Below are 57175 nucleotides of genomic sequence, written 5' to 3' on the forward strand. Positions count from 1 at the left end.
CGCGGCAACCGCGAAAAAATACCCAACCGGTTCATAATAAACACCCTGGCGCGGGGTGGAGCAGCCCGGTAGCTCGTCAGGCTCATAACCTGAAGGCCGCAGGTTCAAATCCTGCCCCCGCAACCAATATCCCCAAAAAATAAACCAAATCTTATCGCTGGAACGAAGACTTCATCTTCGCTGGCGATCGTTGCTCGTCGTCCTGTGGACCATAACCTGAAGGATGACGAGGATAAGTAATCGATTGAGTATCGATTACCCGACGAACGGCAAAAAGCATCACACGCAACCAAAGCCCAAAAAACATCAATAAAATCAAAAAGCCCGGTGCATAAGAAGCCGGGCTTTTGCCGTTTCTGATAGATGATGAAAGCCGGGAAAGGCAAAGTCATCCAACAAAACCACGGCGCCAGCAAATCCATATCCCAATATCGTGATAGCAAAGAATTTTGTCGCCCCGTAGCAAACTGATAGAAGCCCAAGCGAAACCATCTCAACGGAGACTGTGATGAAGCTCTATTACAAACCCGGCGCATGTTCATTGGCACCTCACATCGTGCTCAGCGAAGCAGGCTTTTCCTATGATCTGGAAGTGGTCGATCTCAAGGAAAAGAAAACAGCGAGTGGTGCCGACTACCTGAAAATCAACCCGCGTGGTGCAGTACCTGCGATCGAGGTTGAACCCGGTGTCGTGATTACGCAGAACGCGGCAATCCTGCAGTATATCGGTGATCATTCAGATGTTGCAGCCTTCAAGCCTGCCTATGGCACGATTGAACGCGCCCGTTTGCAGGAAGCACTCGGCTTCTGTGGTGATCTGCATACAGCGTTCGGCGGTCTGTTCGCGCCCAATTTGACGGAGCAAGCAAAGACCACAGTGGTTGCCTCCATCAATCGTCGCATGGGTCAGCTTGAAGCGATGCTTTCGAGCGACCACGACTTCTGGCTTGGGGCCGATTTTACCCAACCCGATGCCTATGTATCCGTCATCATTGGTTGGGGCCTTATGTTGAAGGTCGATCTGACTGCCTATCCGAAGGCTCTTGCTCTGCGCGAACGCGTCATGGCGCGTCCGGCCGTGCAGAAGGCTCTCAAAGAAGAAGGCTTGATCTAAAGCGCATCCCGAAAGGTGTGAAACGGCTTTCGGACAACGATGCGCGTTAAAACAGAAAATTAGAGCGCGATCGGATCGAAACGCGCTCTAAACACTCAAAGCCCGGTGGCAAAATGTCGCCGGGCTTATTGATTCTAAAACGATGAATTGAAATCTGCTTGCATACCATCGACGCAACCAACGGTGCGACAGCTCTAACTATTCTCAGGAACATGCGGTGGGTTCGGTGTCAGCGCGTTCGAGGAAGGGGCGGCTTCTGCTGTCTGGGCTGTGGCCGCAGCCGTGCCCTCCTGCTCAAACTTATCGACATGCATTGACTGGTTCTTACGCCATCCGCCATGAAGATAAAGCGCGCCAGCCATAAGCATCGTCGAAAGCATGGCAACAGGGAAGCTGAGCCATAGGGCATCCGGTCCGAGCCAGTCTCTCATGCCGACGGCAACACCAAGCCGCACCGGGTACATCGAAACAAACAGAATGATAAGCGGCCAGATAACTTGTCCATTCGCCCGTACGGTGCCAAACAGAACCATGGAAACGCCAAAGGCGATAAAGCCCCAGGTTGCGATCTTGCCGATGTGCTGACCGATCGGGATGGCAGGGCTGTCAGAGCCCAGGAATATCTGCATGGCCTGCTTGTCGGCAATGAGCAGCACAACAACCAGAATACCAGTCATCAGAATAGCGTAGAAGACGCCGATCCGTGTGATGCTGTTGACGCGATCCCATTTGCCAGCGCCGATATTCTGCGCAGCCATCGCACTCACCGCTGCGCCAAGCGCCATAGCCGGCATCTGAACATAGGTCCATAATTGTTGTGTTGCGCCGAAGGCTGCGGTCGTATTGACGCCTTCCTGATTGACCAACCGCATCATCGTCAGCATGGCACTCGAGACCACGATCATCTGAATACCCATCGGAAGCCCTTTGCTGAAAATCAGCTTCAAGACCTTGAGGTCCGGCACCAGAAGCCAAAGCTCCTGTCCCTTGAGACGCAACGGCAAATCCTTGCGATAGACATAGATGAGCATGGCCGCGAGACTGATATAATTGGCCACGGCTGTGGCGAGTGCCGAGCCTGATATGCCAAGCGCGGGAATTGGGCCGATCCCGAGAATGAGCAGCGGGTTAAGCGCTATATCAAGGATGACGGCGAGGCCCATGAATATCAGAGGGGTCATGGAATCACCGCTGCCGCGTAGCGCCATCATAAGGATAGTCTGCATGAGAATGGCAGGCATTGCAACGAAGGTTACTTGCAGGAAAGCGCGCGCCAGCGGTTCAATCGTTTCCGGAGTGCCGAGCAGACCCAGGACATAGGGTGCGAGGAACCAACCAACCACAGCCACGATAATGCTGACAGGAATGAAGGCTCCGAGTGTCGTACCTGTGATGGCGCGTGCCGTTTCGATATCCCGCCGGCCAAAGGACTGGCCGATCAGAATCGTCGAGGCCATGCCGAAGCCGAAGACAAAGGCGGTTAGCAGAAACATCACCAGATTGCCGTTTGTTGTCGCTGCGAGAGCGTCTGTCCCCAGCAACTGACCGATCCAGATTGTATCGATGGAGCCGTTGGCCGATTGCAGGATTGACGAGCCGAGCGTTGGCAGAGCGAACAGCAACAGTGCTTGATTGATGGGCGCGGTTGTCAGATCAATGGTCTTTTTCATCCGGCCTCAATCATGTTGGACTGTATTACGTCATGGTTACGCGACTATCTAGTTCGCTTGATAATGCTTCCAAGTCTCAAACAATACAAATCGCTATCTTGGACGATCCAGTCTAATTTCGATGAAGATATAGCAAAAACAATGTTCTGGCTTTGAAACTGTCATTTGGCTGCTATCTTGTACCAGAATCAGGCGGGGCAACGTTTCATCCGATGCACCGTTTTGCTCGCAAGAACACAGATTTTCGGAATGGTGTGGCATGATTTCACGTTTTCTCATTGCTGGCATGACCTTGGTGTTGGCTGGCTCAGCGAATGCTCAATCGGATACTGCTCATCCAACATCTCTGGATAAGATCATCCCTGTTTCACAAGTCAGCGGCGTTGATATTGTGCGGCTTATAGAGCTGCCAAAGGCGCCAAAGAAAAGCGGAGACGCCGCTTCTTGTGATAACCAGGACACCAAAACGACAAGTGCCGAGGCGCGTGCGGTGGAAGAGCGGGGCTGGGCCGTGACCGGGCAAGCGAAGCTTGGCGCGTTGCAGGCTGTCAGTTTCGTGGCTGATATGGAACAAGGAACGAGCGGATCGTGCTTGTTGAAAGAAGGTAATCTTGCCTTTTATGAAGACGGCAAACTTGTTGCACTTGTGTATGCCGCCAAAAATGCAAGCCTCAGTTTGGGTCGTGTCGAACAGAACGGTGACGGCATACGCATTTGGGATGGCGACTGGGTACAGCAGCCGGTTGCTGATGTGAAGCTGGTTGGTGGCAAAGGTATCATTGTCACCGCATTACCGGGCGAAGAGAAATTCTGTTCTGGCCAGGTGACGGTACCTAATATTTATCGACTGCCGATTAGTCTGGCGCGTATCATGCTCATTGAACATGGCTGGCAGCCAGAAGAAAGTAAGGACGAGCTGGACATCATATCGAAGGGTTTGCGAGAGATGGGTATCAGCGAGGTTGATGGCTGCTCAGGAACTGGCTTCGGCTATTGCGGCTTCTCCTATAATAATGCCGGCCACAGCCTGTCTGTCACAACGGTAGGTGATACGCCATCGGTCCTGTCTTATGATGTGAAGTGCTCGAATTAGAGTGTAGTGCTCATCCCGAAAAGTGCGAAGCGGTTTTGCAGAACACGATGCGCGCAAAATAGATAGAGCAGTTCCAACATTTAATGAAAATTGGAAATGCTTTAACGCGTGCATCTCAAAAAGTTGAGGGCACTGATCTAATCAGCCACGATCTTTGCTTTCACGAAGACATCGTAGCGGGTGCTTTTACCGAGAATCTGATGGGAGGGCTTGCGTAGCCCTGCCATGGGCTCAGCGCGCAGCGGCCATTTCAGCACGACACGGTTTAGCGCGTGTTCAAGAGCCACAAGCATCAGCTTCTCAGAGTCTGCATCGGTGCCGACGATCTCGCGGATCTGACGCATTTCCTTTTTGACCAGAGCCGTATTGCCTCGCGGTGGATGCATGGGGTCAACAAGAACGACCATTGGCTTCAATTCCGGTATCAGCAGGCAGGAATCGCCATGTAATAGCGTCATGCGCGCCACTGTTTCCGCATATTGACCGCCTTCAGCTGCAGCGCGCGCCAGCCCTTCAGCCAGCAGCCTGTGCATTTTCTCTGATCGCTCTATCAGCGTTACCTTCGCACCCAGTGCGGCGAGCAGAAAAGCGTCGCGGCCAAGACCGGCTGTTGCATCCACAATGTCTGGCGTGATGCCACTTGCGAGACCCGCCGCCTTTGCCAGAGCCTGTCCGCGTCCCTCACCGGAACGAAAGCGATGCCCGACGGCACCGCCGACAAAATCAACAACCAGTTCCGATGTGTCTATTTTCTGCGACATGGGTATTTCCGAAACATAGCCATTGTTAGAAAGGGCAAGGGGCTGCGAATTGCACATGCCTACCATCCGGGTGATGGAAAGCGACTTCTTCTGCATGAAGAAGCAAGCGGTCTGCTGCGCCAAGTGCCTCACCTTCGGCATAAAACTCATCGCCAAGAATAACATGCCCCAGCGCTTTCATGTGAACGCGCAATTGATGAGTACGACCAGTCAGCGGAAACAACTGCATCCTCGTGCTGTTTTCATGACGCTCCAGCACCTGCCAGTGTGTTTGGGCTGGCTTGCCGTTATCAAAATCGACACGATGACGCGGTTTATTGTCCGGATCAATTGCCAATGGCAGATCGATCAGTCCCTCGTCTTGTTCCATTCGACCCCAAACCTCGGCAATGTAGCGCTTCTCTGTCGTGCGCGCTTCAAACTGCGCAGCAATAGCGGCGTGGGCTTTGCGATTGAGCGACATGAGCACGAGACCGGACGTGTCCTTGTCCAGACGATTGATCATCAAAGCTTTTGGAAACTGCTTTTGGACGCGTGTGGCCAGGCTGTCAGAAAGTGCCGGATGACGTCCGGGCACGGATAACAGTCCGCTTGGCTTATCCAGAACCAGTATATCCTCGTCGCGATGGATGACCGAAACATATGGCTCTAACGGCGGATTATAAACGGGAGAAACATCTGACAACACACTCATGACGGCCTTCTAGCACGGACTGGCCATTGCTGAGAAGCGGTGGCCGGAAGCACTCAGCAAGATCATTCTGTGTCAGGCGAGTTGACCTCTTGGCTTTGTCTCTTACTTCCTTTGCAAGTGAGGCTTGTTCGATTTCAAAGAGGAAATTGCTATGACGAAAGTGAATGTAGCTGTTCTGGTTGGGAGCTTGAGAAAAGATTCTTTCAATCACAAGGTTGCGCTCGGTTTGAATGCAGTAACACCAGACGACATGGCATTGACGATTGTCGAGATCGGCGACCTGCCGCTCTATAATCCGGATCTGGATACCGACGCCCCACTCGCTGCCTGGAAACGTTTCCGTGCTGAGGTGAGCAAGGCCAATGCCGTGTTGTTCGTAACGCCGGAATATAACCGGTCTGTGCCGGGGGGCTTGAAGAACGCGCTCGATGTCGGTTCACGTCCATATGGCCAGAGTGTCTGGAGTGGAAAGCCTGCTGCGATCATCAGCGGCTCGCCGGGCAATATTTCGGCCTTCGGTGCCAATCATCATCTTCGTCAGTCGTTGGTATTTCTGGATATGCCGACTTTGCAGCAGCCAGAGGCTTATCTCGCACATGTTGACAAGCTGCTGGATGAAAGCGGCAAGCTGGTGCCTGATACGGCCAAGTTCCTCGGTGAGTTCCTGAAGGCATTTGATCGGTTTGCTCAGAAGAACTTTTAGCGGCTCTTCAATCCGCAAGCATTACGGTATCTCAGGCGTGGTCCAGCAGTTGATGATTGTGGGCCGCGCAGGGGAGAACTGACGTCAATCAGCGATGTTCGGTGCGATGTCGTTTCAATAGATAAAATGGCGGAGAGGGTGGGATTCGAACCCACGGTGGAGTTACCCCCACGCCGCATTTCGAGTGCGGTACTTTCGACCACTCAGCCACCTCTCCGCATTGTGCACCACGGGTAAAGCGATCCATAAAATCGCGCCGTTGATAAGCATCTAAAGCGAATGCTAAGTGTGTAGCGGCTCAATAACGAGCCAGAGACGATTAGACAAGAGCTAATTTGCATTCTGTTGTGAAAATTCTTGACTTTTCTGCTGCTTCACACCTATAAGCACCAGACTTCAGGCGTGGAGTAATCCGCGCCTATTGTTTTGATTGCGAAATTTCGGGTTTCCGGAGTTGTAATCAAGGGCATAAAGCCCACTCACCAACCGACTGATAAAAAGACGGCCCATCACTTCGGCGCAAATGTCGTGGAAATGAGAGCTGGACCGAACAACCGAAAGGACAACAAATGTTCGCAGTCATTAAGACCGGTGGCAAGCAGTACCGCGTTGCCGCAAATGACCTGATCAAGATCGAAAAAGTTGCTGGCGAAGCTGGCGACATCGTAGAATTCGCAGAAGTTCTGCTGGTTGGCACGACGATCGGTGCTCCGACCGTAGCTGGCGCTCTCGTAACGGCTGAAGTCGTTGAACAGGGCCGTGCACGCAAGGTTATCGCGTTCAAGAAGCGTCGCCGTCAGAATTCGAAGCGCACCCGCGGTCATCGTCAGGAACAGACGACGATCCGTATCTCGGAGATCCTTACCGACGGCGCAAAGCCATCGAAGAAGGCCGCTGAGAAGAAGGCTCCTAAGGCAGACGCCGCTGAAGGCGAAGTCGCAAAGCCAAAGAAGGCAGCGCCTAAGAAGGCTGCAGCCAAGGCCGAGTCGGCTGAGTAAGTAGAAGAGATTGAAGGAGAAATCCAATGGCACACAAAAAAGCTGGTGGTTCGTCGCGTAACGGTCGCGATTCAGAGTCGAAGCGCCTTGGCGTGAAGAAGTTCGGCGGCGAAGCTGTCGTTTCTGGCAACATCATCGTGCGCCAACGCGGCACGAAGTGGCATCCGGGCGCCAATGTTGGCCTCGGTAAAGACCACACCATTTTTGCTACCACCAACGGTTCCGTTGCTTTCCGCACGAAAGCCAACGGCCGCACCTACGTATCGGTAAACCCGATCGCGGAAGCAGCAGAGTAAGCCGGGCACTCATAAATACCGGCGTCCCATTGGACCCGGTATATATGGCGACCAGCCTAAAGATCGAAGGGGAGATGGGACAACCATCTTCCCTTTTTGCATCTGGAGGACAGACAAATGGTCGTCGAAGTTTTAGAAGAAGAATATTACGAGAGCTGTAGCGAGCGGGAGGCCAGTTATGCTGATCTCTCGCCTGGATTAGCAGATCAGTTAGATTGCCCCGTCCTCGTAACGGACAGGCTGGTTCTCCGCCCGCCACATACCGAAGACGTGGATGCAATTTCCTATCTTGCCAATAACGCCCGCGTCTCGACTATGCTCGCCCGTATGCCTCATCCATACACCCGCGAAAATGCCGTGGATTTTGTCGAGCGCGTGCGAAAAGGCGAGATGGGCAATTGCATTTACGCAATCACCCAAGCTGAAACCGGTATCTTTATGGGTTGTTGTGGCATCCACCCGCATAGCCACGGCGAAGGCCTGGAGATCGGCTATTGGCTGGGTGAGCCCTATTGGGGGCATGGTTTTGCCACGGACGCTGCCCACGCATTGATCGATCTGGCCTTCCGTGCCACGCCAATCGAACGGTTGCATGTTTCGTGTCACGCTAGCAATGGCGGTTCGCGTCGCGTGATTCATAAGTGCGGCTTTCAGTTCAGCAGCATGGGCATGGCGGATTCACTAGCCGCCGGAAATGTTCCAGTTGAGCGCTATGTCCTCGACCGGCGGACCTGGATCGGCTTGAGAAGCTGGCAGTCATAATCAAAAAAGGTCCTGCGTGAAAATCGCAGGACCGATAATCATCGGGGAATATAATGAACGATATTTACGCTGTCGCCCGTGAAAGGGTTGTTGTTCGCGCACTGGATAAGGGAGACCTGCACCGGTTTCGCGCGATCCGCTTGTCTGCATTGCAGCTTGCACCGCAAGCTTTCGGGTCGACCTTTGAAGAAGAAAATGCCTATTCCGACAGCGTGTTTGCGCGCCGTCTGGAGCAGGTGAACGGCAATGTCATTTTCGGCGCCTTTGATGGTGAAAACCTGATGGGTATCGCCGGCTTGTTCCGCCATGAACGCAGGTCCGAGCGTCATCGTGGCACTCTGGTCAGTGTCTATGTCGCGCCGGAAGCGCGTGGCTTGCGACTTGGCAGGGCGCTTGTTGGGCAGATTATCGAACACGCGGCTGAGCACGTCGTGATACTGGATGCGAAAGTCGTGGCAACCAATGAGCCTGCGAAGCGCATCTATTATGAGCTTGGTTTCAAATCCTATGGTGTTGAGCCGAAGTCGCTTTATGTGCAGGGTCAGTATCTGGATCAGGAACTGCTCTATATTGATTTCAGTGATCCTGCGTGGAAACTGAATTTAGGCTGAAAACCTTATGTTTCTGCTGTTTGCAGGACACGGGTTTTGCTGTAATTGCAAATCGGATTGCGCGAGATTGCGCGCAATCCCAAAGTTTAAGACGCACCCAAGTCAAGTTCTATTGCGTCGTAAGAGGTAAGGTTCAATGAAATTTCTCGATCAGGCCAAGATCTATATCCGCTCCGGTAATGGCGGGGCGGGGGCCGTGTCGTTCCGCCGCGAGAAGTTTCTTGAATTCGGTGGCCCTGATGGCGGTGATGGCGGGCGCGGTGGCGACGTCTGGGTGGAAGCCGTCAATGGCCTCAACACGCTGATTGATTATCGCTATCAGCAACACTTCCGGGCCAAGACCGGTATGCATGGCATGGGCCGCAACATGACCGGCGGCAAGGGCGATGATGTCATCCTCAAAGTGCCGGTTGGCACGCAGATTTTTGAAGAAGATGATGAAACGCTGATCTGTGACATCACCGAAATTGGTCAGCGTTATCGTCTGGCCAAGGGTGGTAATGGCGGCTTTGGCAATCTGCATTTTACGACCTCTACCAATCGCGCGCCACGTCGCGCCAATCCGGGTCAGGACGGTATTGAGCGTACACTTTGGCTGCGGCTCAAGCTGATTGCTGATGCTGGTCTGGTCGGCCTTCCGAATGCGGGCAAATCGACCTTTCTGGCAAGTGTGACGGCTGCAAAGCCCAAGATTGCGGATTATCCTTTCACGACACTGCACCCCAACCTCGGTGTCGCGCGCGTAGATGCGCGTGAATTTGTCATCGCTGACATTCCGGGCCTGATTGAAGGCGCTAGTGAAGGCATTGGCCTTGGCGATCGCTTCCTGGGCCACGTCGAGCGTACCCGCGTGCTTCTGCATCTGGTGTCGGCGCAGGAAGAAGATGTTGCGAAGGCTTACACCGTCATTCGCGGTGAACTGGAAGCCTATGAACATGGCCTTGCGGACAAGACGGAAATCGTGGCGCTGTCGCAGATCGATACGCTTGATCCGGATGCACGCAAGGAAAAGGTGAAGGCGCTGAAGAAGGCTTGCGGACGCGATCCGCTGCTGCTTTCAGCGGTCAGCCATGAAGGCTTGAACGATGCGCTACGCCAGCTGGCTGCGGTTATTGATCAGAGCCGGGCCGTTGAAGCCGGTACTGCTGAAGACGAATAAGCATAGGGTTTTATTTGGTCGTGCATCTTGTCCGAAAACCGCTTCACGCTTTTCGGCATGCGCTTGAGAATGCGGCGAGGGAATGAAGGCATGTTGAAACAACTCAAAGACTATCGCCGCATCGTTATCAAAATCGGATCAGCCCTTTTGGTGGATCGCTCAACTGGTCTCAAGCAAAATTGGCTTGAGAGCCTGGGTCAGGACATTGCGGCGCTCCATCATGCGGGCGTCGAAGTTCTGGTTGTTTCATCCGGCGCTATCGCTCTTGGACGCACGGTTCTTGGTCTGCCCAAGAAATCGCTCAAGCTTGAAGAAAGTCAGGCAGCAGCCGCCGCCGGACAGATCGCGCTCGCAAAAGCCTATGCCGATGTGCTCGGCGGCCACGACATCAAGTCGGGTCAGATTCTCGTGACCCTTTCGGATACGGAAGAGCGTCGCCGTTATCTCAATGCACGCGCAACGATTGAAACGCTTCTGAAGCTCGGAGCAGTGCCGATCATCAACGAGAATGATACGGTTGCGACGACTGAAATCCGTTATGGCGATAATGATCGTCTCGCAGCCCGTGTTGCAACCATGATGGGTGCAGACCTTCTTATTCTGCTTTCGGATATTGACGGCCTTTACACGGCACCGCCGCATAAAGACCCGAACGCACAGTTTCTGCCGCTCGTTACAACAATCACACCTCAGATTGAGGCGATGGCGGGTGCTGCGGCATCAGAGCTTTCACGCGGTGGCATGAAGACCAAACTTGACGCCGGCAAGATAGCCAATGCGGCAGGCACTGCGATGATTATCACCTCTGGTATACGTATGGGGCCGCTTTCGGCTATTGATCGGGGCGAACGCGCGACATTGTTTGAGCCAGCGCGTGCGCCGGTAAATGCATGGAAGACGTGGATTTCCGGCAATCTCGAACCTGCTGGTCGTTTGCGTGTCGATGCTGGTGCAGCCAAGGCGCTGAAATCGGGCAAGTCGCTTTTGCCTGCGGGTGTGAAAAAGATTGAAGGCCAGTTTGAGCGTGGCGACACGGTTGCGGTTCTCAACGAGGACGGCCGTGAAATCGCGCGCGGTCTGATTGCTTATGATGCGGAAGATGCGCGCAAAATTGCCGGGCACAAAAGCGATGAGATCAGCGCCATTCTTGGCTATGATGCGCGCGCTGCAATGATCCATCGCAATGATCTGGTGGTACGGGGTGTGACCACTAGCGAGACGGAAGAAGCATAAGGGGAAGAGGATGTTGAACAAAGTGGACGCCGGAACTGACATCGCAGCCATCATGGCAGAAGTTGGTCGTAAAGCCAGACAGGCAGCGGCTCCGCTTTCCATCGCTTCGCCTCAACAGAAAAACAAAGCCCTGCTTGCTGCTGCAGATAGCATTCTCGCAAGCAAAGATGCCATTCTTGAAGCCAACAAGCTCGATCTTGCCAATGCTGCGGAAAGCGGGATGGCAGCTTCGTTTGTTGATCGGCTGACACTCGATGACAGTCGTATTCAGGCAATTGCCGACGGCATTCGCGCTATTGCTGAATTAAATGATCCAGTCGGTGAAGTGATTGCCGAGTGGGATCGTCCGAATGGTCTCCATATCGAGCGCGTTCGTACACCATTGGGCGTCATCGGTGTGATCTATGAAAGCCGTCCCAATGTGACGGCAGATGCTGGCGCACTATGTCTTAAAGCTGGCAATGCGGTCATCCTGCGTGGCGGTTCAGATTCCGCGCATTCGTCGGCTGCTATTCACAAGGCACTGGTTGCGGGACTGGAGGCAGCTCAATTGCCTGCCGATGCTATCCAGATCGTTCCGGTTACTGACCGTGCGGCAGTTGGCGAAATGCTAAAAGGTCTGAATGGCGCGATTGACGTGATCGTGCCACGGGGCGGCAAAAGCCTCGTTGCGCGCGTGCAATCGGAAGCGCGGGTGCCGGTTTTCGCGCATCTTGAAGGCATTTGTCATCTCTATATCGACAAGTCCGCTGATCTCGATATGGCGCGTGCGATTGCTGTGAACGCAAAGATGCGCCGCACCGGTATTTGCGGTGCGACCGAAACCTTGCTTGTGGATCGCGCGGTAGCTCAAACGCATCTGGTGCCGGTTCTTGAATATCTGGCTGCAAAGGGCTGCGAAATTCGCGGCAGCGATGAAGTCATAGCACTTTATGCAACCGCCACGCTTGCTACGGAAGAAGACTGGTCGACCGAATATCTGGATGCGATCATTTCGGTGGCGCTGGTTGATGGCGTCTCGGGTGCGATTGAGCATATCAACCGTTACTCCTCCCACCACACAGAAGCTGTTGTAGCTGAGGATGCGGATGTTGTTGCGCGCTTCTTCAACGAGATCGACTCTGCCATTCTTCTGCACAATGCCTCGACGCAGTTTGCAGATGGTGGCGAGTTCGGCATGGGGGCTGAAATTGGTATCGCGACCGGAAAGATGCATGCGCGTGGTCCGGTTGGCGTCGAACAACTGACCTCTTTCAAATATCGTGTTCGTGGGAACGGACAGGTTAGAGGCTGATGAAGTTCGGCTTCAGGCTTTCCGCATTAAAGGCGAGTTATCCGGACGTTGATGCGCAATATTTGCGTATGCCGCATGTCGAAAAGGGCATGACGGTAGGCCTGTTTGGCGGCTCGTTCAACCCACCGCATGGTGGTCATGCGCTGGTCGCTGAAATCGCCATTCGGCGGCTGAAGCTTGATCAGCTCTGGTGGATGGTGACGCCCGGCAATCCGCTGAAGGATAAGCGCGAACTTGCCCCGCTTGCTGAACGTCTGGAGCTCAGCGAGCATGTGGCAAGCGATCCGCGCATCAAGGTGACGGCGCTGGAAGCCGCGTTTGACGTGCGCTACACAGCCGACACTCTGGCGCTGATCCGCAAGGCCAATCCCAGTGTGCATTTCGTCTGGGTTATGGGGGCGGACAATCTCGCTTCCTTCCATCGCTGGCAGCGCTGGCGGGAGATTGCGCAGAATTTCCCGATTGCAGTCATCGATAGGCCAGGTTCGACCTTGGCTTATTTATCGTCACGCATGGCGCAAACATTTTCCGATAGCCGGTTAGATGAACATTACGCCCCGCTCCTTGCGCGGCGTACACCACCGGCCTGGACCTTCATTCACGGACCGCGATCCTCGCTCTCATCGACCGCACTCCGCAAACAGAAATTGAAAAAGTGAATGGTGTAAGCCATTCAACACTCTTGAAAGAATACAGGGACTCTGCCTATCTTAGGTATGTACGGTGCTTATGAATGCCGTACTGCGTTGTTCTTGTCGGAAAGGAACTACACTGAGAACAGCAATTGAGAAGAAGGCTCACCACGCGCCTTCACCGGTCGGGATGAACGAAACAGCTTTCGTGTCCCAGGCCTTCGACGCGGCTTTGGCCAGTCTCGAAAACTCCAAAGCAGAATCCATTATCCCCATCGACATCCGCGGAAGATCTTCGATCGGCGATTATATGATCGTCGCGTCTGGTCGTTCGCATCGTCATGTGACGGCTGTCGCTGACCATCTTTTGCAGGCCCTTCGTGAAATGGGCTGCAAGGATATGCGGGTCGAAGGACTCGAGGGCGGTGATTGGGTTCTCATCGATACAGGCGATATCGTCGTCCATATTTTCCGTCCGGAAATCCGTGATTTCTACAATCTGGAAAAAATCTGGATCAACGACGATTTCGAAGATCAGCGCGCATCGGGAACGGTGCACTGATTTGAGCGCATCCGAAACGTGTGAAACGGTTTTCGGATAGAGATGCGCGTTAAAAGAAAGAGTTAGAGCGCCGATCTGATCGAAATGTGCTCTAAGTCGTAAAGAGGACGTGATGCGTGTGAGTGTTATGGCCGTGGGCCGGATGAAAGCCGGCCCCGAGCGGGAGTTGGTCGAGCGCTATTTCGACCGTTTTTCCAAGGCGGGGCCGCCGCTTGGGCTTGAATTCGCCGGTGTGAGCGAAATCCCCGAAAGTCGTGGACAGACGGCTGAACTGCGCAAGGCCGAAGAAGCACAGCGCATCAATGAAGCACTGGATAATGGTGCTGCTCTTATCCTGCTCGACGAGCGCGGCAAGGCGCTCGGTTCGGAAGTTTTTGCTGAACGCATCGGCCGTATGCGTGATGATGGCAAGCGCCAGCTGATTGTCGCCATTGGCGGCCCGGATGGGCACGATCCTGCTTTGCGTTCGCGCGCCGATCTGGTTCTGGCTCTGGGAGAGCTGACATGGCCGCACCAGATAGCCCGCATATTGATTGCTGAGCAATTATATCGGGCCGCAACAATTCTTGCAGGACATCCTTATCACCGATCCTAATTATTTCATGTTCTTCCAATAGTTGATGCGCCGGGTCGGGTTTTGTAACTGCCTTGTGCATCATTTGAAGAATTGCATGTCGCTTTCATCGACGAATAAAACGCTGCCACAGATCGCATTCGTGACTGATCGTGGTTTTCTCAAGCCAACTCTGGTGGCGATGTGGGGTGTTCTGCGCCACTTGTCTGTCCCGGGTATCATCCATTTCTGGGGTGACGGATTAAGGGACGAGGATTGGGAGGCTGTGCAACGGGTCGCTTCCAAAAACCCTGCAGTCTCGCTGAATTGCCTTGCTCTTACTCAGGATGATTTGGACGGGGCAAAAGGGCCAACGGCCTATATCTCTGCCGCATCAATGGGGCGTCTGCATATTCCGACCAGAATTTCAGGTCGTGTTCTCTATATTGATGGCGATACGCAGGTAGTGGGCGACGTCGCCCCACTTTTCGCGCTTAATCTCAATGGATGTCCGGTTGGCGCGGTGCGCGATTGCGTTGTGGCGAAATGGTCTGCCCGCAATCTCAATGTGCGCGAAAAATGTATGCCCCGTGTCCGTGAGTTGCAGGGACTGATGCAGCAAAGCGATATATCGCGCTACTTCAATTCCGGTGTTCTTCTGCTTGATACCGATGCCATCCGCGCAGAGCCTGAACTGCACCGGGCCATGCATGATCTGGTTCGTGCTTCTGCCTGCCCGCTGGGCGATCAGGACCATCTCAACAATGTCTTTCGGGATCGCGTGCATTTGCTCAACCCGGCTTATAATTCGTCGTGGAGACAGGCCGCGAGGCAGCGGCGCCACATTGCCCGACTTGGTGGCGATGCTGAAGAAAGCAAATCCGTGCCGGATATCATCGTGCATTTCCATGGTCCGGAAAAGCCATGGAAACAGCCACGCCGCGACCTCTGGAAACACCGCGCACGCGCTGTCTGGCGTTATCGGCGTGAAATGCACGAATATGTACAGAGCTATCCTGATCTGGCGCCCTGAGCGAGATTTACTGCTGGTTATTTACGAGACCTGTGCGGGTCCAATTCTCATGGTAGATTTTACCTCTCAGTGTAAAGCGATTGCCCGTTTGCGGGTTGCTAACGCTTACGCTGTCGATGGTCTGTCCGGTAATTTCCAGCCCCAGTTCGTGGAGTATCATGAGGATACCGTAACGATTTCCAACCGTCGATGAAGCGATTTTCTCGCAGATATAGGTATGAATATAACCGCGCCCCTGGCGCCAGTCGGAGGCTAATCTGTGGGTGTTGATTGTCATTGACGCTACTCCGGCACAAACTAAACATATGCCTATTCCGAATTCATTTTTGAATTATTGAGGATTTTGCAGAATTCATATTTCAAGGCTAGATCACATACAGCTGGCGATGCCAAAGGGTGAAGAGGCAAAGGCGCGTGCGTTCTATGAAGGCCTTCTTGGAATTCCGGAAGTGCCAAAGCCGCAAAATCTAGCAGCAAGAGGTGGCTGCTGGTTTGAGGTGGGCTTGGTCAAAATCCATCTCGGTATCGACCCTGAGTTTGTTGCAGCGCGAAAAGCGCATCCGGCCTTCATTGTCGATAACATAACAGAACTGACCAAATTGCTGGCCAAAGCAGGTGTAACGATCTTTGAAGATGAACCATTGGCTGGCTATATGCGATGCTACGTTTCCGATCCTTTCGGAAATCGCATCGAGTTGATGGAACAGATCACATCATGATGCCCATATTCGTTACCATCTGTTTATGGTTGATGGTTCGTTAACGGTATCAGGCTAGTTTTGGCCTTGTTTCTTTCTGATATAGCGCGCCATGAGTCCTTTTCGCCTTTCAAAAAAGTCTTTGCTGTCTGCCTTGATGCGGGCTGGCCTTGTTGCGACTGCACTTATGTCAGGCGCAACGCTGGCTTTTGCGCAAGAAGGAATCCAGCAGCAGCGCGACAAGGCGGCAAGTGAATATGAGCAGCTCAGCACCGAACTCTCGGTATCAAGCGACAAGCTTAAACAGCTCGAAGACGAGGTAGCCAACCTTAAGAATGATCAGGCAACGATTACGGCAGCGCTTATCCAGTCTGCAAAGACAGACAAGAAGTTGCAGCAGGATATTGCCGATAGTGCCGACAAGCTGGTTTCCTTGCGCGAGCAGGAAGACGGCATTCGCAATTCTTTGCGCGCGCGCCGCAGCGTTTTGGCAGAGGTGCTGGCTGCATTGCAGCGCATGGGTTTGAACCCGCCGCCCGCTATTCTCGTGCGGCCCGATGATGCGTTGGCATCGGTGCGCAGTGCTGTGCTGCTGGGCGCCGTTGTTCCGGAAATGCGCGAACAGGTGGAAGAGCTGACCGGCGATCTGAAAGATATGCAGCGCGTGGTCGCCTCCATCGCTCAGGAGCAGGACAAGCTCAAGGAAACACGCACAGCACAGGCCGAAGAGCAAAAGCGTCAATCACTTCTTCTTGAAGAAAAGAAGAAATTGCAGGCCCAGTCCGAGCAGGAAATCGCAGCGCAGCGCAAGCGTTCGGAAGAACTTGCCGACAGGGCAGGCAGTCTCAAAGAGCTGATTGATGGGCTGGATGAGCAGATGGCTGGTGTGCGCGATGCTGCCGAGGCTGCACGTAAAGCGGAAGCTGATCGCCTTGCAAAAGCGCAGGAAAAGGCTGGAGAAGCAACGCCTGACGAGAACCGTCTGCACGCGCAGATTGATTTTGCATCGCTGCAAGGAAAGCTTGGATTGCCTGCTGCAGGCAAGACTCTCCGGCATTTTAACGAAAAAGACGGTGTCGGTGGCAACATGATGGGGCAGGTGGTTGAAACCTTGCCCGCTGCCACGATTACGTCACCTTCCGATGGCGTTGTACTATACGCAGGTACATTCAGATCTTATGGGCAGCTCTTGATCCTGGACGCTGGCGGCGGATATCATATCGTGATGGCTGGCATGGGCCGAATCGATGTGGCGCAAGGTCAGTTTGTGTTGGCGGGTGAACCTGTCGGCGCAATGGGTGAAAAACTTCTCGCAAGTGTTGCACCGATTGAGGTGGGCAATGGCGCGCCATTGCTTTACATTGAGTTTCGAAAAGATGGAAAACCCGTTGATCCGGCCCCGTGGTGGTCCGAGCGGCTTTCTGGAAGGACACAAAATGATACGTAAACTGTCGCTGCTGTTCGCCGGGGCCCTGATGGGGGCGTCAGCCATGGTGATGGTTCAGGGCGCGCCTGCCTCCACTGCTTTTGCCGCAGCGGGGAAAGATAGCGATGTCTATAAGGACCTGGCTCTCTTCGGTGATATTTTTGAGCGCGTGCGCCAGCAATATGTGACGCCGCCAGATGACAAGAAGCTGACGGAAAGCGCCATCAACGGCATGTTGACGTCGCTTGACCCGCATTCATCCTACCTCAACCCGGAAGCAGCGCAGGATATGCGCGTGCAGACCAAGGGTGAGTTCGGCGGTCTTGGTATTGAAGTCACCATGGACAACGATCTGGTTAAGGTCATTGCGCCAATCGATGATACGCCAGCCTCCAAAGCTGGTGTCCTCGCAGGCGATCTGATCAGTAAGATCGATGGTCAGGAAGTTCGTGGCCTCAGCCTCAGCGATGCGGTTGAAAAGATGCGCGGTGAAGTTGGTTCGCCAATCGAGCTGACACTTATTCGTCAGGGCGCAGACAAGCCGATCACGCTCAAGATCGACCGTGCTGTGATCAAGGTTAAGGCCGTTCGTTCTCGCGTCGAGAATGATGTCGGCTATTTGCGTGTGATTTCCTTCACCGAACAGACTTCTGATGACCTCAAGAAGGCGATCAAGGACATTCAGGAAAAGCTCCCGGGCGATAAGCTCAAGGGCTATGTGCTTGACCTGCGCCTCAACCCGGGTGGTCTGCTCGATCAGGCTGTCGCTGTTTCCGATACCTTCCTCGACAAGGGCGAAATCGTTTCGACCCGTGGTCGTGATCCGCAGGATGTGACGCGCTTCGATGCGCGCAAGGGTGATCTGGCTGATGGCAAGCCGGTGATCGTGCTCATCAATGGCGGTTCGGCCAGTGCGTCGGAAATCGTAGCAGGTGCGCTGCAGGATCATCGCCGTGCGACCGTGCTTGGCACACAGTCCTTCGGCAAGGGCTCTGTCCAGACCATTATCCCGCTTGGCGAAAACGGATCGCTGCGTCTGACGACAGCGCTCTATTACACGCCATCGGGCAAGTCGATCCAGGGCAAGGGCATCACGCCAGACATCAAGGTTGAACAGCCGCTGCCACCAGAACTGCGTGGTGAAGATGTCGTTCGTGGTGAGTCTGAACTCAAAGGCCACATCAAGGGCAACGAGGAAGACGATGCCGGTTCGGGTTCGGCCGCTTATGTGCCGCTTGAGACCAAGGATGACGTTCAGCTCAATGAAGCGCTGAAGCTTCTGCGCGGTGAAGAGGCCAATGCTGCCTTCCCACCAGATCCGAAGAAGAGCGTTCTGAACTGATCTGCCTTTGAAGACGGTGGAAGCATCAAACGCGGGAGTTCAGGCTCCCGCGTTTTCTTTTGTCGCAGTTCAATAACATTGAAACTGTATGTTCTGCCGCATATCAGTTGTGAAAACATTTGCGATTCACGGAGATATCATGTCGAAGCACAAAGGCCCCGTCGATCCTGAAGGCTTGCCCTATCGCCCTTGCGTGGGGTTGATGGTTCTCAACAAGGCCGGTCTTGTCTGGGCCGGGCGACGCATTGTTATTCCGGGCGACGAAATGGATGGCGCAACACAGCTCTGGCAGATGCCGCAGGGCGGTATCGATAAGGGCGAAGATCCTGCAGTTGCGTCGTTGCGTGAGCTTTACGAAGAAACCGGCATGAAGTCGGTGTCGCTGCTTGAAGAAGCGCCGAACTGGATCAATTACGATCTGCCAGCGCGTCTTGTTGGACAAGCGCTCAAGGGCAAATATCGCGGACAGACCCAGAAATGGTTCGCCTATCGCTTTGAAGGCGATGAGAGCGAGATTGCAATCAATCCGCCGCCCGGCGGTCATACGGCAGAGTTTGAGGAATGGGCGTGGAAGCCAATGCAGGAACTTCCTGAATTGATCGTGCCTTTCAAGCGCAAGGTCTACGAAGAGGTCGTGAGCGCTTTCCGGCATCTCGCGCCATAATTCGTCAGCCCCCTTGTCTAGCGGGGCAACATAATGTCAACTCGTTTCAGACGCGTCGCGGGCGCGTTCTGAGAGGGAGAATTGCTTATGGACGGTATGAGTCTTCTTGTATTCCTTTTCGTTGGTCTGATTGCCGGTTGGCTTGCTGGCAAGGTGGTGCAAGGTGGTGGTTTCGGCCTCATCGGCAATATCATCGTCGGCGTGATCGGTGCCTTCTTTGCGGGCTGGTTGCTGCCTCGCCTGGGCTTCTCGGTTGGCGGCGGTATTATCGCTGCGATCATCAATGCCTTCATCGGCGCGGCGATACTTCTGATTATTCTGCGGATCGTCAAACGCGTTTGATCGCGTATTTCATTTTTTGTAGTGGCCCGGTTTTTTTGAGCGCGTTTCGATCTGATTAAATCAGATCGGCGCGTCTCAATATTTGTTGTAGCGCGCATCCTTCCCGAAAACCGTTTCACACTTTTCGGGAAGGATGCGCTAAAGACCGGGCTGTTCCTTTTCAAAGTCCTGACACATGACACCGAATTCTCAGCTGTCGCTGGGGCTGGCTCTTACGGCCTCGGCAGGTTTCGTTGATGCAATTGCCTTTCTTGAACTGGGAGGCTTTTTCGCATCCTTCATGAGTGGGAACACCACGCAGCTTGGCATTGCCATCGCTGGTCAGCCCGACGTGATGGGCAACGTCGTCATATGGCTGCCAGCTGCATTGATCGCTCTGTTCTTTGTCGGCGCGTTTCTAGGCACGCTGGTGGTAAGAGCCTATCGCAAGGACGGAAGCCTCGCGGTGATGGCGAGCGTTGTGATTGTGTTGCTGCTGGTGAGTATCTTGCGCCGTGAAGGACTTGCGCTGGTCCATCCTGTGCTGCTGCTTGCAGCTGCCATGGGCGCACAGAATGCGGCCGTGCAGCCCATAGGTTCTGCGCGGCTTGGCGTGACTTACGTGACAGGCACATTGTTCAATTCTGCCGCTGATCTTGCCGGATCATTGCGTGGCGAGGTTCCGCGCTGGCGCTGGTTGCAGCATTTCGCGGTCTGGTTCTCGCTGATGGTTGGCGCTGTCTGCGGTGGTCTGGCGCATTATTTCATTGGTCTTGATGCGCTGTTTATTCCGGCAATCATGATTGTTGTCGTGATGGTGATCTACTGGAAAGCGCGATAGAGCGGCTTGTTTTTATCGCATTTCCGAACGCAAAACCGGTTCACATTTTTGCTGGAAATGCTTTAGCTAAACAGCGATTTCTCGTTCTCGACCAGATCCGAAATCAGCGCTGAAACAGCAGTCACGCGGCGAAGTGTGCGTGCGGATTCATGATATGTGAGCCAATAGGCACGGCGGATTGTGCGATCTGGAAAGAGCGGCACGAGATCGGGATCGGCGCGTGCGATGAACGCATGAAGAATGCCGATGCCAGCACCGGCCCGCACGGCTTCCACCTGACCCAGCGCACTCGATACTTCGAAATCCGGTTTCCAGTCACGGCTGATTTCCGCGGCATAGGCAAGCGACGGGTTGACCACGAGGTCTTCAACATAGCCAATCAGTCTGTGGCCACTCAGTTCTTCAGTCGTTTGCGGCGTGCCATGTTCTTCGAGATAGCTGCGATGGGCATAAAGACCGAGCGTATAATCCACCAGCCTTCGGGCAATCAGCCTGCCTTGCTCGGGGCGTTCCACAGTGATGGCGATATCCGCCTCGCGCCGTGACAACGAAAACGAGCGCGGCACCGGCACCAGCTGAATAGTCAGGTCTGGGTATTGCTGTGTGAGCCGTGCCAGTCTGGGGGCCAGAAAATTCACGCCAAAGCCATCAGGGGCGCCGATACGCACCGTGCCGGACACAGCAACATCGGCATTGCCAACCTGCGCACGGGCTGAAAGCATTTCCGCTTCCATACGTTCAGCCGCCAGAAGAAACTCTTCACCCGCCTGCGTCAGTGTCGAGCCATTGGTGCGGCGTGTCAGAAGTGTTGTCGAGAGTGCGGCTTCAAGCGCTGTCAGGCGACGTGCCACCGTGGTGTGGTTGATGCCTAATCTTTTGGCCGCTCCCAGAATTTGCCCCGAACGCGCCACGGCCAGAAATATCCGAATATCATCCCAGTTCATGGCATTGTGTCTCCGCACGATACCGAAAGCGGCTTCACATCTTTTGGCATCATGCGATTTTGTACTATAAAAAATGCACAACGGATACGCTTTTCAGTGACTTGCAATCATGAATTTGCAGAGTCAGGATAGGCGTTAGGATGGTAGCTCTTTTGCTGCCTGAAGGGATAACCACAAGCATAAGCAACGGGAGGCGTTTTCATGCGCAATGTAGGACATTTCATTGGCGGCAAGCATGTAGCCGGCAAAAGCGGTCGTACGGCTGATATTTTTCAGCCGCTTGACGGCACGGTTCAGGGCACTGTGGCACTCGCCACGAAAGATGAAGTACGTGCAGCTGTCGAAAACGCCAAGGCGGCTCAGCCAGCATGGGCTGCAACAAACCCGCAGCGCCGCGTTCGCATTCTGCGCAAGTTCCTTGAACTCGTCGAAGCTGAATATGACAGCCTTGCAGAACTGCTGGCCCGCGAGCACGGCAAGACGATTGCTGACGCCAAGGGCGACATTCAGCGCGGTCTGGAAGTGGTGGAAGTCTGCCTCGGTTCCGCTCATATGCTGAAGGGCGAATTCACCGACAATGCAGGTACGGGCATCGACACCTATTCGATGCGTCAGCCGCTTGGTGTTGTTGCCGGTATCACGCCGTTCAACTTCCCTGCCATGATCCCGCTCTGGAAAGCTGGCCCGGCGATTGCCTGCGGCAATGCCTTCGTGCTGAAGCCATCTGAACGCGATCCGGGCGTGCCGATGCGTCTGGCCGAACTGTTCATGGAAGCAGGTCTTCCGGCTGGCATTTTCAACGTCGTCAACGGCGACAAGGATGCGGTTGATGCGCTGCTCGACGATAAGGATGTACAGGCAATCGGCTTTGTCGGCTCGACACCAATTGCCCAGTATATCTATGGTCGCGGCTGCTCGAACGGCAAGCGCGTCCAGTGTTTCGGTGGTGCCAAGAACCACATGCTGATCATGCCGGATGCGGATATGGATCAGACCGTGGATGCCCTGATCGGTGCCGGTTACGGTTCGGCTGGCGAACGCTGCATGGCGATCTCGGTTGCTGTTCCGGTTGGTGAAGATACCGCAAACCGTCTGATGGAAAAGCTGATCCCACGCGTTGAATCCCTGAAGATTGGCCCGTCGACTGATAATTCGGCCGATTATGGCCCGGTTGTCACCAAGGCCGCTCTCGACCGCATTCGTGGCTATGTCGATCTCGGTGTCGAGGAAGGCGCAAAGCTCGTCGTCGATGGCCGTGGCTTCAAGATGCAGGGCTATGAAAACGGCTTCTATATGGGTGGCTGTCTGTTCGACAATGTAACGTCAGACATGCGCATCTATAAGGAAGAAATCTTCGGTCCGGTCCTCTCGGTTGTTCGCGCCAAGAACTACGAAGAAGCCCTCGCACTGCCGAATGAGCATGAATATGGCAATGGCGTCGCTATCTTCACCCGTGACGGTGATGCAGCCCGCGATTTTGCCAGCCGCGTTCAGGTCGGCATGGTCGGTATCAATGTGCCAATTCCGGTTCCGATTGCTTACTACACCTTTGGTGGCTGGAAGGCTTCGGGCTTCGGCGATCTCAACCAGCACGGCCCGGATGCATTCCGCTTCTACACCAAGACCAAGACAGTCACCTCGCGCTGGCCGTCTGGCGTTAAGGATGGTGCGGAATTCGTTATCCCAACGATGAAGTAACGCCAGACGCTTCTTTATGTTGCGTGTCCTCGCCTTGCTGCGGGCACGCGGCATGGCGTTAAGGATGGTGCGGAATTCGTTATCCCAACGATGAAGTGACGCCAGACGCTTCTTCATGTTGCGTGTCCTCGCCTTGCTGCGGGCACGCGGCATGGCGTTAAGGATGGTGCGGAATTCGTTATCCCAACGATGAAGTAATGCCAGATGCTTCTTCATGTTGCGTGTCCTCGCTCCGCTTTGGGTGCGTGACGTCAAATACCTCCCGCCAAGTGAGAAACCCTGCCCCACGGTGCCCTCGCCATGTGGCGGGTTTTCTTTTTCAATGCGCTGACAGGGAGGGAACTGAGTTTCCATCTCTCCGTTAAAAACAAGCATGAAGATTTCCATGCGGTCGTTTGAAGGTCTGTGCGATTCATCTATGTTGCAGGCATCGTCATCAGCCCGAGTTTTGCAGGAGTGCCACATGAGCGGAAAAATCAACCACCGTATCGTCCTTGCATCGCGTCCCGATGGACGGCCCACGGCAGAGAATTTTCGGCTTGATGAGGCCGCGATCCCGCAGCCGGGCGAGGGCGAAGTTCTGCTGAAAATCCGCTATCTCTCGCTCGATCCTTATATGCGCGGGCGAATGAGTGCGGCCAAATCCTATGCGGCACCCGTTGATATCGGTGCTGTCATGGAAGGGGGAACAGTCGGTGAAGTGGTGGAAAGCAAAAGCGCGGGCTTTCTTCCCGGCGATTTTGTTCTCTCGCATTCCGGCTGGCAGAGCTATGCGGTTGCCGATGCTTCCACGCTGCGCAAGCTCGATCCCCAGCAGGTGCCTGTCACGACGGCGCTCGGTGTCATGGGAATGCCGGGCTTCACCGCCTATTCCGGTTTGCTGACAATCGGCCAGCCCAAAGAGGGCGAAACAGTTGTGGTAGCCGCAGCGACTGGCCCGGTTGGTTCTGCGGTTGGACAGATTGCCAAGCTTAAAGGCGCGCGGGCGGTCGGTATTGCGGGCGGGGCGGACAAGTGCAAAGCGCTGATCGACGAGTTTGGGTTTGATGTAGCCCTCGATCATCGCTCGGATAATTTCGCGCAGGAACTGGCTTTAGCCTGCCCAAAGGGCATTGATGTGTACTTCGAGAATGTCGGTGGCAAGGTGTTCGACGCCGTTCTGCCGCTGCTCAACCAGTTTGCGAGAGTGCCTGTCTGTGGGCTGATCGCGCAATATAATCAGAGTGGTGCTTTTGACGGGCCGGATCGGTTGCCGTTGCTTATGCGCGATATTCTGACCAAAAGCCTGACTATTCGCGGATTCATTCAACGTGATTTTGCCGATCAGCGCCCGGCCTTTTATCATGAAATGGCAAAATGGATTGCTGACGGCCATGTGCGTTATCGCGAGGATATCGTTGAGGGGCTTGAGAATGCTCCCAAGGCTTTCATTTCCATGCTGGAAGGTGGCAATTTCGGTAAGCTCATCGTGAAACTAGGCTGATCAGACAATATTCTGCTTGCAGAACTGCAATCCGGGCGTGATGCTGTGTCCTGTCCCGGTTCGGGTCTCCGGGAAACGAGTCTTTTCTTGAGGGCAGGCAGATTATGGGTGAGCGCCATCAGGCGGGCATAGGCGAGGGCGGCAGTCCGGGGCGCGAGCGCCAGGACGAGGCTCAACGCATTCTTGAACGACTGGAGCGGGAGCAGACCGGCCCCGAGGGTATTGTGCGTCGTGGGCTTTCCCGTACTGCAAGTCATCTTGCTGCCAATGATGCACCGGAGAATGATCCTATCGAACTCTGGGCCACCCGCATCGGACGCGGACTTGGACTCATCATCACGCTGGCGATTATCGTCTGGCTCATTTCTTATCTCATGCAAAGCCAGGTTTAACATGACGCTTTCTGCGCCTTCGGACGCGACAACCGTTATTGTCATCTCGAGCCATGTCGTTCGCGGTTCTGTCGGAAACCGTGCCGCCGTATTCGCTCTGGAAACGCTCGGATTTCCCGTTTGGGCCGTGCCGACGGTGGTATTGCCATGGCATCCGGGCCATGGTCCTGCAGGGCGTATTGTGCCGCCCGCGCAGGAATTTGCAACACTGATGCAGGATCTTGAGCGCGCGCCATGGCTTGGCGAAGTGGGCGCTATCCTCACCGGCTATCTGGGCAACCCCGAACAGGCGAAAGCCGTGGCGGGACTGGTTAAAAAGGTGAAGGAGCGCAATCCCAACGCGCTTTACCTTTGCGATCCGGTGATTGGCGATCAGAAAGGTCTTTACGTGCCGGAGGCGACAGCGATTGGTATCCGCGATCACCTGATGCCGCTTGCCGATATTGCAACGCCCAATCGTTTTGAGCTGTCATGGCTGACGGGGGTTGAGCTTGAGGACAACAAGGCATTGATGGAAGCAGCACTTGATACCGGGCCAGCAACCATGTTGGTGACATCTGCATTTCCATTGATGGCGGGCAGCATCGGCAATATTCTGCTCACACCAACCCTTGCGCTGATGGCGGAACATCGTTGTGTCGATGGGCCGACCAATGGCCTTGGCGATCTGACATCAGCGGTGTTTCTGGCGCGCAGGCTTGCTGGCTTTTCAGAAGAAAAGGCGCTGCAAAGAACGACGGCGGCAGTATTCGAGATCATGGCCCGTTCAGCGAAACGGGGTGCCGATGAGCTGATGCTTGAAGCGGACGCCTCAAGCCTCGCAACGCCGATGGCGATGGTCCAAACCCGACGATTGGTGCATCCAACCAAGGGATTGCGTGCATAAGAGTTGGATTATAGCATTTCCGAGCCAAAAGTGGGAACCGGTTTTGCGTCGGATAATGCGTAAAAACAAATAGTTACAGCGGTTCCAACGATTCAGTCTTAACTGGAACCGCTGTAAGTGGCAACGGGTCGCAAGTTGCGGCCTCACGTTTTTGATTGCTCTGCGTTTTCGATAGGGATAATGGAAAGTCATGGCTGATATTCCAGATACACTCCTCGCCGGTTACCAAACCTTTATGAGCGAGCATTTCGCGTCTGAAACGGCACGTTATAAGGAACTCGCTGAAAAAGGTCAGGCACCAGAAACTCTGGTCATTGCCTGCTGCGATTCCCGCGCCGCTCCGGAAACAATTTTCAACGCGGCACCGGGCGAAATCTTCGTATTGCGCAATGTTGCCAATCTTATTCCACCTTATGAGCCGGATGGTGAATTCCATGCGGCTTCTGCGGCACTCGAATTTGCAGTGCAGAGCCTCAAGGTGAAGAATATTGTTGTCATGGGCCATGGCCGATGCGGCGGTATTAAAGCAGCGCTTGATACGCAAAGCGCGCCGCTTTCACCAAGCGACTTTATCGGTAAGTGGATGAGCCTGATTGCGCCAGCGGCAGAAACCGTCAGCGGCAACCAGCTGATGACACCGACCGAACGTCAGACCGCGCTGGAGCGTATTTCGATCCGCTACTCGATCAACAATCTGCGCACATTCCCATGTGTCGATATTCTTGAGAAGAAGGGCAAGCTCACCCTTTATGGTGCATGGTTCGATATTTCGACCGGCGAGCTTTGGGTGATGGATCAGCAGACAGGTGACTTCAAAAGACCTGAAGGTTCGGTGATAGAAGCACCGGAAACAGCAGCATAAGACGAAAAAAGCCCCGAATTTCGGGGCTTTTCTCTGTTCATTTTATGGCGAAACAATGTTCTCGCTTCGCCATAAGTATGATTATTCGTCGATTGCCTTGCCCATGACGGCAATAGCGCGCTGGTAGACCTGTGCAGCATTCCAGCCCTGGATTGCGCCATAATTGGCTTCACCCGGCTGATAGCCAGCGCCGCGACGCCAGCCGTGACCGACGAGGAAGTTGGCGGTCGAATAAAGTGCGTCAGCCTTCGAGCGGGCCATGTCGATATGACCGCTGCCATCACCATCCACGCCATATTTTAGGACGTTGACTGGCAGGAACTGGGTCTGGCCGATTTCGCCGTGCATTGCGCCGACTGCGTTTGGATCAAGATCTTCGCGGTCAATGAGCTTGAGCGCTGCGTAAAGCTGTTCGGTGAAGTAATCGCTGCGGCGGCAGTCATAGGCCAGCGTTGCAACTGCGGAAAGCGTATGCTGCTTGCCCAGATATGCGCCGAAGCCGGTTTCCATGCCCCAGATCGCGATCAGCGGGCCAGCAGGAACGCCATAACGCTTTTCGATATTGGCGAAGAGCGCTGCATTCTGCTTCTTGATCGATTTGCCGCGCTGGATGATCGTGTTTGCGCCGCGCTTCTGCATGAACTGCTCGAAGGAGAGCTTGAAGCTCTTCTGATTGCGGTCAGCATTGATGGTGGCCTGAGCGTATTTGGTTTTGCCCAGCGCATCGAGCGCACGCTTGCCGACGCCGCGGCCTGGTGCTTCCTTCAACGTCTGCTGAAGCCAGGCACTATAGCCGGCGGCATTGTTGCCGCACTGGGCTGCCTCGGCAACACCTGCACCCGTCATCATACCCACTGCAAGAACTGCTGCTGCGGTCCAAGACCGGCCCTTGGCAACCAATGCCATTCGTTTCTCCTTCGGAGTTGATTCTACCTCGGCGCGAATTTGCCATTCTTTACACCGAATGTCATGCTGCAATGAGACGGAAGGCCTGCAACGCAGCGGCGCGCTTATAGTCCTTTTTCCACGTATTCTTCAAGTTTTGGTAAATCGGGGCTATATGTCGTGGTTTAAGAGGCAGATTACCGGTTACAAAGCGCCGTTTCCCGCCTTTTGCTTGACATTGCAGGCTCAAGCCCCTAAAGCCACACCCAATCTATCCGCGATCTTCAGAACGCGAGCCACCGACCGGGACCCATTTGGTATAAAGAGATCCCGGAGGTCCACATCCGACAGCGCGATGCGCCCTCGGGTGCTGTATCGCTTTGGTTGCTTCTTGAACTGGTCTGATCAAAGAACGATGTATCCCTGACGAAGCCTTACGCCTCCTCTCGGATTAAAAGGAAACTCGATGTTTGAATCACTTCAGGAGCGTCTTGGCTCCATTCTGAACGGCCTTACCGGACGCGGCGCTCTTTCTGAAAGCGACGTGACGGCTGCGCTGCGCGAAGTGCGTCGTGCGCTTATTGAAGCCGACGTTTCGCTGGAAGTGGTTCGCTCGTTTACCGATCGCGTTCGTGAGAAGGCAGTCGGCGCAGAAATTCTGAAAAGCATCAAGCCCGGCCAGATGGTCGTTAAGATCGTCCATGACGAACTTATCGAAATGCTCGGCACTGAAGGCGTTTCGATTGACCTGAACGCACCGGCACCTGTCGTCATTATGATGGTGGGTCTGCAAGGCTCAGGTAAGACGACGACAACCGGTAAGATCTCCAAGCGTTTGACCGAACGTCAGCGCAAGAAGGTGCTGATGGCGTCGCTCGATACGCGTCGTCCGGCAGCTCAGGAACAGCTTCGTCAGCTTGGCATCCAGACCTCTGTCGATACATTGCCGATCATCGCTGGCCAGTCGCCGGTTGAAATCGCCAAGCGCGCCGTTCAGGCTGCAAAGCTCGGCGGCCATGATGTAGTGATCCTCGATACCGCTGGTCGCACGCATATCGACGAGCCGCTGATGGTGGAAATGGCGGATATCCGCAAGGCCGCCAATCCGCATGAAATCCTGCTCGTTGCTGACAGCCTGACCGGTCAGGACGCCGTTAATCTCGCGCGCAATTTTGATGAACGCGTGGGTATTACCGGTATCGTTCTCACCCGTATGGATGGCGATGGTCGTGGCGGTGCAGCCCTTTCGATGCGCGCCATCACCGGCAAGCCGATCAAGCTGATCGCCACCGGCGAAAAAATGGATGCGCTTGAGGAGTTCTATCCAAAGCGCATTGCCGACCGAATTCTGGGCATGGGCGACATTGTTTCGCTCGTCGAAAAGGCTGCCGAAAACATCGACGCGGAAAAAGCCGCTGCGATGGCCAAGAAGATGCAGTCGGGCAAGTTCGATCTCAACGATCTTGCTGACCAGCTGGGCCAGATGAAAAAGCTCGGTGGTATGGGCAGCATCATGGGCATGATGCCCGGCATGGGCGGAATGAAGGACAAGGCTGCAGCAGCCGGTCTTGACGACAAGGTATTTGATCGTCAGCTCGCCATCATCGGCTCGATGACCAAGGCTGAGCGCGCCAATCCCGACCTTCTCAAGCACAGCCGCAAGCAGCGCATTGCCAAGGGTTCCGGCACCAATGCTGCCGACATCAACAAGCTTCTCAAGATGCACCGCCAGATGGCCGACATGATGAAAGTCATGGGCAAGGGCAAGGGCGGAATGATGAAGCAGATGATGGGCGGCCTTGCCAACAAGATGGGCCTTGGTGGTCTCGGCGGTATGGGCGGTATGCCTGATCTATCCAAAATGGACCCAAAGCAGCTTGAAGCGCTTGCCAAACAGGCAGAAGCAGCTGGTCTCACCAAGGGTGGTGGTCTGCCGGGTCTTCCCGGTGGTGGTCTGCCCGGTTTAGGTGGACCTAAGCTGCCAGGTCTTGGCGGCGGTCTTCCCGGTTTGCCGAAGAAGAAGTGAGTAAGATGGCTGACGAACAGAACACTGTACCTGCTGAACTTCTTGCACTGCGTGCGTCCATCGATAACATCGATGCAGCACTGATCCACATGCTTGCGGAGCGCTTTCGCTGCACCAAGGCTGTGGGTGTCCTGAAAGCTGAGCGCGGCCTTGCTGCTGCTGACCCAGCCCGTGAGAAGCGTCAGGTCGAGCGCCTTCGTGGCCTCGCAGTTGATGCCCATCTCGATCCAGATTTTGCCGAAAAATTCCTGAACTTCATCGTGAAGGAAGTCATTCGGCACCATGAGCATGCCGCTGCCAATCACAGCGGAAACTGAACACCGTAAAAGCGGTTCAACCGATTGCCCGTCAGGGCAGAACTATTGTCTAAAGGAAAGAAAAAATGGCTCTTAAGATCCGTCTCGCCCGCGCTGGCTCCAAGAAGCGTCCTTACTACCACGTTGTTGTTGCTGACGCTCGCAGCCCACGCGACGGTCGTTTCATCGAAACCGTTGGTGCATGGAACCCAATGCTTGCTAAAGACGCTGAACGCGTAAAGCTCGACGCTGACCGCATCCAGCATTGGATTGCACAGGGCGCACAGCCAACCGATCGCGTTCTTCGCTTCCTCGATCAGGCCGGTCTTGCAAAGCGTGAAGAACGCAGCAACCTGACCAAGGGTCTGCCAGGTAAGAAGGCTCAGGAGCGTCTCGCTCTTGCCAAGCAGGCTGAAGAAGATGCAGCTGCAAAGGCTGCAGCTGAAGCAGAAGCCGCTGCTGCCGCAGCAGCTGCTCCAGCTGAAGAAGCTGCAAGCGAATAATCTTTCGCACATTGCGAATGGAAAGGCAGCGGAGCAATCCGCTGCCTTTTTTATGTTCTGATTAAAGGTCTGCCTGATTTTGTTTCAGATCCATTTCCCAGGTCTGTCCGATCAGATCAACGCCGAACAAATGGTGCGGTGCTTCATCGACAAGCTTAAATCCGGCTCGTTCATAGAGACGCCGGGCTGTGGTCAAAACGCTATTCGTCCATAAGGTGAGTTGATCGTGACCCACTGCGCGGGCGCGTTCAATACAAGCATTTACCAGCTTCGCCCCGACACCTGTTCCGCGTGCTTCCTGCTCGACATATAGCAAACGCAGTTTGCCAAGTTTTGGCCGGTCTCCACGCACCAGAAAGACCGAGCCAATGATGCGACCATCGAGTTCAGCCACCCAGGCTCCATCATGTGTTGGGTCAAAGGATTCAATGTAGTCGGCAAGAATACGGGCGACGAGTGCTTCATACTCGTGGTTCCAGCCATATTCTTTGCTGTAAAGCACAGCTTGCCGATGGATGATCCAGCCAAGGTCGCCAGCCTGCAAGTCGCGCAACTTCGCTTCCGGGCGGTGATCCTCATCGAATATGCGCATGATGGTGCCTGCGGCAGCCATCAGATTGGTGCGCTGGTCCGGAAGCAGTTCGTCGAGTAGCCCACCGACAGCCTTGCAGGTGTTGCTTTCGAGTGCCGAATAGGCTTTTCGCCCTGCGTCGGTCAGTTCAATCGGACGGCTACGGCCACCATCGGGATGCTGCGATGTTTCCAGCAAGCCACGTTCAGCAAATCGTTTCAACGTTCTGCTGAGCTGACCACGATCAAGCCCGAGAACGCGCATGACGTCTGCAGCAGTCGGCATGGCCCGATGTGCGATCTCGTAGAGAATGCGCGCTTCAGTGAGCGTGAACGGACTTTTGTCGAGATGGGCGTTGAGCAGGCCTAAGCGACGCGTATAGACGCGGTTGAAAGCGCGCAGCTTGCTAATATCGTCCTGATTTTGGTTGAGTTTCATACCCGCATCCGCCTTTTCATATTGCCTGTTATGTTGACTCTATCAATATACTGAATGTTGATAGAGTCAACATGATGGAAGAGCGTCAGTTTGTTTCGTCCAGGACGATGCTTCGATCATCTTGGCAAACGGGCTGGACGATGCGAGAAATTGCTTTATCTTATTGATTTGACGGCTCGCATTTTCGTGAACACGTATATGCGGGCAACCATGATTGTCTCTGGCGCTGCGAAGGCGCCTTTTTCAGGAGAACACTATGTCGGCTGTGACCGCTATCCGTTCTTTCTCATTCCCAGCATCGGTTCGCCGTATTTTCATTGCTCTGGGTCTTGTGATGCTTGTGCCGCTGCTTTCGGCTTGCGGTTTCAACACCATTCCCACCAATGAGGAAAAAGCCAAGGCTGCGTGGAGCGAAGTGCAGAACCAGTATCAGCGCCGTGCCGATCTCGTTCCCAACCTGGTTGAGACTGTGAAGGGTTATGCTGCCCACGAAAAAGAAACTCTGCAGGCTGTCATCGACGCGCGTGCCAAGGCAACGCAGGTGCAGATCACGCCGGAGACACTCAATAATCCAGAGCTCTTCAAGCAGTTTCAGGACAATCAGGCCAACCTCACCAGTGCGCTTTCGCGCTTGATGGTGGTGGTGGAGCGTTATCCGGACCTCAAGGCCAACCAGAACTTCCTCGCACTGCAGTCGCAGCTTGAAGGCACGGAAAACCGCATTGCCGTAGCACGCCGCGATTATATCGAAGCGGTCCGCGTCTATAATACGGCGATCCGCACCATGCCGACGATGATCTGGACATGGATCTGGTATCGTGATGCCGTGCCAATGCAGACATTCACTGCAGATGCTGCAAGCCAGTCGGCGCCTCAGGTCAACTTCAACAACTGATCGGGCGTTCCGTGGCAGCTTTGCTTCCCTTTCGTGAGGCGGTCGTTCGTGGCCTGAATGGGCCACGACTGCTTGCGGCTTTTCTGTTTTTTCTGTTTGCGAGTTTTGTTGCGGTTGGTGCGAATGCGCAGGATGCAGCACAGCCGGCACAGGTGCTGACGGGACGTGTCGTTGATGCGGCGGGGATCATTGATCCGGCTGAGCGGCAGCAACTCACCCAGAAACTCGCGGATTTTGAAGCAAAGTCATCCGATCAGGTGGTCGTGGTGACTGTTCCAAGCCTCAATGGCGAGGACATTGAAAGCTATTCCAATCGCTTGTTCCGTGCCTGGGCGCTTGGTCAGAAGCAGGAAAACAACGGTATTCTGCTGGTTGTGGCACCCAATGATCGCAAGGTGCGTATCGAGGTCGGTTACGGGCTTGAAGGCACGATGACGGATGCGCTTTCGAGCGTCATCATCAATGGCACGATTATTCCGGAATTCCGCACCGGCAATTATTCAAACGGTATCGTGCAGGGTGTCGATGGCATTCTGTCTGTGTTGTCCGGCGATGCTGCCGAACTTGAAGCGCGTGCCAAGCGGAATGTTCAGACGAGTTCCGGTTCCGATGACATCGATTGGGTTTTCGTCGTTTTCATTACCTTCTGGGCCCTGATCTTCTTCGGCGGTTTCGGCATGGCAATCCTGACACCGATTTTTGGCCAAAAGATCGGTCCGGGAAAATATCGCTGGCTTGGCATGGTGATGGATTTTAATTCCCGTGGCGGTTCCGGCGGCGGCGGTGGCTTTTCCGGCGGTGGTGGCGGATGGTCATCGGGCAGCAGTGGTGGCGGCGGGTTTTCCGGCGGCGGTGGTTCGTCGGGTGGCGGCGGCGCTTCGGGTAGCTGGTAAGGGAGAATTCTGTGCGAGGCAAAAACCTTATCAGCGATCAGGATCACAAGCGCATTGCCGAGGCGATCCGTGCTGCTGAAACCAATACGAGCGGTGAAATCTACGCGGTTCTGGCACGCACCAGTGATGACTATTTCTTTGCGGCGGGTTTTGTTGCGACCTGCGGCATCCTTATCGCATCGGTGATTGCAGCGTTTCTTGCGCATTGGTACTGGTTTGATATTCGCCTGCCGATGTTTGGTCTGGCCGTGCTGGCCTCGTTCATCACAGCGATGCTGGTACTGCGGTTTTTGCCGTCAATCCGTCTTCTGCTTGTGCCGCGCCGTATTCGCTACAAGCGCGCGCATCTCAATGCGCTACAGCAGTTTCTGGCGCGCAATGTCCACATCACTGAACACCGCACCGGTATTCTGCTGTTTGTTTCCATGGCAGAACATTATGCGGAGGTGATTGCCGATGCAGGCATTCATGCGCGGGTCGAGCAGGAAGAATGGAACGGCATTGTTGCCACACTGACGCATCACGCTTCGCGTGCGGAAGTGGCCGAAGGTTTCGTGCTGGCAATTGGTCAGGCGGGGGCTTTGTTGGAAAATCATTTCCCCGCGGGCGAGCACAATATCAATGAACTGGACGACCATCTGATCGAGCTTTGATCGGTTGAATTGCGCGGCAGATTCGCCGCTCATTTGTGGCGAAATTTAGCTTTTATGACGCTTACGTAAAGCTCGCATGACCATTTCCGGAAAGCCAAACGGCATATTTCGAAATTTCCCGAAGGGTTTTCGAAGTTTTGTTCCAAATTAAATGGATTAGATGCGAGTTTTCTGGCTTTCACGGAAATATTTGGTTGTTTTCAACGATTTGTCATCGAAACGGGTGCCTAATCTGCTAGTTTGGCGCGCATTGCCATCATGACAGGAGTATCCGACGTGACTGCAAAGCAGGATCGGTCGAGCAAAGTTAAAGGTTCCAAGGCAAGCAAGGAGGAGAAGAAGGGAGGACAGTCGAAGGCGCTCATTGCCTTTTCGCAGCTTCTCTTCGAATGGGCACCGCCCGAAGATCTTGCGGCTTACGATGCTGCAGCGCTCGATAAATCTGCCCAGTACGGCTATGAAGCGCTTGAATCTTATCGCAAGGGCAAGAGCATCATCAGCGTCGATAACAGCATCGAACGCCATGGCCGCCCCGTCAGCGTAATTACCATCGTCAACGACAACATGCCGTTCCTGCTCGACTCCATCATGGGTGAGCTGAACGATCATGTCAGCCAGATTTTCATGGTTGTTCACCCGGTTCTCGATATCGAGCGGGAAAAGGACGGCCTTACAATTCTGGGCGAAGCTTCGCAGCTCGCACCCGCCAAGGGTGTTGAGCGCGTCAGCCTTGTGCAGATCCATCTGCCAGCCCTCGACAAGCAGGCCAAAGCCGATTTGACCGCCGCTATCAAGCGTGTGCTCGGACAGGTTCGCGCTGCTGTCAGCGACTGGAAACCGATGCTGAAGCGTCTTGATGACGCCATCGCTGATTATAAGCGCGTTCAGGAACTGACGCTTGATCCAGCCATGCCGGAGGCACTCGCTTTCCTTGAATGGCTGCGTGATGATCGCTTCATTTTCTTAGGGATGCGCGAGCTGACCTTCAAGGGCAAGGGCGAAAAGCGTGAGCTGGTTCCGGTCAAGGAAACACTCGGAATCCTCAATGACAGCGAAGTCCGCGTTCTGCGCAAGGACGACGATGATACGGTTACGCCGCGCGAGGTTACAGAGTTCCTCGATAGCAGCGAACCGCTGATCGTCACCAAGGCCAATTCGCTATCACTGGTGCATCGCCGCTCTTACCTCGACTATGTTGGCGTGAAGATTTTTGGGCCGAATGGCGACGCGATTGGCGAGCTGCGTCTCGTTGGTCTGTTCACATCTGTTGCCTATATCAGCTCGGTTGCCGGTATTCCGTTCATCCGTTCCAAGGCTGATACGGTTATCAAGCACCTTGGCTTCAACCGTGAAGACCATTCCGGCAAGGCGCTTGTGAATGTGCTGGAAGAATATCCGCGTGATGAACTTTTCCAGATCGATGCGGAAAGCCTCACAGCCAATGCCGAACTGATCCTGGCTCTTGGCGAGCGCCCACGCGTTCGTGCAATCCCGCGTCTTGACCGCTTTGGCCGTTTTGCCACCGTGCTGGTCTATATCCCGCGTGACCGTTACGACTCTGTCGTGCGTGAGAAGATTGGTCGCTACCTCGTCGAAATTTATAGCGGCGACAGCTTCGAATTCCATCCAGTCTTCCTGCAGAATGGTCTGACGCGCGTTCAGTTCGTCATCCGTCGTCATGAACGTTCCACGCCGCATGTGGATCGCGATGCGCTGGAAGAAGAAGTGCGTTCGATCGTTCGCACATGGGAAGACGCCGTGCGTGAAAGCTCGGACAGCGCAGATGCAAAGACCATTGCTCTGGCTTCGAGCTTCCCGCAATCCTATCGCGAAATCTTCACGGCTCCTGAAGCGCTGGTCGATGCAGAACGCATTGCTGGCCTGAGTGCAGAAGCCCCGCTTTTCGTGGACTTCTATCGTTATCGCACCGATGGTCCGGATGCGGTTTCGCTCAAGCTCTACCATCATGGCGCGCCGGTTGTGCTGTCACAGCGCGTGCCGCTTCTTGAAAACATGGGCTTCCGCGTTGTTAGCGAGCAGACCATCGATCTGCCGCAAGCAGGCAAAGATGGTGCTGCCGTTTACGTGCATGACATGCAGCTCGTGAACGCCTATGGTGCGCCTGTTGATCTGTCCGATGATGGCGAGATGCTGGAAGATGTGTTCCGCAATGTCTGGGACGCTCTTGCTGACAATGACGGTTATAACGCTCTGGTGCAGACCGCACGTCTGAGCGCACGCCAGATCATGATCCTGCGTTCTTATGGCCGCTATCTGCAGCAGGCAGGTATTGCCTATTCCCAAGGTTTCATTGCCGCAGCACTCAACCGCTATCCGGAAATCGCCAGTGATCTTTATTCGCTGTTTGATCTGCGCTTCAACCCATCGGCCAAGCGTCGCGACGCTGCTGAAAAGAAGCTGGTCGACGGTATCGAAACGGCACTTCTCGGCGTTCCAAGCATCGATGATGACCAGATTCTGCGTCGTTTCCGCAACCTGATCGAAGCAACGTTGCGTACCAATGCCTATCAGCCGGATGCTGAAGGCAAGCCACGCGTGACATTCGCGTTCAAGCTTAATCCGCGGCTTGTCGAAGGTCTGCCTGATCCGCGTCCGTATCGCGAAATTTTCGTTTATGGCCCCGAAGTGGAAGGCGTACACCTACGCTTTGGCGCTGTAGCGCGTGGCGGTCTGCGCTGGTCGGACCGCGCACAGGATTATCGCACAGAAGTCCTGGGTCTCGTAAAAGCACAGCAGGTCAAGAATGCGGTGATTGTGCCGGTTGGTGCCAAGGGCGGCTTCTATCCGAAGCGTCTGCCGGTCGGCGGCGATCGCAATGCCGTGTTTGAAGCCGGTCGTGATGCCTATAAGGTCTTCATTTCCACGCTTCTGTCGGTCACTGACAATATTCATGACAATGATGTTGTGCCGCCTGCGGAAGTGGTTCGTCACGACAATGACGATCCGTATTTCGTTGTTGCTGCCGATAAGGGTACGGCAACCTTCTCCGATACGGCAAATGCGATCAGCCAGGCACATGACTTCTGGCTCGATGATGCTTTCGCATCGGGTGGTTCTGCCGGTTACGATCACAAAGGTATGGCGATCACCGCGCGTGGTGCATGGGAGGCCGTGAAGCGGCATTTCCGTGAGTTCGACAAGGATATCCAGACCGAGCCGTTCACCGTTGCAGGTGTTGGCGATATGTCGGGCGACGTGTTCGGTAACGGTATGCTCCTGTCGGAGCAGATCAAGCTGGTTGCAGCCTTCGACCACCGCGATATCTTCATTGATCCAAGCCCTGTTCCAGCTGACGGCTTTGCAGAGCGCAAACGTCTGTTCGAACTGCCGCGTTCGAGCTGGCAGGATTACGATCGCTCTAAAATCTCGTCGGGCGGTGGCGTTTATAGCCGCAGTCAGAAGACGATTACGCTGTCGGCAGAAGCGGCAAAGGCTATTGGCCTTGGCAAAACCACTGCTTCGCCGCAGGAAATTATGACGGCGATCCTGAAGGCGGAAGTTGATCTTCTGTGGTTCGGCGGTATCGGTACCTATATCCGAGCTGGTGCTGAAACGGATGCGCAGGTTGGTGATCGTGCCAATGATGCAATCCGTATCACAGGCTCGGAAGTTCGGGCGAAGGTTGTCGGCGAGGGTGCAAATCTCGGTGTCACGCAGCGCGGACGCATCGAATATGCACTGACTGGTGGCCGCAGCAATACCGATGCCATCGACAACTCTGCAGGCGTCAACTGCTCCGACGTTGAGGTCAACATCAAGATTGCATTGGCTGCTGCCATGCGTTCGGGCAAGCTCAAGCGTCCTGCACGCGACAAGCTGCTGGTGAGCATGACCGACGATGTGTCGGAACTGGTGCTGCGCAACAATTATCTGCAGCCGCTCGCACTTTCATTGAGCGAACGTCAGGGTCTCACGGAGCTGCCTTATCAGGCTCGTTTCATGGCCGAGCTTGAAGCGCGCAAGCTGCTGGATCGCAAGGTCGAGTATCTGCCATCGGACGCAGTGCTTAATGATCGTCAGAAATCAGGACAGCCGCTGACGCGTCCGGAACTCGCGGTTCTGCTCGCTTATGCCAAGCTGTCACTGTCGGACGATCTGGTGGCAAGCAGGCTTCCAGACGAGCCGTATTTCGAGCAACTGTTGTTTGGTTACTTCCCGAAGCGTATGGTGAAAACCTATGCTGACGAAATTTCCAATCACCGCCTGAAGCGCGAAATCGTCGCTACTTTGCTGGCTAACGATATTATCAATCGTGGCGGCATCACCTTCATCAGCCGTTTGGCCGATACGACAGGCAAGTCGCCTGCCGATATCGTCCGCGCTTATGTGGCGGTGCGCGATGGCTTTGAGATCAATGCGATCTATGACGCTATCGATGCGCTCGATAACAAGGTGGCGGGCGATGTGCAGAACCAGTTCTATCATCTGGTTGGCGAGATGCTGCTTGCGACGACCGCCTGGGTTCTGCGCAACGACACTACGCGTGCAAACCTGACGGAACTGGTGAACACCATCACCACAGCGCGCTCGGCTCTTGAACCACGCTTCGATAGCCTGATGCCGGACTACTTGATTGATGCAGTGCAGGCCGACAAGGCGACCTTTGTTGAAAAGGGTGCGCCTGAGAAACTTGCTCAGCGTCTGGCCAATCTGCAGCTTGCAGGCATCATGCCGGATATTGCGCTGATCGCACATCTGGCTTCTGCCGATCTGGTTGCAACCGCCAAGGCTTATTTCGGTGTATCGGAAGCCTTCCGCATTGGTCGTATCGAAGAAGCAGCACGCACCATTCCAGTCACCGACTATTATGACGGTCTGGCACTATCGCGTGCGAGCGATACGATCACGCAGGCAGCGCGTGGCATCACGATTGCTGCACTGAAAAAGCACGGCAAGGACAAGGATCCGGCGGCGGCATGGTTTGCGGAAGACGCAGCGCGCATCGACCAGATCAGAAACCGTATGGTTGCTCTGACCGAAGGCGGCGATCTCACCGTATCGCGTCTGGCTGTTGCCGCAGGGTTGATGTCTGATTTAACCCAGTAAGGGTTCGACAACTCTGATTTAAAGGGGCGACTTAGGTCGCCCTTTTTTGTTTATTGTCGGTGGTGATACCGCAGTATAAGGTCTGGCTTATTTATGACCGAATAGCTTTTTAACACCGGGGGCGAGGAGCAATTTGTTGAGCGATCAACCTTTAAGCGCGGGAGGTTATGCCTCGCGACGCGGCGTATGGGGCTGGATATTCTTCGACTGGGCGGCTCAGCCGTTTTTTACAGTTGTGATCACGTTCATCTTTGGTCCTTACTTCATTTCACGCATGGCCGAGACTGCAGAAGCCGGGCAGATTGCCTGGGGTTACGGTTTTGCTGCCGCAGGCTTCGCTATCGCAATTCTTTCTCCCATTCTCGGTTCGATTGCCGATCAGACAGGGTCTCGCAAGCCGTGGATCGGGTTCTTTGCCGTACTAAAGATCGTCAGTCTGATGACGCTCTGGTTGGCAGTGCCTGGCGCTAACCTGTTCTGGGTTCTGCTTGCCTTCAGCATTGCAATGGTTTCGGCAGAGTTTTCCATCGTCTTCAACGATTCAATGATGCCGCGTCTGGTGCCGCGTGAGGAGATTGGACGCATTTCCAATCTGGCCTGGGGCCTTGGTTATCTCGGTGGCATGATCGTTTTGATCTTTGTGGTCTTTTGCCTCGCCGCTTCACCTGAAACCGGCAAAACGATTATCGGTATGAAACCCTTGTTCGGGCTTGATCCTGTGCAAGGGGAAGATGCCCGTATAACCGGGCCGATCTCCGCGCTCTGGTATCTGATATTTATTCTGCCGATGTTTCTTTTTACGCCTGATCAGGCGCGCGGAAAGCCCTTGCGACAGGCGCTGGGCAAAGGTCTGTCTGAGCTCAAAGCAACATTAAGCGAGGTTCGTAAACGCCCCGGGATCGCACAATTTCTCATCGCGCGGATGGTCTATCAGGATGGCGTTAATGCAATCATTGCACTGGGTGCAGGCTATGCCGCCTCCATGTTCCAGTGGTCAATCACTGAGATCGGCCTGTTCGGCATGATCACCAATGTTATGGCGATTTTCAGTTGCCTTGTTGCGAGCCGCATGGATACGCGTTTTGGCTCCAAAGTCATTGTTATGATTTCACTTTGGCTTTTGTTGCTGGCGTCCGTTGGGATTGTATCGACAGGGCGCGATTATCTGATGTTCGGCATCATGCCGCTTGAATATTTGCCGGCTCAAGGTTTGTTCGCAACCCCTGCGGAACATGCCTTCCTGGTTTACGGCGTCATGCTGGGTGCTGCCTTCGGCCCTGTGCAGGCGTCCTCCCGGTCGTGGTTTGCCCGCAGCATCAGGCCTGAAGAATCAGGCCGTTATTTCGGTATCTATGCCTTGGCAGGGCGGGCAACGAGCTTTGTCGGCCCCTTCCTCGTGGCAACAGTGACCGCGATCACGCATTCAGCCGCAATAGGGATGTCGGTGCTGGTGTTCTTCTTTGCGATTGGCATTCTGCTTGCCGCAAGAACACCTTATCCAGCGGATCGATAAGGAAAGTCAGCGCGCATCCCGGCGCGCTGATTTCATCACTCAATCATTACATCATGCCAGCAGCTTTGGCGCATGTGATCGCGAGAAAGCCGCCGATGATCGGCGCTGCTACGGGCACCCAGGCATAGGACCAGTCCGAGCCGCCTTTTCCCGGAATAGGCAGCAATGCATGGGCGATGCGTGGTCCGAGATCGCGCGCCGGATTGATCGCATAGCCGGTGGGGCCGCCCAGTGAAACACCGAGCGCCCAGACAAGCAGGCCGACCATCAGTGGTCCAAGGACGCCTGTTGCGCCAACGGCCTTTGCTCCGATAGCAATCACCACAAAGACCAGAACAAATGTGCCGATTATTTCCGTCAGGCAATTGGCTGGTATGTTGCGGATGGCAGGCCCGGTGCAGAAGACGCCGAGCTTGAGGCTTTTGTCTTCCGTTGGCTTCCAGTGAGGCAGGTAGGCAAGATAGACAAGCACTGCGCCTGCGAAAGCACCAAGCATCTGCGCCGCAATGTAGGGAGCTACTTCAGCCGGCGGAAAAGTACCGGCCGCATAAAAAGCAAGCGTCACGGCGGGGTTCAGATGACCCGCACTGCCAGCCGCAACGGCAACCATCACACCACAGAGAACCGCAAAGCCCCAGCCCGCGGTAATGACGATCCAGCCGGAATTCTGGCCTTTGGATTTTGCAAGAAGCACGTTTGCAACCACGCCATCGCCCAAAAGGATAAGCACCATAGTGCCGAGAAATTCACCGATAAAACCATTACTCATCATCTACTCCGAGAGAATAATTTAGGTACTAAAAAGTCGCCCGGTGAGCGGATGTGCTCACCGGCTGTCGATAATCATTGATCGTTTTCAAGTTCGGTCTGTTACGAGAGCCTTAGAGCGTGTCGCGGTTAATTGTATCCACAACGCTCGCTCTAACTCATTGTTTTTACGCATGTCGTTATCGGAAAACCGGTTCCCACTTTTCCGCGACATGCTTTAGTTTTAATCGACCCAGTTGAGAGACCGCTGCACGGCCTTTTCCCACGCGTTGAACAGACTGGTGCGCTCCTTTGCCGTCATCTTTGGATGCCAGCGCTGGCCGACCTGCCAGTTCTCAATAATGTCGTTTGTCGACTTCCAATAGCCCACAGCAAGCCCAGCTGCATAAGCTGCGCCAAGGGCTGTGGTTTCGATGATCTTCGGACGCACGACCGGAACACTCAGAATGTCGGACTGGAACTGCATGAGCAGCTCGTTGATGGTCATGCCACCATCGGCACGCAGTTCAGTAATCTCTACACCTGAATCCTTGACCATAGCTTCCAGCACTTCGCGCACCTGATAGGCGCTTGCTTCAAGGGCGGCGCGGGCAATGTGACCTTTATTGGCAAAGCGCGTCAGACCAGTAATGACGCCGCGTGCGGAATCTTCCCAATGTGGTGCGTAAAGGCCGGAGAAGGCCGGGACGAAATAGACATCGCCATTGTCTTCGACCGTGCGCGCCAGTGTTTCAATGTCAGCGCTGGTTTTGATAATGCCAAGATTATCGCGCAGCCATTGCACCAGTGCGCCGGTGATAGCGATGGAGCCTTCCAGCGCATAGACCGGCTTTTGCTCACCAAGCTGATAGGCAACAGTCGTTAGAAGCCCATAGGTGGATGGAACCAGCTTTTCGCCAGTATTCATCAGCATGAAGCAGCCGGTGCCATAGGTGTTCTTGGCTTCGCCCGGCTCAAGGCAGGCCTGACCGAAAAGGGCTGCCTGCTGATCGCCCAGAATGCCTGCAAGCTTAACACTGACAAGCGCGGGCAGGGTAATCTCGCCATAGACTTCGCTGGATGAACGAATTTCCGGCAGGCAAGCTTCGGGAATACCGAACAGCTGCAAGATTTCCTCGTCCCATTTGAGCGTAGACAAGTCCATCAACTGCGTGCGTGACGCGTTGGTTACATCGGTGATGTGAATGCCGCCTTTTGCGCCGCCGGTGAGATTCCAGACAAGCCAGCTATCCATCGTGCCGAACAGCGCATCGCCTGCTTCTGCCTTTTCCCGCGCACCGGGAACATTATCGAGTATCCAGCGCAGTTTAAGGCCCGAGAAGTAAGTAGAAATCGGCAGTCCCGTCTTATCACGCAGGCGATCTGCGCCACCATCTTTGACAAAATGATCGACCAGCTCGTCCGTGCGTGTGTCCATCCAGACAATGGCATTGTAAAGCGGTGCGCCGGTCTTCCTGTCCCACAGCAGCGTTGTTTCGCGCTGATTGGTGATGCCGACGGATGCAATATCGGAAGCCTTGAGCTTCGCTTTCTTCAGTGTTTCGCCGATAACATGCTGCGTGTTGCGCCAGATTTCATTGGCATTGTGCTCAACCCAGCCAGCCTTGGGATAGATCTGCTCGTGTTCGCGCTGATCCATGGCGACAATATCGCCGTTCCGGTCAAAAATGATAAAACGTGAACTGGTGGTTCCCTGATCGATGGAACCGACGAACTGTGTCATTTACTATGCTCCTCCCGCTCGAATGGCAGAGATCTTGTCAGGATGCGAATATGTATGTCCGTTGCAACCCATTTTCACTAATCTCGAATGAATATATGCGTCTCTCCAAAAACCACTTTGCTCTTTTTGAGCAGGTGGCCACTTCAACATAATTCAGGCCCGTATTGCAGCACTCCCAATGCTTTTTCGCTGACATCCTTTATTTCATTTATGCATTAAATGAACTTAATCGAAATAATATGAATATCAAACGAAAGCAATAGGGGTATTTTAGAGCGATTATCCCGCCTCTTTGATAAGATTTGCAGGCTAATTAATAGGGTACACTTTCGTTTGCGAAAATCCTTCCTATTTATGAAGTTCTCAAAGAAAAAGCCCCGGCAACATAGTGTTGCCGGGGCTTTGGGGTTTAATATCGATTGCTGTATTAGAGCGACCTTTGTGCGCCCGGAAGGGCGCACGGCGCTCTAGTGACGGAAGTGACGCATACCAGTCATCACCATGGCAATGCCATGCTCGTCAGCTGCAGCAATGACTTCATCGTCACGCATCGAGCCGCCCGGCTGGATAACCGCCGTGGCGCCTGCCTGAACAGCGGACAGCAGACCGTCAGCAAACGGGAAGAACGCGTCGGACGCAACAACACAGCCCTTGGTCAGCGGCTCGGCAATACCGGCAGCTTCTGCAGCATCTTCTGCCTTTCGCGCTGCGATACGGGCCGAGTCCACGCGGCTCATCTGGCCTGCGCCGATGCCAACCGTTGCGCCATCCTTGACGTAGACGATAGCGTTCGACTTCACATGCTTACCAACGCGGAAAGCGAACTTCATATCGTTGAGTTCGGCTTCGCTTGGAGCGCGCTTGGTGACAACTTTAAGGTCAAGATCATCGACAACGCCGTTGTCGCGCGACTGAACCAGCAAGCCGCCTGCAACGGTTTTCGCTGCAATGCCCTTGGCGCGCGGATCAGGCAGACCGCCCGTTACCAGCAGACGCAGGTTTTTCTTGGCTGCAACGATGGCCTGTGCGCCTTCAGTGGCGTCTGGCGCGATGATGACTTCGGTGAAGATTTTGACAATTTCTTCAGCGGCAGCTTCATCAAGTGTCTTGTTGAGCGCGACAATACCGCCAAAAGCCGAAACAGGATCGCAGGCGAGCGCCTTGAGATAGGCTTCGGTGATGGTTGCAGCTTCGGCGACGCCACAAGGATTGGCGTGCTTGATGATGGCAACGGCTGCGGTGCGGGCTGGGTCAAACTCGGCTACGAGTTCAAAAGCTGCATCGGTGTCGTTGATATTGTTATAGGAAAGCTGCTTGCCCTGAAGCTGCGTTGCTGTGGCCACACCCGGACGCTGTTCGCCGGTCAGATAAAAACCAGCCGTCTGATGTGGGTTTTCGCCATAGCGCATGACAGAGTGCAGCTTGCCTGCAACCGAGCGATAGGTCGGGGTTTCCTCACCGATTGCTTCGGCAAACCAGTTTGAAATGGCTGCATCATAAGCGGCAGTACGTGAGAACGCCTTGGCTGCGAGCTTTTTGCGGAAAGAAATCGGCAGCGAGCCTTCGTTCTTTTCGAGCTCGGCTACAACGTCTGCATAGTCGGCCGGATCGACAACGGTTGCGACATAGGCATGGTTCTTTGCCGAAGCGCGGATCATGGCTGGGCCACCAATGTCGATATTTTCAACAGTGGTGTCGTAGTCGCCGCCCTTGAAGCGGACTTCTTCAAATGGGTAGAGATTGATGACGGCCAGATCGATGCCGCCAATGCCGTGGGCTTCCATTGCAGCAACGTGTTCAGGGTCGTTGCGCACTGCAAGCAGGCCGCCGTGAACCGATGGGTGCAGCGTCTTTACGCGTCCGTCCATGATTTCCGGGAAGCCGGTGACTTCCGAAACGTCCTTTACAGGAATGCCTTCTGCGGCAATCGACTTGGCGGTGCCGCCGGTCGAGAGGATTTCAACGCCATGGGCATGAAGTGCCTTGGCGAAATCGATGAGGCCGGTCTTGTCGGACACGGAAAGGAGGGCGCGGCGCACCCGATGAAGATCGGGAGCGGGAATATGCTTGGAGCTGACAGCCATAGGAAACGGTCTCTTCGTTGCTGAAGCGTTTTGCGTTCAGGAAGGGTGGGACGATGGCGAGTTAGCACAGCTGAGACACGAATCATACCCTAAAAGCCAGCAATCGGGGCATTGTTGATTAGGCGTAACTTCCAATCGCAACGCGGCTGAATTGCCAGTTCACTTCCGGCAGTTCAGAAGCCGGGAACGAAAGGACGATCTGCTTTGATGTCACAGGTCCGCGGAAGCCGGCAAAGAAGATGCTGTCTTCCAGTTGCGGAGCAACTTCAAAACAGGAAAAGGCCCATGTGTCGTCATGCGGGGCACTGAGAATAATCAGGCCGTTTTCATCAAACGAGATATCCACCGATGGGTGGATATGAAAGCGCACCGCGACATTGTCGCGACCATTGGCTTTCAAAGCCTTGGCATCGCCACGATAGAAACGGTCGGCACCCTGAATGACGCTACCATTATGCGAGAGCACAACGCGGCGCTCATGGTAAATACCGAAAAGGCGGGCATAGCCATCATGGCTTGCGACAAAGCCTTGACGTCCAAGGTCTTCCACGCGGTCGCGCTGAACTTTTGTCGGGCCTGCAATAATCGGCGTGCCGATCATGTTGGAGAGGCCCGCATTCAGGCTGAAACGGCAGGATGATGTGTCATTGATGGTGGCAGTCGAGTGCGCAGCCGTCGAGCGACCCAACGGACGAAATTCCGGTGGGCCGTAACGGTCGACACCGGAATTGACGATATAGCGCTGACGGCCCGAAGACATTTCAAAGGCGAGACAGCCCGCATGGGCATCGCGCGATGCCGTTACAGGCGGCGGAAGGCCGGTATCGGCGATAATGGTCGTCGCACCCATCGACAGGCGTTCATAGCCCGAATAAGGCGCGTGGGTCAGCGGTGAACCTGCGGTTTCATCGTGACGCAAAACAGAAATGATGCGCTCGGACAGTGTTGGTCCAACACCATTGAAAAGCGCTAGGCTGCCATCCTGATGCCGGAAGAAACGCAGTGCTGGCAACATGCGCTCGACAGCTTCGATCAATGCCTTGGGCGGGGATTCCGTGCCATTGGCATAGGTCTGACGCAGTGGCAGAAGGTCGGCCAGCAGTTCAAGAATGGTAACCGGGTTGCGCGAGATATGCCCGCCATCGGGCAGGATCTGGCGCTTCAGCTCATATTCCAGATTGCGACGGGCGGCGCGCGCGGTCGGCGGCGAAACCGGCAAGGCGAGTGCTGCAAAGGCAAGCGCAATGCGCGCACGCAGACGTTCTTCGCCGTCATCCATGGCGGAGGCGACGGTGCGCAGGTAACGCACCTGCATGGCAAGCGAACGCATGAATTTGCGGTAGGCAGGCAGTTCTGCGCCAGAGAGAATGAGGTTGGAATGCTGCAGCCAGGCGATGATGCGCTGCGCCGTTACTTCCGGCGACCAGGCAAGACCGCCGATGCGTTTGCCATAAAGGCGCATCCAATCGTCAACGAGCGCACGCGCATTGGCGGTGGCAAGCTCGCTATTGGCGCTTTTCAAGTGACGCAGCCAGCCAAAGCCCTGAAGGGCTGCTTCCCATTCAGGAGTAGGCGGCTCTACTGCAAAGGGCGACATGCCGCCGGTTTCGACGAGCCGACCGGCCAGTGCGAAACGGCCGTGATAGAACTCCTGCGCCAGCTGAGGGTCGGCAACGCGAAGATCAGGAGGTGCGATGAGGATGCGCTCGGGTGTGAAGCCGGTGAAACGCCAGCGAAAAAGCGGACCCATGCGCAGACGGCGGCTGAACCTGCGCCAAGCCTGTGCAACGGCCAGTCCCCAAAGATGCGGGGTTTCGCTCAACGCGACTGCCACCCTCTCGTTCTCCGTATTAAAATTCATTCGCAATGGACCCGATAAAGGCAGGTCCGTCCTTTCATGGCATGATGTATCGAAATGCTGGTTTCCAGATTTCGGAATCATGCATTCTTAGAATCGTCGATAATGGTGAATCGAGTGTTAACCATAATGGGCGCAGAGCACCCATTATGCCAAATTCATCGATTTTAATCAGCAGTTGCTAACTGATTAAAGCGCGTCGCAATTTTTCATATTTAAGAGACGCGCTTTAAGTCATTGTTTGTACGCATGTCGTTATCGGATCGAAGCGGGATCAGAAATTAGTCCAGTGGACTAATTTCCCCGCGAAGGCGGTTCCCACTTTTCCGCGACATGCTTTAGGCCTTACGTCTGAAACGAGCGGCGAAAAAGCCGTCCATGCCTGCCATATTCGGATTGCCATCAAAATTTTCAGCAGGCAGATCGGCAGGGGTCGACCGCAGGAAGCCTTCTTTGGTGATCAAACCTTCAAGGCCGGGGCATTCTTCAAGCGTAATCGGATAGGCTTCAATGGCCGGATTTTTGAGCGCATTACGGGCCATGTCCTCGCCCTCCTGCGGATGCAGCGAGCAATTGGAGAACAATACTGTGCCGCCGGGTTTCACAAGCGTGATGGCCTTATCAAGCATTTTGGCCTGAAGGGTCGCAAGCTTCTTAATGTCCTGCGGTGTCTTGGTCCATGGCACATCCGGGTGACGGCGCACGGTGCCGGTGGATGAGCAGGGCGCATCCAGCAGTACGGCATCAAACAACGTATCCGGCTTAAAATCCATCATATTGCTAGCAACCGTGCGGGCTTTAAGGCCCAAACGTTCCAGATTACCGTCAAGGCGCTTGAGGCGGTTTTCGGACATATCAAGCGCTGTCACATCGGCACCCTGAAGCACAAGCTGAGCAGTCTTGCCGCCGGGGGCTGCACAAAGATCTGCCACGCGCTTGCCCTTGATGTCGCCCATCAGGCGCGCTGGCAGGCTTGCGGCGGCATCCTGTACCCACCAATCGCCCTCGGCAAAACCGGGCAGGTCGGTGAGGTTGCCCGCAACCGTCTCAAGACGGACAGAACCGTTAGGCAAGGCTACACCGCCGAGTTTCTCTGCCCATTCCTTCGGATCACTCTTAACGGTGAAATCGATTGGTGGCTCGTAACCATGCATGGTCAAAATAGCTTCGGTTTTTTTCGGGCCATAGGAATCGGTAAGGCTTCTTGAAAACCATTCCGGCACATTTTTTTCAGGCTGCAATGTGTGCTCGAGTGCACGCTCTTTGTTGCGCGACAGACGGCGCAGAAGAGCGTTCACCAGACCTGCATATTTACGATTACGCGGGTCATAATTCGCCGCTTCAACGGCCAGGTCAACGGCAGAGTGATCGGGCAGGTTGAGATAGAAAATCTGCGCGACGGCTACATGCAACAGGTGTTTGAGCGCATGCGCGTTTTCTGGCAATGGGCGGTCGAGACGCTTGTTTATTGCTCGATCAATGCTACCGCGATTGCGTAGCGCCGAGCCCAAAATAGCGCGAACGAGTGAACGGTCGCGTGGCTCAAGTGCCAAATATTGCGGATGGCCATGGCTGTTATCGGTCAGACCGTCGAGCGAAGTATTCTTTTCAATCACTGCGCCAAGCAGGCGGGCCGCAGTGAGACGTGCGGCAAGACCGGGCCGTTGCTGTTCGGCACGGTCTGCGACGTAGTCATGTGTCTGCGGCTTGTTATTTCCACGCTTTGGCGCAGGTTTCTTATCGTTCACGCTGTTCTACTTTATCTAACGCTTGGGATGCGTTTCTACGACCACGGGCCTCGGTAGCCAGAATTGGAACCGGAACCACCACTGTTATTTTTGTCTGCATTACCACTAGTTTGTCCCCAAGGACCACTGTTTTGTGCAGGGGCTGTGTTGCGCTGCGTCATTCCAGCCGAGCGAATACCCATTTCTGCAGCCATCTGCTCCAGCGCCTGAATACGATTATCCGTGTCCGGATGTGTCGAAAACAGGTTGTCTGCACCACGTCCGCTCAGCGGGTTGATGATAAACATATGTGCGGTTGCCGGGTTGTGCTCGGCTTCTTCATTGACAACAGACTTAGCGCCACGGGCGATCTTGCCAAGGGCGGATGAGAGCCAGAGCGGGTTGCCGCAGATTTCAGCACCGCGACGGTCGGCAGCATATTCGCGGGTACGGCTTACCGCCATCTGCACGATCATCGCCGCAAAAGGAGCCACGATCATTGCAAGAATTGTACCGATGACGCCGATAATCCCATTGCCGTTTTCACGGTTTCCACCGAGGAAAAATGCGAAATTTCCGAGCATGGAAATGGCACCGGCAAGTGCGGCCACGATTGTCATGGTCAACGTATCGCGGTTCTGAACGTGCGCCAGCTCATGTGCCATCACGCCCGCAACTTCTTCCGGTGTCAGTCGATTGAGAAGGCCGGTCGTGGCTGCAACGGCAGCATTTTCCGGGTTTCGACCCGTTGCAAAGGCATTGGGCTGGTCTTCGTGGATAATATAAACCTTTGGCATCGGCAGGCCCGCATTGGCAGCAAGCCCTCTGACCATGCGATAATAATCGGAGCCGGAACGCTCATCCACTTCCTGCGCATTGTACATGCGCAGAACCATCTTGTCGGAATTCCAGTAGCCAAACAGGTTCATCGCAACAGCGACCACCAGCGCGATCATCATGCCGCCGCCGCCGCCCAGCAAATAGCCGATGCTCATGAACATGACTGTCATGAGAGCAATCAGCATGGCAGTTTTCGTCATATTCATGCGTATAGGTCTCCGGTTCAGCAACAGTTTACTTAATCGGGGTTTTGCTTCCCCGTCAGGTTTAACTATATGATGGGTATGAAATGCCTGATCTTCAATAATGGGCTCTAATAACGGATCGCAAACAGATGACCGATAAGTTCAACGAACCCGCCAACGATGATAATGCCGAACCGCGCAAGTTTGAAGATTTGCCACCGGCTGCCCAGCGCGCGCTGAAAGAAGCGGAAGAGCGCCGCGCGAGTGAAAATGCCGAAAAGCTACCGCGTGAAATTGGCGGTCGCGGCGGCAAAGATCCAGCGCGCTTTGGCGACTGGGAGATTAAAGGGCGCACGATAGATTTCTAAGTTAGGGATATTTTTGTCTCGAACGAGTGGCGATGCAAAGTTAAGAAAAGCCCCGGTTTCCCGGGGCTTTTTATTACTTCTTGTTCTGGCGATTTTCGATCAGATCGTCCACGACGCCCGGATCAGCGAGTGTCGACGTATCGCCCAGTGAGCCGAACTCGTCTTCAGCGATCTTTCGCAGGATACGGCGCATGATCTTGCCGGAGCGGGTCTTTGGCAGGCCCGGCGAGAACTGGATTTTGTCCGGCGTTGCAATCGGGCCGATTTCCTTACGCACATGGCTTACCAGCTCTTTGCGCAGAGCGTCTTCGTCCTGCACGGCTTCGCCGGTCATCAGTGTGACATAGCAATATATGCCCTGTCCCTTGATCGGGTGCGGGTAGCCAACAACAGCGGCTTCCGAAACCGAGTGATGCGAGACGAGTGCCGACTCGATTTCCGCTGTACCAAGACGATGGCCGGAAATGTTGAGCACGTCATCGACGCGGCCTGTGATCCAGTAGTAACCGTCTTCATCACGGCGGCAGCCGTCGCCGGTGAAATACTTGCCCTTATAGGTGGAGAAGTAAGCTTCGATGAAGCGCTTGTGATCGCCGTAAAGGGTACGCATCTGGCCCGGCCAGCTATCGATGATGCAGAGATTGCCGTCGGTGGCACCTTCGACAATCGCGCCTTCATTGTCCACCAGCTGTGGTTTCACGCCAAAGAAAGGACGGGTTGCAGAACCCGGCTTGAGGTCCGTTGCGCCCGGTAATGGCGTGATCAGAATACCGCCGGTTTCCGTCTGCCACCATGTATCAACGATTGGCGAATGCTGATCGCCGACCACGTTGTAATACCATTCCCAAGCTTCCGGGTTGATCGGTTCGCCGACCGAGCCGAGAAGGCGCAGCGTTGAACGCGATGAGCGGGTGACGAATTCGTCGCCAGCGCCCATCAGTGCGCGGATCGCCGTTGGTGCGGTGTAGAAGATGTTGACGTGGTGCTTGTCCACCACTTCCCAGAAACGACCCTGATCGGGGAAGTTCGGCACACCTTCAAACATCAGTGTGGTGGCGCCATTGGCCAGCGGTCCGTAAACGATATAGGAATGGCCTGTGACCCAGCCCACATCCGCGGTACACCAGTAAATGTCGCCATCATGATAGTCGAAGACATATTGATGGGTCATCGAAGCGTAGACGAGATAGCCGCCGGTGGTGTGCAGCACACCCTTTGGCTTGCCGGTGGAGCCGGAAGTGTAGAGGATGAACAGCGGATCTTCCGCGTTCATTGGTTCCGGTTCGCAGGTCGGTTCGACGCTTGCGACTTCCTGATGATACCAGAGATCGCGGCCCGGTCCCCAGCTGACCTTGCCGCCGGTACGGCGCACGGTCAGAACCTTGTTGACCATCACATATTGCTTGGCAGCGATGTCGATAGCGGTATCGGTGTTTTCTTTCAGTGGAACCGGCTTGCCGCCGCGCACGCCTTCATCCGCCGTGATGACGAAAGTGGATTCGCAGTCAACGATACGACCAGCCAGCGCTTCCGGCGAGAAGCCAGCGAAGACGACGGAATGCACCGCACCAATACGGGCGCAGGCGAGCATTGCGTAAGCTGCTTCCGGGATCATCGGCAGATAGATGGTGACGCGATCACCTTTTTTGACGCCATGCTTCTTCAGCACGTTGGCAAGGCGGCAGACATTTTCATGCAGCTCGCGATAGGTGATCTTCTTGTCGATATAGGGATTGTCACCTTCCCAGATGATCGCAACCTTATCGCCACGGCTTTTCAGATGACGGTCGATACAGTTGTAGGAGACGTTAGTTACGCCATCCTCATACCACTTGATCGAAACATCGCCGTTGAAATCGGTGTTCTTGACTTTGGTGAAGGGTTTGAACCAATCAATCCGTCGGCCGTGCTTGGCCCAGAATCCATCCGGGTCGGTCACGCTCTCATTGTACCATTCGAGATACTTCTCGTTGTCTATGAGCGTGTTCTTCTTTGCCCCCGGCAGAACAGGGTAAAGCTTTTCCGACATGTCATCCTCCTTGCTGTACGGCGATCCTCCCGCCGTAATCGATAGCTCGCATCGGGGCGAAGCTATCGCCAGACTCATCTACATTCCGTCTGGCTAAACGTAAATTAGACATTGGGATCGACTATGGTCCAGAGTGACGCAGCACAAAAATATGATCAACGTGGCAGCACTCATCTCGATATGGTGCTAACATATTGTTTTTACTATTTAAAAACTATTTTTGACGAGTATGATTATTGTCGGAGCCTCTCAATGTTCACAATAGGCTCCCTATAAAAAGGGGAAATCGCTATGACGACATCCGCTTTTAATTCAAAGCCAGCCCTCGGTGCGAAGTCGGCTTTTGAGCGCCAGCTTGCCGGTTACGGTCTGACAACGGCAAAGCTTTTCTACCACATGCCTGATCATCCGCATCTGCTGCAGCTCTTTGTCTGGCAGGATTATGATATCGCGCCAGATTTCCCCGTGCTGCACCACTTCATCGAGTACTGGAAGGAGAAGATCGACGGTCCGCTGCATTCAGTGGTCTATGTTCACTGCAAGCTGCTTGGTCCGTCTGACTGGAAACATTTGCAGGGAGAGATGCTTTTGCATTGACCGAAGCTCCTCTATGATCGGCATCATGGTCTGATTTCAGCGAGGATTAAGACTCATCAAATGGCGTTTGTGCATCTTTCTCACCCGGAAAAAGCGCTGCTCTACGCCTCCAAGACATTGCTTGGCTGTCTGATCTGCTGGTTTGGATTGCAATGGGCGGGGATTGAGCATCCGATATGGGCGGTGATTACCGTTCTCATTATTTCCGATCCCGATGTCCGCACCACGCTTGCGCTTTCGCAAGCACGCGCCATTAATACGGCAGTGGGATGCATGATCGGTATGATCACGATCTGGCTCGTGGGATATTCGCCGGTTGCCAGTCTGTTTGGAGCAGCATTAACCGTCTTCGTGATCCTGATGATCGACCGTTATCCGGTCAATTGGCGTCTGGCGCCCGCAACCGTGGTGATTGTGATGGATGCGGGACGCTTTGCTCAAACGCGCAATGAAGAGCTTCTGCTTGCACTATCGCGGCTCATCGAGATAGCGCTCGGCTGCGTGGTCGCAATCATTCTGGCCTGGATTTACACCAAACTTATTGAGAAGGTACGTGCACACCGGCAGCCTCCACGGCCTCAAGCAGAAGGCGAATAGCTTCTGCTGCCGAAAATCGCCGATCCCACGCGCACTGAAGTTGCGCCGAAACCGATAGCGGTTTCATAATCACCCGACATGCCCATGGAGAGCTTTTCAACGCCTGCGGCGCGGGCAAGCTTTTCAAGCAGTGCAAAATGCGGCCCCGGATTTTCATCTGCAGGCGGGATGCACATCAGGCCTTCGATGGAGAGGCCATGTTCGGAGCGGCAGCGTTCGACAAAGCTGACTGCTTCTTTTGGCGGGATGCCAGCCTTTTGTTCTTCAAGGCCGGTATTGACCTGCACATAGAGCTTCGGGCTTTTGCCCTGCTTTTTGATCTCGGCGGCTAAGGCGGCGGCGATCTTTTCGCGGTCGACGGTTTCGATGACGTCGAAGAGGGCCACGGCGTCTGCTGCCTTGTTGGATTGCAGCGGTCCGATCAGATGCAGCTCGATGCCCGAATAGGCTTCACGTAAGCCGGGCCACTTGGCTAGAGCTTCCTGAACGCGGTTTTCACCAAAGATCCGTTGGCCGAGATCAAGTGCCGGGCGAATTTCATCGGCTTCGAAGGTTTTTGAAACCGCCACCAGTGTTACGGAGCCCTTTTTGCGCAGCGCTTCTTTTTCTGCATTGGCAATCGCGGTCTTGACCGTGTTCAGGTTCGCACCAATATCTGACCCAATATCTGACATGGAATTCTCGCTTTCAGGCTTTTAAGTCCGCAAAAGGTTGACGCTCTCGCCAATACGTGGTGAAGGTCGCCATTAAATATCGACTCTCCTTATTGCATCACCTTCGTACGAGTAAATACGCTCATGGCATCCGAACGTTATAATCCGCGTGTGGCGGAAGCTCATTGGCAGAAAATCTGGGAAGAAAACCAGACTTTCGAAACCGACAACAGCGATCCCCGCGAGAAGTACTACGTCCTAGAAATGTTCCCTTATCCATCAGGGCGCATTCACATGGGTCATGTGCGCAACTATGCGATGGGTGACGTTGTTGCCCGTTACAAGCGCGCCAAGGGTTTCAACGTGCTTCATCCGATGGGCTGGGATGCGTTCGGTATGCCTGCGGAAAACGCGGCGATGCAGAACAAGGTGCATCCGAAGGAATGGACCTACCAGAACATCGACACGATGAAGCGTCAGCTGAAATCCATGGGCCTGTCGCTCGACTGGTCGCGTGAATTTGCGACCTGCGATGTCGAATATTACCATCGTCAGCAGATGCTGTTCATCGATCTGTTTGAAAAAGGTCTGGTGACGCGCAAGACATCCAAGGTCAACTGGGACCCGGTCGACAACACGGTGCTTGCCAATGAGCAGGTGGTGGATGGTCGCGGCTGGCGCTCTGGTGCGCTGGTCGAACAGCGCGAGCTGACACAGTGGTTCTTCAAAATCACCGATTTCAGCGAAGATCTGCTGGCCGGTCTCGACACACTTGACCAGTGGCCGGAAAAAGTCCGCGTCATGCAGAAGAACTGGATCGGCAAGTCGGAAGGCCTGCAGGTTCGTTTTGCGCTGAATGCGTCGACCGCACCTGCTGGCTTCTCAGAAGTTGAAGTTTACACGACCCGTCCGGACACACTGTTCGGTGCGGCTTTCGTGGCGATCTCTGCCGATCACCCACTGGCGAAGAAGCTTGCAGAAAACAATGCCTCGCTCACCGGCTTCATCGATGAGTGCCATCAGCATGGCACGTCGCTCGCAGCGCTTGAAACCGCTGAAAAGAAGGGCTTCGATACCGGCATCAAGGTCAAGCACCCGTTCGATGAGAATTGGGAACTGCCGCTCTATGTCGCCAATTTCGTGTTGATGGAATATGGCACTGGCGCTGTCTTCGGCTGTCCTGCACATGATCAGCGCGATCTGGATTTTGCCAATAAATATTCGCTGAAAGTGACGCCGGTTGTCCTGCCGAAGGGCGAGGACGCTGCAAGCTTCAGTGTGGGCGAAACGGCCTATACCGACGATGGCGTGATGATCAATTCGCGCTTCCTCGATGGCATGACGCCTGAAGCAGCTTTTGCCGAAGTGGCGGAGCGTCTGGAAAAGACCGAGCTCGATGGCCGCCCGCAGGCTGAACGCAAAGTTCAGTTCCGTCTCCGTGACTGGGGTATTTCGCGTCAGCGTTACTGGGGCTGCCCGATCCCGATGATCCATTGCGAAAGCTGTGGCGTCAATCCGGTGCCGCGTGCCGATCTTCCAGTCAAGCTGCCGGATGATGTCGAGTTTGACCGCCCGGGCAATCCGCTCGACCGTCATGCGACTTGGCGTCATGTGAAGTGCCCGAAATGCGGTGGCGAAGCTCGTCGCGAAACGGACACGATGGATACGTTCGTCGATTCGTCCTGGTATTACACGCGCTTCACCGCGCCGTGGGAAAACGAGCCGACAGATCGTGCGATTGCCGATCGCTGGTTGCCTGTCGATCAGTATATCGGTGGTGTTGAGCACGCGATCCTGCATCTGCTCTATTCGCGCTTCTTTACCCGCGCCATGAAAGTGGCAGGTCATGTCGGTATCGATGAGCCATTCAAGGGCCTGTTTACGCAGGGCATGGTGGTGCATGAAACCTATAAGGCCGATGGTCAGTGGGTTGCGCCTGCCGATATCCGCATCGAAGACGTTGACGGCAAGCGCGTCGCAACGCTCATCGAAGGCGGAGCGCCGGTCGAAATCGGTTCGATTGAAAAAATGTCGAAGTCGAAGAAGAATGTGGTCGATCCTGACGACATTATCTCGTCTTATGGTGCAGATACCGCGCGCTGGTTCATGCTGTCTGATAGCCCGCCGGAACGCGACGTCATCTGGACGGAAGCCGGTGCCGAAGGCGCGCATCGTTTCGTACAGCGCGTCTGGCGCCTGGTTTCGGAAGCTGCTGCTGGCTTGAAGGATGTAGCGCCAAAGGCTGGCACACAGGGCGATGCGCTCACCGTATCAAAGGCTGCACATAAGACTGTACAGGCTGTTGGTGACGACATCGAAAAGCTCGCCTTCAACCGTGCTGTTGCCCGCCTTTACGAGCTGGTCAACACGCTTGCAGCGCCACTGCAGCAGGTTGCAGCTGGTAAGGCTGACGACGAGCTGAAAGCTGCATTGCGTGAAGCGACCGAAATGCTGGTTATGATGCTTGCACCAATGATGCCGCATCTGGCTGAACAGTGTGCAATTGAACTGGGTGGCAAGATTGCCGGTCAGGAAACACTGGTCGCCCGCGCAGCATGGCCGAAGTTCAATGCGGCTCTGATCGTGGAAAACGAGATCGTTCTGCCGGTTCAGATCAACGGTAAGAAGCGTGGGGATTTGACAATCGCGCGCGACGCTGATCAAGCTACAATCCAGCAGGCGGTGCTCGAACTTGACTTCGTCAAGGCCGCGCTCGAAGGGGGCTCGCCGAAGAAGATCATCGTGGTTCCGCAAAGGATCGTCAATGTCGTTGCCTGATCGCTTTATTTCAGCATTTAAGGCCTTTCGTGTCGCAATCGCTGCTCTTGGAGCAGCGGTTCTGATTGCAGGCTGTACAGTGCATCCGCTTTATTCGTCAGGTGGTGCCGGTGGCACGATCGGTGGCAGTGTTGCACCCGATATGCGCAGCAAGCTCGCGTCGATTGCCATCGACCCGGCAGGCAATGTGTTCCAGCAACAGGTTCGTAATCGCCTGATCTTCCTTTTGGGAGGTGGTGCTGGCGAACCTGCGACTCCGAGCTATCGTCTCAGCCTTGGTCTCAGCGCAAATACGCTGAATGCCGTGAGTGTCGATATCGGCGATCAGACCGACCGTACCGGCCGTCCATCCGCTGGTATCGTGAAGGCTACGTCGAGCTACGTATTGCGTGACAAGGATGGCAAGCCTCTTGTGTCCGGCACTCGTACCGCTGGTGCATCTTTCGACCGTCCGCGTCAGGAATTCGCCAACCTGCGTGCGCAGCGTGATGCGACCAAGCGTG

53 protein-coding genes and 2 tRNA genes (1 of these 55 cut by a window edge) are annotated in these 57175 nt (G+C 54.7%); 39 read left to right on the forward strand and 16 right to left on the reverse strand.

All coding sequences use genetic code 11. The annotated features are described in order from the left end of the window. Positions 1–49: 49 nt before the first annotated feature. Both QSJ70_RS19035 and gst read left to right on the forward strand, forming a co-directional pair. Positions 50–126 (forward strand) — tRNA-Met (locus QSJ70_RS19035). Between the two features lie 382 nt (positions 127–508). Continuing rightward, complete coding sequence (gene gst / locus QSJ70_RS19040) at positions 509–1114, forward strand: glutathione transferase (RefSeq protein ID WP_285538759.1); 606 nt, start codon at positions 509–511, stop codon at positions 1112–1114. 194 nt (positions 1115–1308) lie between these two features. Here gst and QSJ70_RS19045 read toward each other — a convergent pair whose 3' ends face one another. Further along, positions 1309–2784 carry an MATE family efflux transporter gene (locus QSJ70_RS19045; protein WP_285538762.1) on the reverse strand — a complete coding sequence of 492 codons (1476 nt, stop codon included), beginning with the start codon at positions 2782–2784 and terminating at the stop codon, positions 1309–1311. 259 nt (positions 2785–3043) lie between these two features. Between QSJ70_RS19045 and QSJ70_RS19050 the strand changes: the two genes are divergently transcribed. After that, positions 3044–3877: a hypothetical protein gene (locus QSJ70_RS19050; protein ID WP_285538764.1), complete on the forward strand. Its 834-nt coding sequence runs from the start codon at positions 3044–3046 to the stop codon at positions 3875–3877. Positions 3878–4014: 137 nt separating this feature from the next. Here QSJ70_RS19050 and QSJ70_RS19055 read toward each other — a convergent pair whose 3' ends face one another. Next, positions 4015–4638: a class I SAM-dependent methyltransferase gene (locus QSJ70_RS19055; protein WP_079212341.1), complete on the reverse strand. Its 624-nt coding sequence runs from the start codon at positions 4636–4638 to the stop codon at positions 4015–4017. A 25-nt stretch (positions 4639–4663) separates the two neighbouring features. Next, complete coding sequence (locus QSJ70_RS19060; protein WP_285538769.1) at positions 4664–5332, reverse strand: RluA family pseudouridine synthase; 669 nt, start codon at positions 5330–5332, stop codon at positions 4664–4666. A gap of 151 nt (positions 5333–5483) precedes the next feature. Here QSJ70_RS19060 and QSJ70_RS19065 point away from each other — a divergent pair, with 151 nt between their 5' ends. Next, the gene (locus QSJ70_RS19065; protein WP_285538770.1) at positions 5484–6035 is read left to right on the forward strand and encodes an NADPH-dependent FMN reductase; all 552 of its coding nucleotides are present in this window, start codon (positions 5484–5486) and stop codon (positions 6033–6035) included. A gap of 127 nt (positions 6036–6162) precedes the next feature. On the opposite strand, the gene QSJ70_RS19070 is transcribed toward QSJ70_RS19065, so the two are convergent. Further along, positions 6163–6252, reverse strand: a tRNA-Ser gene (locus QSJ70_RS19070). Positions 6253–6604: 352 nt separating this feature from the next. Between QSJ70_RS19070 and rplU the strand changes: the two genes are divergently transcribed. From rplU to QSJ70_RS19125, 11 genes are all read left to right on the forward strand, one after another. Then, positions 6605–7033 (forward strand): 50S ribosomal protein L21, encoded by a 429-nt coding sequence (rplU, locus tag QSJ70_RS19075; protein WP_007876949.1) that lies wholly within the window; start codon positions 6605–6607, stop codon positions 7031–7033. A gap of 26 nt (positions 7034–7059) precedes the next feature. Further along, complete coding sequence (rpmA, locus tag QSJ70_RS19080; RefSeq protein ID WP_007876947.1) at positions 7060–7329, forward strand: 50S ribosomal protein L27; 270 nt, start codon at positions 7060–7062, stop codon at positions 7327–7329. Positions 7330–7446: 117 nt separating this feature from the next. Continuing rightward, on the forward strand, positions 7447–8091 hold the full coding sequence (locus tag QSJ70_RS19085; RefSeq protein WP_079212339.1) for a GNAT family N-acetyltransferase: 645 nt from the start codon (positions 7447–7449) through the stop codon (positions 8089–8091). Positions 8092–8144: 53 nt separating this feature from the next. Next, positions 8145–8702, forward strand: coding sequence for a GNAT family N-acetyltransferase (locus tag QSJ70_RS19090; protein WP_007876943.1), 558 nt, complete (start codon positions 8145–8147; stop codon positions 8700–8702). Positions 8703–8838: 136 nt separating this feature from the next. Beyond that, a complete protein-coding gene (gene obgE, locus QSJ70_RS19095) occupies positions 8839–9861 on the forward strand; it encodes a GTPase ObgE (RefSeq protein ID WP_007876941.1) in 1023 nt (340 codons plus the stop codon). 90 nt (positions 9862–9951) lie between these two features. Further along, positions 9952–11094, forward strand: a complete 1143-nt coding sequence (gene proB / locus QSJ70_RS19100; protein WP_113158659.1) for a glutamate 5-kinase — start codon at positions 9952–9954, stop codon at positions 11092–11094. A 10-nt stretch (positions 11095–11104) separates the two neighbouring features. Continuing rightward, on the forward strand, positions 11105–12388 hold the full coding sequence (locus QSJ70_RS19105) for a glutamate-5-semialdehyde dehydrogenase (RefSeq protein WP_285538782.1): 1284 nt from the start codon (positions 11105–11107) through the stop codon (positions 12386–12388). Next, complete coding sequence (locus tag QSJ70_RS19110; RefSeq protein ID WP_285538784.1) at positions 12388–13047, forward strand: nicotinate-nucleotide adenylyltransferase; 660 nt, start codon at positions 12388–12390, stop codon at positions 13045–13047. The genes QSJ70_RS19105 and QSJ70_RS19110 overlap by 1 nt, the downstream gene beginning before the upstream one ends. A 163-nt stretch (positions 13048–13210) precedes the next feature. Then, a complete protein-coding gene (gene rsfS / locus QSJ70_RS19115) occupies positions 13211–13582 on the forward strand; it encodes a ribosome silencing factor (protein WP_007876933.1) in 372 nt (123 codons plus the stop codon). Between the two features lie 112 nt (positions 13583–13694). Further along, on the forward strand, positions 13695–14177 hold the full coding sequence (gene rlmH, locus QSJ70_RS19120) for a 23S rRNA (pseudouridine(1915)-N(3))-methyltransferase RlmH (protein ID WP_007876931.1): 483 nt from the start codon (positions 13695–13697) through the stop codon (positions 14175–14177). Positions 14178–14253: 76 nt separating this feature from the next. Continuing rightward, positions 14254–15168, forward strand: a complete 915-nt coding sequence (locus QSJ70_RS19125) for a glycosyltransferase family 8 protein (protein WP_113487024.1) — start codon at positions 14254–14256, stop codon at positions 15166–15168. A 7-nt stretch (positions 15169–15175) separates the two neighbouring features. Here QSJ70_RS19125 and QSJ70_RS19130 read toward each other — a convergent pair whose 3' ends face one another. After that, entirely contained in the window at positions 15176–15445 is a 270-nt protein-coding gene (locus tag QSJ70_RS19130) for a hypothetical protein (RefSeq protein WP_285538791.1), read from the reverse strand. Positions 15446–15518: 73 nt separating this feature from the next. On the opposite strand from QSJ70_RS19130, the gene QSJ70_RS19135 reads away from it, so the two are divergent. The 6 genes from QSJ70_RS19135 to QSJ70_RS19160 all read left to right on the forward strand — a co-directional run bounded on the left by QSJ70_RS19135 (position 15519) and on the right by QSJ70_RS19160 (position 20460). Then, positions 15519–15887: a VOC family protein gene (locus tag QSJ70_RS19135; protein WP_064321119.1), complete on the forward strand. Its 369-nt coding sequence runs from the start codon at positions 15519–15521 to the stop codon at positions 15885–15887. Between the two features lie 166 nt (positions 15888–16053). Next, positions 16054–17313: a murein hydrolase activator EnvC family protein gene (locus tag QSJ70_RS19140; protein ID WP_502871699.1), complete on the forward strand. Its 1260-nt coding sequence runs from the start codon at positions 16054–16056 to the stop codon at positions 17311–17313. Beyond that, on the forward strand, positions 17303–18634 hold the full coding sequence (locus tag QSJ70_RS19145; protein ID WP_007876924.1) for a S41 family peptidase: 1332 nt from the start codon (positions 17303–17305) through the stop codon (positions 18632–18634). Before QSJ70_RS19140 ends, QSJ70_RS19145 begins: the two co-directional genes overlap by 11 nt. Positions 18635–18773: 139 nt before the next feature. Beyond that, a complete protein-coding gene (locus QSJ70_RS19150) occupies positions 18774–19298 on the forward strand; it encodes an RNA pyrophosphohydrolase (protein ID WP_285538796.1) in 525 nt (174 codons plus the stop codon). Positions 19299–19385: 87 nt separating this feature from the next. Then, on the forward strand, positions 19386–19640 hold the full coding sequence (locus tag QSJ70_RS19155; protein ID WP_007876912.1) for a GlsB/YeaQ/YmgE family stress response membrane protein: 255 nt from the start codon (positions 19386–19388) through the stop codon (positions 19638–19640). A 175-nt stretch (positions 19641–19815) separates the two neighbouring features. Continuing rightward, entirely contained in the window at positions 19816–20460 is a 645-nt protein-coding gene (locus tag QSJ70_RS19160) for a YoaK family protein (protein ID WP_064321116.1), read from the forward strand. A 62-nt stretch (positions 20461–20522) separates the two neighbouring features. On the opposite strand, the gene QSJ70_RS19165 is transcribed toward QSJ70_RS19160, so the two are convergent. Then, positions 20523–21404: a LysR family transcriptional regulator gene (locus QSJ70_RS19165; protein ID WP_231195328.1), complete on the reverse strand. Its 882-nt coding sequence runs from the start codon at positions 21402–21404 to the stop codon at positions 20523–20525. A 201-nt stretch (positions 21405–21605) separates the two neighbouring features. Here QSJ70_RS19165 and QSJ70_RS19170 point away from each other — a divergent pair, with 201 nt between their 5' ends. From QSJ70_RS19170 to QSJ70_RS19190, 5 genes are all read left to right on the forward strand, one after another. Further along, entirely contained in the window at positions 21606–23102 is a 1497-nt protein-coding gene (locus QSJ70_RS19170) for a CoA-acylating methylmalonate-semialdehyde dehydrogenase (protein WP_064321115.1), read from the forward strand. 463 nt (positions 23103–23565) lie between these two features. Further along, a complete protein-coding gene (gene curA / locus QSJ70_RS19175) occupies positions 23566–24585 on the forward strand; it encodes an NADPH-dependent curcumin/dihydrocurcumin reductase (protein ID WP_113487030.1) in 1020 nt (339 codons plus the stop codon). Positions 24586–24689: 104 nt separating this feature from the next. Further along, positions 24690–24977, forward strand: a complete 288-nt coding sequence (locus QSJ70_RS19180; RefSeq protein ID WP_064321112.1) for a hypothetical protein — start codon at positions 24690–24692, stop codon at positions 24975–24977. A gap of 1 nt (position 24978) precedes the next feature. Next, positions 24979–25863 (forward strand): pyridoxal kinase PdxY, encoded by an 885-nt coding sequence (gene pdxY / locus QSJ70_RS19185; protein WP_007876897.1) that lies wholly within the window; start codon positions 24979–24981, stop codon positions 25861–25863. Between the two features lie 190 nt (positions 25864–26053). Beyond that, complete coding sequence (locus QSJ70_RS19190; RefSeq protein ID WP_079212330.1) at positions 26054–26725, forward strand: carbonic anhydrase; 672 nt, start codon at positions 26054–26056, stop codon at positions 26723–26725. An 81-nt stretch (positions 26726–26806) separates the two neighbouring features. Here the strand turns inward: QSJ70_RS19190 and QSJ70_RS19195 are convergent, their stop codons facing one another. Further along, positions 26807–27631: a lytic murein transglycosylase gene (locus tag QSJ70_RS19195; RefSeq protein ID WP_007876893.1), complete on the reverse strand. Its 825-nt coding sequence runs from the start codon at positions 27629–27631 to the stop codon at positions 26807–26809. Between the two features lie 445 nt (positions 27632–28076). Here QSJ70_RS19195 and ffh point away from each other — a divergent pair, with 445 nt between their 5' ends. The 3 genes from ffh to rpsP all read left to right on the forward strand — a co-directional run bounded on the left by ffh (position 28077) and on the right by rpsP (position 30435). Further along, positions 28077–29636: a signal recognition particle protein gene (ffh, locus tag QSJ70_RS19200; RefSeq protein ID WP_007876890.1), complete on the forward strand. Its 1560-nt coding sequence runs from the start codon at positions 28077–28079 to the stop codon at positions 29634–29636. Between the two features lie 5 nt (positions 29637–29641). Continuing rightward, positions 29642–29953: a chorismate mutase gene (locus tag QSJ70_RS19205; protein WP_007876888.1), complete on the forward strand. Its 312-nt coding sequence runs from the start codon at positions 29642–29644 to the stop codon at positions 29951–29953. Positions 29954–30018: 65 nt separating this feature from the next. Beyond that, a complete protein-coding gene (gene rpsP, locus QSJ70_RS19210) occupies positions 30019–30435 on the forward strand; it encodes a 30S ribosomal protein S16 (RefSeq protein WP_064321108.1) in 417 nt (138 codons plus the stop codon). 61 nt (positions 30436–30496) lie between these two features. Here the strand turns inward: rpsP and QSJ70_RS19215 are convergent, their stop codons facing one another. Next, positions 30497–31444, reverse strand: a complete 948-nt coding sequence (locus tag QSJ70_RS19215) for a bifunctional helix-turn-helix transcriptional regulator/GNAT family N-acetyltransferase (RefSeq protein WP_285538808.1) — start codon at positions 31442–31444, stop codon at positions 30497–30499. Positions 31445–31700: 256 nt separating this feature from the next. On the opposite strand from QSJ70_RS19215, the gene QSJ70_RS19220 reads away from it, so the two are divergent. The 5 genes from QSJ70_RS19220 to QSJ70_RS19240 all read left to right on the forward strand — a co-directional run bounded on the left by QSJ70_RS19220 (position 31701) and on the right by QSJ70_RS19240 (position 40465). Further along, positions 31701–32339, forward strand: coding sequence for a LemA family protein (locus QSJ70_RS19220; RefSeq protein WP_064321106.1), 639 nt, complete (start codon positions 31701–31703; stop codon positions 32337–32339). Between the two features lie 83 nt (positions 32340–32422). Further along, complete coding sequence (locus tag QSJ70_RS19225; protein ID WP_085982974.1) at positions 32423–33232, forward strand: TPM domain-containing protein; 810 nt, start codon at positions 32423–32425, stop codon at positions 33230–33232. Positions 33233–33243: 11 nt separating this feature from the next. After that, positions 33244–33885: a TPM domain-containing protein gene (locus QSJ70_RS19230; protein WP_079212324.1), complete on the forward strand. Its 642-nt coding sequence runs from the start codon at positions 33244–33246 to the stop codon at positions 33883–33885. 276 nt (positions 33886–34161) lie between these two features. Then, on the forward strand, positions 34162–38952 hold the full coding sequence (locus tag QSJ70_RS19235; protein WP_285539013.1) for an NAD-glutamate dehydrogenase: 4791 nt from the start codon (positions 34162–34164) through the stop codon (positions 38950–38952). A 136-nt stretch (positions 38953–39088) separates the two neighbouring features. Further along, a complete protein-coding gene (locus QSJ70_RS19240) occupies positions 39089–40465 on the forward strand; it encodes an MFS transporter (protein ID WP_285538810.1) in 1377 nt (458 codons plus the stop codon). 46 nt (positions 40466–40511) lie between these two features. Here the strand turns inward: QSJ70_RS19240 and QSJ70_RS19245 are convergent, their stop codons facing one another. The 6 genes from QSJ70_RS19245 to htpX form a co-directional block, all read right to left on the reverse strand. Next, positions 40512–41234: an MIP/aquaporin family protein gene (locus tag QSJ70_RS19245; protein WP_194780477.1), complete on the reverse strand. Its 723-nt coding sequence runs from the start codon at positions 41232–41234 to the stop codon at positions 40512–40514. Positions 41235–41456: 222 nt separating this feature from the next. After that, positions 41457–42956: a glycerol kinase GlpK gene (glpK, locus tag QSJ70_RS19250; protein WP_285538815.1), complete on the reverse strand. Its 1500-nt coding sequence runs from the start codon at positions 42954–42956 to the stop codon at positions 41457–41459. A gap of 467 nt (positions 42957–43423) precedes the next feature. Beyond that, positions 43424–45040, reverse strand: a complete 1617-nt coding sequence (gene purH / locus QSJ70_RS19255; RefSeq protein ID WP_285538816.1) for a bifunctional phosphoribosylaminoimidazolecarboxamide formyltransferase/IMP cyclohydrolase — start codon at positions 45038–45040, stop codon at positions 43424–43426. A 118-nt stretch (positions 45041–45158) separates the two neighbouring features. Continuing rightward, positions 45159–46874, reverse strand: a complete 1716-nt coding sequence (locus QSJ70_RS19260; protein ID WP_167377099.1) for a heparinase II/III family protein — start codon at positions 46872–46874, stop codon at positions 45159–45161. 362 nt (positions 46875–47236) lie between these two features. Beyond that, entirely contained in the window at positions 47237–48646 is a 1410-nt protein-coding gene (locus QSJ70_RS19265) for an RsmB/NOP family class I SAM-dependent RNA methyltransferase (protein WP_285538817.1), read from the reverse strand. 35 nt (positions 48647–48681) lie between these two features. Next, a complete protein-coding gene (gene htpX / locus QSJ70_RS19270) occupies positions 48682–49671 on the reverse strand; it encodes a zinc metalloprotease HtpX (RefSeq protein ID WP_285538819.1) in 990 nt (329 codons plus the stop codon). A 128-nt stretch (positions 49672–49799) separates the two neighbouring features. Between htpX and QSJ70_RS19275 the strand changes: the two genes are divergently transcribed. Continuing rightward, entirely contained in the window at positions 49800–50018 is a 219-nt protein-coding gene (locus QSJ70_RS19275; protein WP_007876846.1) for a DUF1674 domain-containing protein, read from the forward strand. Positions 50019–50091: 73 nt separating this feature from the next. Here QSJ70_RS19275 and acs read toward each other — a convergent pair whose 3' ends face one another. After that, positions 50092–52047, reverse strand: coding sequence for an acetate--CoA ligase (gene acs / locus QSJ70_RS19280; protein ID WP_064321095.1), 1956 nt, complete (start codon positions 52045–52047; stop codon positions 50092–50094). A 291-nt stretch (positions 52048–52338) separates the two neighbouring features. Here acs and QSJ70_RS19285 point away from each other — a divergent pair, with 291 nt between their 5' ends. After that, the gene (locus QSJ70_RS19285) at positions 52339–52644 is read left to right on the forward strand and encodes an usg protein (RefSeq protein ID WP_285538822.1); all 306 of its coding nucleotides are present in this window, start codon (positions 52339–52341) and stop codon (positions 52642–52644) included. A 60-nt stretch (positions 52645–52704) separates the two neighbouring features. Next, positions 52705–53241 carry an FUSC family protein gene (locus tag QSJ70_RS19290; protein ID WP_064321094.1) on the forward strand — a complete coding sequence of 179 codons (537 nt, stop codon included), beginning with the start codon at positions 52705–52707 and terminating at the stop codon, positions 53239–53241. On the opposite strand, the gene QSJ70_RS19295 is transcribed toward QSJ70_RS19290, so the two are convergent. Continuing rightward, the gene (locus tag QSJ70_RS19295) at positions 53223–53915 is read right to left on the reverse strand and encodes a YggS family pyridoxal phosphate-dependent enzyme (protein ID WP_285538825.1); all 693 of its coding nucleotides are present in this window, start codon (positions 53913–53915) and stop codon (positions 53223–53225) included. The genes QSJ70_RS19290 and QSJ70_RS19295 overlap by 19 nt on opposite strands. A 123-nt stretch (positions 53916–54038) precedes the next feature. Between QSJ70_RS19295 and leuS the strand changes: the two genes are divergently transcribed. Continuing rightward, positions 54039–56672, forward strand: coding sequence for a leucine--tRNA ligase (leuS, locus tag QSJ70_RS19300; protein ID WP_285538827.1), 2634 nt, complete (start codon positions 54039–54041; stop codon positions 56670–56672). Continuing rightward, positions 56659–57175, forward strand: partial view of an LPS assembly lipoprotein LptE gene (gene lptE, locus QSJ70_RS19305; protein ID WP_007876836.1) — the 5' portion only. The gene runs 62 nt beyond the window's last position; only the first 517 of its 579 coding nucleotides appear in the window; its start codon is at positions 56659–56661; its stop codon lies beyond the right edge, outside the window. Before leuS ends, lptE begins: the two co-directional genes overlap by 14 nt.

The organism is Brucella sp. NBRC 12950 (genome assembly GCF_030268145.1).
Taxonomy (GTDB): domain Bacteria; phylum Pseudomonadota; class Alphaproteobacteria; order Rhizobiales; family Rhizobiaceae; genus Brucella.

Bases quoted from the DNA above. Each gene is read 5' to 3' on its own strand.
- QSJ70_RS19215 (WP_285538808.1), bottom strand. From the start codon at position 31,444: ATGAAACTCAACCAAAATCAGGACGATATTAGCAAGCTGCGCGCTTTC.
- QSJ70_RS19045 (WP_285538762.1), bottom strand. From the start codon at position 2,784: ATGAAAAAGACCATTGATCTGACAACCGCGCCCATCAATCAAGCACTG.
- QSJ70_RS19290 (WP_064321094.1), top strand. From the start codon at position 52,705: ATGGCGTTTGTGCATCTTTCTCACCCGGAAAAAGCGCTGCTCTACGCC.
- QSJ70_RS19105 (WP_285538782.1), top strand. From the start codon at position 11,105: ATGTTGAACAAAGTGGACGCCGGAACTGACATCGCAGCCATCATGGCA.
- QSJ70_RS19180 (WP_064321112.1), top strand. From the start codon at position 24,690: ATGGGTGAGCGCCATCAGGCGGGCATAGGCGAGGGCGGCAGTCCGGGG.
- QSJ70_RS19110 (WP_285538784.1), top strand. From the start codon at position 12,388: ATGAAGTTCGGCTTCAGGCTTTCCGCATTAAAGGCGAGTTATCCGGAC.
- obgE (WP_007876941.1), top strand. From the start codon at position 8,839: ATGAAATTTCTCGATCAGGCCAAGATCTATATCCGCTCCGGTAATGGC.
- acs (WP_064321095.1), bottom strand. From the start codon at position 52,047: ATGTCGGAAAAGCTTTACCCTGTTCTGCCGGGGGCAAAGAAGAACACG.
- QSJ70_RS19140 (WP_502871699.1), top strand. From the start codon at position 16,054: ATGTCAGGCGCAACGCTGGCTTTTGCGCAAGAAGGAATCCAGCAGCAG.
- QSJ70_RS19195 (WP_007876893.1), bottom strand. From the start codon at position 27,631: ATGGCATTGGTTGCCAAGGGCCGGTCTTGGACCGCAGCAGCAGTTCTT.
- QSJ70_RS19170 (WP_064321115.1), top strand. From the start codon at position 21,606: ATGCGCAATGTAGGACATTTCATTGGCGGCAAGCATGTAGCCGGCAAA.
- rplU (WP_007876949.1), top strand. From the start codon at position 6,605: ATGTTCGCAGTCATTAAGACCGGTGGCAAGCAGTACCGCGTTGCCGCA.
- gst (WP_285538759.1), top strand. From the start codon at position 509: ATGAAGCTCTATTACAAACCCGGCGCATGTTCATTGGCACCTCACATC.
- rlmH (WP_007876931.1), top strand. From the start codon at position 13,695: ATGCGTGTGAGTGTTATGGCCGTGGGCCGGATGAAAGCCGGCCCCGAG.
- QSJ70_RS19165 (WP_231195328.1), bottom strand. From the start codon at position 21,404: ATGAACTGGGATGATATTCGGATATTTCTGGCCGTGGCGCGTTCGGGG.
- purH (WP_285538816.1), bottom strand. From the start codon at position 45,040: ATGGCTGTCAGCTCCAAGCATATTCCCGCTCCCGATCTTCATCGGGTG.
- QSJ70_RS19285 (WP_285538822.1), top strand. From the start codon at position 52,339: ATGACGACATCCGCTTTTAATTCAAAGCCAGCCCTCGGTGCGAAGTCG.
- QSJ70_RS19060 (WP_285538769.1), bottom strand. From the start codon at position 5,332: ATGAGTGTGTTGTCAGATGTTTCTCCCGTTTATAATCCGCCGTTAGAG.
- proB (WP_113158659.1), top strand. From the start codon at position 9,952: ATGTTGAAACAACTCAAAGACTATCGCCGCATCGTTATCAAAATCGGA.
- pdxY (WP_007876897.1), top strand. From the start codon at position 24,979: ATGACGCTTTCTGCGCCTTCGGACGCGACAACCGTTATTGTCATCTCG.
- QSJ70_RS19055 (WP_079212341.1), bottom strand. From the start codon at position 4,638: ATGTCGCAGAAAATAGACACATCGGAACTGGTTGTTGATTTTGTCGGC.
- QSJ70_RS19160 (WP_064321116.1), top strand. From the start codon at position 19,816: ATGACACCGAATTCTCAGCTGTCGCTGGGGCTGGCTCTTACGGCCTCG.
- QSJ70_RS19205 (WP_007876888.1), top strand. From the start codon at position 29,642: ATGGCTGACGAACAGAACACTGTACCTGCTGAACTTCTTGCACTGCGT.
- QSJ70_RS19085 (WP_079212339.1), top strand. From the start codon at position 7,447: ATGGTCGTCGAAGTTTTAGAAGAAGAATATTACGAGAGCTGTAGCGAG.
- rpmA (WP_007876947.1), top strand. From the start codon at position 7,060: ATGGCACACAAAAAAGCTGGTGGTTCGTCGCGTAACGGTCGCGATTCA.
- rpsP (WP_064321108.1), top strand. From the start codon at position 30,019: ATGGCTCTTAAGATCCGTCTCGCCCGCGCTGGCTCCAAGAAGCGTCCT.
- curA (WP_113487030.1), top strand. From the start codon at position 23,566: ATGAGCGGAAAAATCAACCACCGTATCGTCCTTGCATCGCGTCCCGAT.
- ffh (WP_007876890.1), top strand. From the start codon at position 28,077: ATGTTTGAATCACTTCAGGAGCGTCTTGGCTCCATTCTGAACGGCCTT.
- QSJ70_RS19190 (WP_079212330.1), top strand. From the start codon at position 26,054: ATGGCTGATATTCCAGATACACTCCTCGCCGGTTACCAAACCTTTATG.
- QSJ70_RS19145 (WP_007876924.1), top strand. From the start codon at position 17,303: ATGATACGTAAACTGTCGCTGCTGTTCGCCGGGGCCCTGATGGGGGCG.
- QSJ70_RS19150 (WP_285538796.1), top strand. From the start codon at position 18,774: ATGTCGAAGCACAAAGGCCCCGTCGATCCTGAAGGCTTGCCCTATCGC.
- QSJ70_RS19295 (WP_285538825.1), bottom strand. From the start codon at position 53,915: ATGTCAGATATTGGGTCAGATATTGGTGCGAACCTGAACACGGTCAAG.
- QSJ70_RS19220 (WP_064321106.1), top strand. From the start codon at position 31,701: ATGTCGGCTGTGACCGCTATCCGTTCTTTCTCATTCCCAGCATCGGTT.
- QSJ70_RS19125 (WP_113487024.1), top strand. From the start codon at position 14,254: ATGTCGCTTTCATCGACGAATAAAACGCTGCCACAGATCGCATTCGTG.
- QSJ70_RS19090 (WP_007876943.1), top strand. From the start codon at position 8,145: ATGAACGATATTTACGCTGTCGCCCGTGAAAGGGTTGTTGTTCGCGCA.
- glpK (WP_285538815.1), bottom strand. From the start codon at position 42,956: ATGACACAGTTCGTCGGTTCCATCGATCAGGGAACCACCAGTTCACGT.
- QSJ70_RS19050 (WP_285538764.1), top strand. From the start codon at position 3,044: ATGATTTCACGTTTTCTCATTGCTGGCATGACCTTGGTGTTGGCTGGC.
- QSJ70_RS19275 (WP_007876846.1), top strand. From the start codon at position 49,800: ATGACCGATAAGTTCAACGAACCCGCCAACGATGATAATGCCGAACCG.
- rsfS (WP_007876933.1), top strand. From the start codon at position 13,211: ATGAACGAAACAGCTTTCGTGTCCCAGGCCTTCGACGCGGCTTTGGCC.
- QSJ70_RS19155 (WP_007876912.1), top strand. From the start codon at position 19,386: ATGGACGGTATGAGTCTTCTTGTATTCCTTTTCGTTGGTCTGATTGCC.
- leuS (WP_285538827.1), top strand. From the start codon at position 54,039: ATGGCATCCGAACGTTATAATCCGCGTGTGGCGGAAGCTCATTGGCAG.
- QSJ70_RS19065 (WP_285538770.1), top strand. From the start codon at position 5,484: ATGACGAAAGTGAATGTAGCTGTTCTGGTTGGGAGCTTGAGAAAAGAT.
- htpX (WP_285538819.1), bottom strand. From the start codon at position 49,671: ATGAATATGACGAAAACTGCCATGCTGATTGCTCTCATGACAGTCATG.
- QSJ70_RS19245 (WP_194780477.1), bottom strand. From the start codon at position 41,234: ATGAGTAATGGTTTTATCGGTGAATTTCTCGGCACTATGGTGCTTATC.
- QSJ70_RS19130 (WP_285538791.1), bottom strand. From the start codon at position 15,445: ATGACAATCAACACCCACAGATTAGCCTCCGACTGGCGCCAGGGGCGC.